This window comes from Paenarthrobacter sp. 2TAF44 (assembly GCF_052114885.1).
Lineage (GTDB): Bacteria > Actinomycetota > Actinomycetes > Actinomycetales > Micrococcaceae > Arthrobacter.
This window is the reverse complement of sequence record NZ_JBFRFP010000039.1, coordinates 1-41548: the sequence shown is the minus strand read 5'-3', so window position 1 is coordinate 41548 and position 41548 is coordinate 1. Positions and strand designations below refer to the sequence as shown.

Below are 41548 nucleotides of genomic sequence, written 5' to 3'. Positions count from 1 at the left end.
CGTTCCAGGATGTAGTACGCGATCGCTGCACACAGCAGGTTGATTCCGTATAACAGGACGGGCACCTGTGTGAAGCCGGACTCATCCATCCACCGTGTCGTGAAAGGGAAGAGAGACAGCCAGAACAGCAGGTGCAAATTGGCCCAGAGAATCCCGCCGTTCACTCGACTGGCCAGGTGGATCATGTGGTGGTGGTTGTTCCAGTAGATCCCGACATACACGAAGCTCAGAAGGTAGCTGAAGAGGGTCGGCAGAACTGCGGCCACGCCCTCCCAGGTTGGCGTTTCCGGGGTGTGCAGCTCCAGGACCATGATGGTGATGATGATGGCCAGCACGCCGTCGCTGAACGCCTCGAGCCGGTTCTTGTTCACCGACCCCGGTCCCGTCGCACGTAGCACTGCTTTTGGCTCACCCTGTCATCAGCCATAGTCGGCTCCTCTGAAGGTCTGCACTGTCGGGGACGACGCGCACCTGGTGGATAGAGTACACCCGGTAGGTGGCGTGGCCGCGGCAACCCAAGACGCAAGCAGGGGAGGGCGTCAGCGTGAAAGGGGCAGCGTCACGGTCCCGGACGACGCCTTCGCCGCCGACCCTGACACCGGTCCCTCTGCTGCCATTCGCTCGTCCAGTTCAGGCCGAGCAGGTGGAAGGCACCCTTATTCGAAGGCAACGCTGTCGAGGGGCATCGCCTCGTAGATCCAAGCGGCAATCGACTGCGTGAGTTGGCATGGCCGGGCATCCTTCAAGGCCGCGGCATCAAAGTCCAGATATCCGACGCTAAGGGCCATGCCGATGAAAGCATGTAGAGCGGGAGTCGCTCTGCCAGCAAGGTTGCTATGTGGTGGCGTGACGAAGCCGCGTTACAGCTCGGCCGATGGTTTCCCTCACCGTCGGCCCACTGACGCACCAGTTTCCGGAACTCTTATGGAATCCTGTTTCGCCGTCAGCCCGCCATGGGCGCCCAGTTAGATGGTGGTGACTCGTCAGGCTGACATGAAGCGCCAGGGGCTGCCGGCGTTAGTGCAGGTAGATGTCTCGGCGCTGGCCCATGGCAAGGACAAGGACGACGAGTTGTGCGTCCTGGATCTCGTGGATGATCCGATAGTCACCGGTGCGGACGCGCTTATCGCCGTTGCTGCCTGTGAGTTGCTTGGCATCGGGCGGCCTTGCCGTTTCGGCCGGATCCCGTACGGCAGTCCTGAACGGGAATGAACTGAGGATGACACGCACTGAATTCGACCTCCTGCTTGCCCTCCTTACGACCGGCAGGATTGTGCGGACCAAGGCAGATCTGGCGCGGCGTCTGCGAAATGACCTACGACGTCGACAGTTACGTCAGCGATGCGGATGAACGCGCCGTTGAGGTGCATACGGGCAATTTGCGCAAGAAGCTTGGCGACGGCAGCCAGAACCCGCGCTGGCTCGAGACCGCGCGCGGCGTTGGGTACCGGTTCGCGCCGCTGGCTCAGGGCAACTGACATGCGGGCTTGATTCGAGTTGATTCCTCAAATTTCGCCCCAGAGGGGAAGGACCGTACTCGGCCCGGTCCACTGGCCGTGAGATACGAGTCCGAAGAATTCGCCCGTCATGTAAGGTTTTGGCTCACTTCTTGCTACCGGTCAGCCAAGCGTCCAGTTCCTCATTAGTGGCGGAGTGAATCAGTTGCACTAGGGCCCAGTTGCCCTGATGATTCGGCGCCCTGCGGAGGTGGTCCTCCCAGTCTTCGGCGTATTCACGAAGAGCGGCGATTAGATCAATGGTCGCTTCTTCCGACGTCGTCTCCTCGGCTGCCAGGGCAAGCCGGGCAGGAACCTGGCCCAAGCCCCGTCCTCGTTGACTACCTGCGCTTTTGCCAAAACGTTATTCACTAAGAATTCCTTGAACAATCTGGTGTTCACCACAGGGGGAGTCCTACGATGCTCAATTATGGACGAAAGTCCGCCGCTCGTGTGCAGGAGTGCTCAACGCGCTAGGCGGCGTGAGCCGCCTTTGCTGCCGCCCACGCGGAGCCAGGATTAGCGCGGTTTGGATGCTTTTCGAGGATGGCGGCATATAGCTCGGCGGAGGTTGTGGTGGCTTCGCGCAACGCGTCAAAATCTTCAAGGTAGGACAACGTTTCTGCGATATCGTCCGGGTCATCCGGGTAGTCGCTGTGTTTATGCCCTGCCACCACAGCCCTGGCGCCGAGTCTGGACAGTTGCTCAAGTGCAGATCGCCAATTGTCCCGCGATAAGGGAGTAGTCTCCGCGAGGTACGGGTGCGTGTGGTTATAAACAACGTCACCGCCGACGAGCAAACCCAGACTAGGTACCCATACGGCCGTGGTGTCTTCGGTGTCTGTGAAACCCGTTGGAATGATTTGGAGTTCATGGCCATGAAGCTCCAGGACCGGCGAATCGATAACAGTGGGCAGTTGCAGCGGAGACGGGATCTCACCGGGGAACAGCATGCCCCAGAATTCCGTCAGCATTGCAGGCGAGGCATGCTTCCTAGCCTCCCGGACCGTTCCGGAGGTTGCGACTGCAGTGGCTTCCCTATACCGGCGGAGCAACTGTCCGATGCCGAAGAAGTGATCCCCATGCCCATGGGTGGAGTAAATTCGAACCAAGTTGCGGTCGAAAGAGGCGACCCACTCGACCAGCCTCTCGTTTTGTGCCGCCGTCGTGAAGGTATCGATCAAGATCGCGTCACGGGAGCCGTAGAGCAGGGTTGACGTATTCGTTACCCACTGAAGATCGGCAGGCCCATACGGGAGGTCTCGGGTAAGAGAGGGGCGACGGTCGACGAGAACGGCATACTTCAAGCTCTCGTCTTCGCTTTGAGGTAGCTGCGTGATCATTTTTCTCCTTTTGGAAGAACCGAGGCTGGCTATCATCTGGATCTCTCAGCCACCCGACGGAACCGCAGTTCCGTCGGGTGGCTGAATGTCGCAACTCGTTTCTACTTATTGCTGATACCCAGACGCTCGGATGCCTCCGGATAGGGAGTCCAACCATCAATCGGTTGGACCATCTCGAACCGTAGGCCTGTCTGCTCTCGGGCGTCCATCACCAACAAGCGGGTGGGCGCCTCTCCCATGCCGAATTCGTGGAACGGCACGTCCATATCGATGAGTGCGGTGGCTCCCATGCCGACCATTCGCTGTTTGACCGCTTCCACATCGTCCACATAGAACGTCACGTTATGAACGCCAGGGCCGCGCTCCTCGAGCTCCTCGTACCACGAGGTGGGCTGGCCCAAGATAGTTGGCGGAGGTTTCAGGATCTGAAAAACAATGTTTCCGACCTTGGCATGAAGGATGGGTCCGAATCCGAATGCCTTCTCCAGATTCTCGGAGATCTCCTTTTCCACCCGCTCCGCCCCAAGGCAATCGCTGAGGAACTCAAAGACCGCTTCCGGGTCGGGATGAACGATCTCGAGATGGAGGAGGGCCTGGGCGGTGGGTTGGTCGGTGTTGGTTGGTGGTGTGGTGTCGGTTCGTCCTGGATAGGGGTTCCAGCCGGGGACGTTAGGGCATAGTTCGAATCGGAGGCCGGTTTGTTCTCGTGCATCCATGACGAGGAGGCGGGAGGGTCCGTCGCCGAGGCCGATCTCGTCGAAGGGCACGTGAGTGTCGATGATCTCGGTGGCACCCTTGCCGAGCATCCGTTGTTTGACGGTCTCGACGTCGTTGACGAAGAAGGTGACGTTGTGGACGCTTGGTCCGTGTTCGTGGAGTTGGGTGTGCCAGGTCGGAAGGTTGGGTCCGGGGGTGAAGATCTGGAACACGATGTTTCCGACCTTGACGTGCTCGCCGACGACCCCGAAGGTATTCGAGATGTAGTCGGCGATCTCTTTCTCAACTCGCTCGGCACCGAGGCTGTCGCGGAGGAACTCGTAGGCGGCGACCGGGTTGTGGTGGACGAGTTCGAGGTGGACGAACTCGAGGGCGGTGGGTCCGGGTGACGTCGTTGTCTGGGACATGATTCGTGGCCTTTCAGTGCCCGGTGGGGAGGTGTTCGAGGAACCAGTCCCGGGCGGCTTGGGAAGTGGTGTCGAAGTTGGGTCCGGTGTAGGAGTCGAAGTGGCCTCCTGGGATCGGGACCAGCTTCTTGGGCTGCAAGGCTGTTTCGTAGGCCGCGAGAGCGATCTGGCCGTCGGTTACCCGGTCGTGAGGTGCAACGATCATCAGCAGCGGGGTGGGCGAGATCGCGGGGATCCACGACTCGACGTCGTAGCCACGCACGAACTCGACGGACTGCACGGTGAGTTCGTTGCGCCAGGACGGGGCCCGGTCGGCGTGGGTGGTGAACCATTCGTAGGAGTCGCGGTGTCCCAGCGCGGCGTGCCCGGCGGGGTCTTCAGTGACGACGGGCATCATCGTCGGTGCGGCGCCGCTCATCCGGGCGAGTCGTTCGCCGGCGAACGCGGCGTCGGTCGGTGCCCAGTGGTCGATGCGGATCTGGCTGGTGAACGATGCGGTGCCTGAGATGGCTGGGACCTGGGTGACGACGGCTTTGACCCGGTGATCGGTCGCGGCGACGACGAAGGCGTGCGAAGCGCTGTAGCTGGTTCCCCAGAGGCCGATGTGGTCGGCATTGACATCGGGACGGGATTGGGCGTAGGTGATCGCGTGCTGGGTGCAGCGGATCTGCTGCCACGGGTCGATCTCCTGACGTGGCGTACCCGGCAACGGGTCACTGGCCCCGAATCCGGGGTGGTCGTAGACCAGGCAGCTCAACCCGGCCGCCTGGAACACCTCGGCGTAGTGGTCGAGCCACATCTCTTTGACTGCTGAGAATCCGTGCGACAGGACCACGCACGGCGCCTCACCGCTGGAGTCGTCGGCGGGGTAGAACCAGCCACGCATTGTCGCACCTTGTGCGGTGAACTCGATGTCTTCACGGGCCACAGAAATTCCTCCTTGATTTGTTACGGCTTGGTGAATACATCTTCACTGGCGGCGAAGGTCGACTTCCTGCATTTGCGTGCCAGGTTCTGGCCTATCTGTGCCAGAACCTTAAATCGAAAATCAGCACGTCAGGATAATGTCGCGGCGGAGGTCCGGTAATCCCGGGGCGCGCAGCCGTACTCTGCGCGGAAGGCACGAGCGAAGTGGCTGGGATCGGAAAAGCCCCAACGTACCGCGATATCCGCGATTGAACCGGCTCCAGCGGCGAGATCCCGACGCGCCCTAGCCAACCGTCGTGCTCGCACGAACGCTCCGACAGTCTCGCCGGCCTCCTCAAAGACCCTATACACTCCGCGAACCGACATCCCGTGAGCGGCAGCGATCGAAAGGGCTGTGATGTCCCCCGACCGAAGGCGCTGCTCGATCCAGTCCTTCATCAGGGCAATTGGCGGCTCAGTTGCTCCTCCGTTTTCCGCAGTGACGTGGTGGCGGGCCGCCGGAATTAACAGCTCCAAGGCCGCACTGCGTGCCGCGCGCATTTCGGAGGCGCTCAGCCGGTCAAGCGTCCGCGCCAGCAACGCGAGGTACCCGGTAAACAACTCAGTGGCCGGTGCTGTGCGGTCAAGGAGTAGCGGTCGGAACAGGAAGTTCCCGCCACTCGTTTCCTCCAGTGCGATCAGCGGGATAATAAGTGTCTGTTTGATTTGTGGTGAGTGGACCTGAAACCGGATCGGCTGGTCGCTGCGCCACACAACAGCATCGCCTGGGCGCATGTCGAACGTTGCGTCGCCCACAACCAGCGTTTCGCTCCCTTCGCGCAGGACCGTTACACCGAGGTATGGGTCCGCTGCCCGAGCGGCCCGGCGCTTTCCTCGCATGCCTTGGCAGGGATCACAGCCAGCCTCAACAAGGGCAAGATCCTGGATCCAGCGGCGGCGGGCCCAGGACTGAAACGACGCTGCCGTCCAGGTTGCGTCGATACGCACTGCCATGTCTACAAGTGCGGTCGATAAGAACTCTTCAAAAGTGGCCTCCCTTTTGGATGCATCAACCTCAGTGAGATCCCAGTAGCCATCTGCACCAGGGGCAGGCAGCAATCGCTGCGGAATGTCTTCAATGACAGTCATGCCGATTCCCTTCCTTTTTCAAAGCTCGATACAACTGAGGCAGTCTCACAACCGTCCAACGAGAATAGGTAACGCACGAGTGACTGGTGGGGTCACGGGGTCGAATCACGTTAGAGATGGGAGACGAATGGCTTTGGCACGGCCCGCGTCCAGTGGTTCTCAGCCGTTGTTCTCGGCGTTGTATTGGATGATGGTCCGTTCGGCAACACGGAATGACTCCAAGGCGGCTGGAGCCCCGCAGTAGACCATTGCCTGAATCAAGACTTCTTGTATCTCCTTTTCGGTGACACCGTTGTTGAGTGCTCCGCGGACGTGCCCGGCGAGTTCCTGGTTTCGGTTCAGGGCAGTCAACATGGCGAGATTCAGCATGCTGCGCGTTCGCAGATCCAAACCCGTTCTGGTCCAGATCCTTCCCCAAGCAAAATCTGTAACGAGTTCCTGAATGGCCCGCGAGAAGTCACTTGCTTCCTCAAGAGACTTTTGGACATGTTCTTTCCCCATCACTTTTTCTCTCAGGGCGAGGCCTGATGTGGCAGCGGTCTGGGTTGCGTCGAAGTTCGTCAATTTCTGTTTCCTTGCCCTGTCGTCTGTACGTCCGCATGCCAGAAAACTGCTCCTATGTGGGACTCGCCCCTGCAAGGGCATTGAAGAGTGGCGCCCAAGCGTCATCCAAGGGCTGGGATATCAACCCGGTTGACCGTGACGCTTCGTTGACTCCCGAGTCTGGCGCCGGAACGCCGAGACCAAGGGGTGCAGGAGCTGATGCCGGCGCTGTTGTCTGCTGATAACTCTCACGAAACTCTCCGGGTGTCATCGCAAACTCGTGCTTGAATATCCGGCTCAAGTGACTAGCGTCGAAGAAACCCCAGCGGTGGGCAATTGTGGCCACCGGTTGGTCGGATGTGAGCAAGTCGCGCCTGACCGCCGCGAGTCGATGAGCGCGAACAACCGACCGGACGCTGTCACCTGTTGAAGCAAAGGCTCGCTGTACCGTTCGCGGAGAGACATTATGTGCTGTGGCGATGTCCTCTACCCGGAGGGTCCTGCATTGAAGATGCTCGCTAATCCATTGCTCAAGACGCGGCCGAAGCATTGGCAGGAAGTCGCTGCCGCCAACGTTGGCCTTATTACCGAGGACCAGTCCGGCGATGAGCGAAAGCATCGCGTTACGGGCACCTTCCAGTTCCGACTGCGACATTCGGGTGTATTGACGGTCGATCCCGTGCAGTAGGTCTTGGAGGATCTGTGCCAGGGGGCTGTCTGCTGTCCGGAGTACCAAGGAGTCCGGAATACTTGTTTTGGCAAGGAAGGGGATGAGGGCGGAGGAAGGTATCCTGACGCTCTTCTTCCGTACGAAATGCGGAATGACAAACTTGCCCGGCCCGCGGGTGTCGGACAGAAGCACGATCCCGGGCTGTAGGACCGCGCTTCCGTATGCCGTATCTATGACTTGTTTCCCGGCAGAGGCCGTGAAGAGCAGCAATGCCTCATCGCCTCCGCGTCCGTCCTTCGCGCTGCGCACTCCCTCGATCGGCGGAGAATCCCAGTCGGTGATCAGGATGTCCCCAAGGTCGCGCTTCAGGAACTTCCCTGGACGTTCGCTTGCTCCAATCGGCTTTAGATCCATCCTTGCGATGCGCTCATTTGCTTCGATCCTCCAATGAGCATCGAACTCCGAGTTGGTACTGAGAGTATTTCGCAGGTCTAACAAAACGGCCCTTTCCACAGTCACAGACAAAAATCCGTGGCGAACCCGAAGCATCACCCTTCAGGCCCCCACTCCGGGTTCCGACATAACCATAAGCTGAATGACTATGTTAGGGAAGAGTGGATGCGGCCTCGTTTCCGAACGTCTGAAGAAGAATAGTAACTAGTTCACCTCTGTCCCAGTGCTTACGAGGAGTTCGCAGGAATCGCGACGTGCTATCGCACTCTGCGCAGAGAACTGAAGTGTCCACAGGTTTCCGTGATGCGGATACTTGGCCACCATGACGCGGGTGAGTTCTTCGGCATCCTTGGCATCTTGATAAGCGGCAGCGAAATCCTTGATGTAGGCCCGGGTGGTGGCGATCATGTCAGTGACGGCATAGTCATCACCGTCCGGCCTTCGGTGGCCACTGACGATCATCCGGGGATTGAGGCCCTCCACAAGATCCACTGTTTCCAGCCAGTCCTCCCACTCCGCGGGCGTGGAGAGTCCGAGCATTGGATGGATTTCGTTGTAAATCGCGTCACCTGCCACAACCAGGCCGATGTCCGGCACGTGGACCACGGTGGTTGGATTGATGTCGGCCTGCTTTACCTCAATGATCTCCACCAGCGACCCATCGACGTGCAGGGTGTGGCCTTCCAAGGGATCGGGAAGGGGGCCGGCCGTCACGCAAGCGTCACCGAACAACAGATCCCACTCCACTCGTTGCTGCTCCATTGTGTCTTTGATGGCCTCCACTACGTGGGGAAGCGCCACGGCTCTTGCTTCGGGGAAGCGCTCCAGGAGCGGTCCAAAGCCCAGATAGTGGTCGGCATGTGCATGGGTCAGGTAGATCGTGGTGAGTTTCTTGCCCGAGCGCTCGATCAGGTCCCCGAGATCCTTGACGTCCTCTTTGAGGAATAGCGCGTCAACGAGGATTGCCTCCGTAGGGCCGCTGATAAGAGTCGCCGTGGTGGGAGAGAAAGTACCAGGTGGGATGCCGGGAAACTCGCGGGCCGGGATCTCGGGCCAACGGCCGGCGTAGACCGTCGCACGGACCGGCGGGCTTAGCTTCGAGGAACGGGTGTTGCTGCTCATTATGACCTCCAGTGTGGTTGGCGGCTCCGAACGAGGCGCCACATTTGCCACGCTACGGATGAACAACGAGGTCGCTATAGGAAAATCGCGTCCCTCAGTCGCATATGTGCGCCAGGGTCAGCCACGGGAGCAGGGGCAGTTCAATTCAACGAGGCGCAGTTGTACATCACCTTGACGCGCTGGTCCCAATCCGGCGGTCACGAGCGGCTCTACGGTGATGAAGATCACGATTGCGGGGCTGCTAATCCTGCAAAGGGGGCCGTGGTCACCATGCAACACCTACAAAGGAGAAGGAGGAGCCTGGATGCCATTCTGGGAGATTTATACGCCCGAGGGCGCTTTTGCCGATGAGGACAAGGAGGCGCTGACAGAGAAAATCACGTCGATCTATGAATTAGTGAACCTGCCGAAGTTCTACGTTGTCGTCGTGTTCCACAACATGCCCCGCAACAGCATCTACGTCGGAGGCGAAGCCGCAAACAATTTCATACGCATCCGCGTTGACCATATCGCCCGCGACATGAACGAGGACATGGTCGTGAACGGGATGCCCGCAGGAAGCTTCACCACCGAACAGATTAGGGCGTACTTCCACAATCTGGCCGAGGAGATGCTGGCACCCTTCGTGAAAGAGCGCGGCTACGACTGGGAGATTCACGTCGACGAAACTCCTGAGGATCTTTGGCGTGTGCAAGGCCTCGTCCCCCCACCAGGAGAATCGGACTTTGAGAGGCTCTGGCGCAAGGAGAACCGTCCCGTCCCGTACTACTGAGCAGGCCAACAGGACTGCAACTCACCACCAACTGCCGACGAGTTAGATCAGGAAACACTTGTGAAAAATAGTGAAGCACTCGTAAGAAGAGATATTGAAATCAAGACAGAGGACGGAACCGTTCTTCGTGGCTACCTACACGCAGAACCGAACGTGGCCGCACCCTGCATCGTCATGGCCCATGGATTCGGTGGAATAAAGGAGCACATCGACCACTATGCAGCGGCCTTCGCGGTATCCGGTTTCACCGTGATCGTCTACGACCACCGAGGCTTTGGCACTTCAGGGGGCAAGCTCCGCCATGAGGTTGACCCCTATGTGCAGATGGCGGACTGGCGAGACGTGATCACACAAGCTACAGAACTTCCCGAGGTTGACGGCGCTGCCGGAGTTGGCCTCTGGGGATCCAGCTTTGCAGGAGGGCTGGCCATGGTGATCGGCGCCAACGACCCCAGGGTCCGATGTGTCGTTGCCCAGATTCCACAGGTAAGCGGGCACCTGAACAGTCGGCAGATGTTCAGCGTTGAGCAGAGAGCCGAACTCGAACGGCGCCTCGAGGCCGATCGCCGCGGCCGTATCGCCGGAGAAGCGCCTGAAATGATTCCGGTCTTCTCGTCGGACCCCAACACGCTCTGTGCCCTTCCTCCGAGCGTTGAGCAGGACTTCATCAACTTCGCTCTCCAGGATTCGCCGTCATGGAGCAACGAGGTGACGCTACGATCGGTAGCCCACTTGCTGGAGTTCGAACCAGCCGGATGGATTCCTCACCTGGCACCGAAGCCCCTGCTGATGATCGTAGGCCGGGCTGATACCTGCACCTTCCCGGAAGTCCAGTTGGCAGCATTCGAGTCCGCCCGTCATCCGAAGCAGGTTCTCGTGCATGAAGGCGGCCACTTCGACACCTATACGGACCACTTCGAGCAATCCAGCGAAGCCGCAAGTTCATGGTTCTTGGAGCACCTGCGTGGTGGCGAAGAGTTCCCCTCAATGGCTGCTGTTCCAACAGCGGTGGCGCTGGATAGGCATTAGTAGATCACGCAGCCACCGCCTTAAGCCACGCAACTGGACCTTGCCGGAGTGCGCCTGAATCACGCACTGTTCAACCAGGCGCAGTTGTACATCACCTTGACGCGCTGGTCCCAATCCGGCAGTCACGAGCGGCTATATGGTGATGAAGATCACGATTGCAGCGCTGCTAATCCTGCGACGGGGTCTACGGTCACCCATGCAACACCTACAAAGGAGAAGGAGGAGCCTGGAATGCCATTCTGGGAAATTTACACACCCAAGGACGCTTTTACCGATGAGGACAAGGAGGCGTTGACTCGAGGAATAACGTCGATCTACTACGACTTGGTCGATCTGCCGAAGTTTTACGTCGTCGTCGTCTTTCATGAGATGCCCCGCAACAGCATCTACGTTGGAGGCGAAGCGGCGAACAATTTCATACGCATCCGCCTTGACCACATCGCCCGTAAAACAGTCGACTTCATCGAGCACCACACGAACAAGAAAACGATGGTGAACGGAATCGCCCTCGGAAGCTTGACCTCGGAACAGATCCGGGCAGACTTCCACGAGAAGGTAGAGGAGGTCCTTGTTCCCTTCGTGAAAGAGCGCGGCTACGACTGGGAGATCCACGTCGACGAAACCCCTGAGGACCTTTGGCGCGTTCAAGGCCTCGTTCCGCCACCTGGATGGTCCGAGTTCGAACAGCTCTGGCGCAAGGAGAACCGTCCCGTTCCCTACTACTGAGCAAGCCGATTTCCAAGCAGGGTCTGGCAACATCGCTGGCGGCTGGGGAATCAATAACAGTTCAGACAAAAATGCTCGGCCGGTATTCCGGTCGAGCATTTTTGCTTGCTCGTAGGGAAGAACCAGATAGGTCCGATATTGCGGACGTCGCTCTGGAGCGGTGCTGATCATGTCACGGCTCGCGGCAGGACACCGTCGCAATAGGCAAACCATTGTTACTTATGTCACTCTCTGGTAGGTTCGGCTGCTGTGGAAACGATGATGTTTAACCCCGGCAGCAATGTTCAACTCGAGATTCTCGCGTCCGGCCCTCCGGGCGCGATCCGACCCCGTTCTGCTCTTCTCTTTGTGCATGGCCTCGGCCATGACGCCACGTGCTGGCGCAACTGGATGCACGCAGCTTCCGAGGATGGCTATGCGGCGTACGCGGTCTCGCTCAGTGGTCACGGCGGCAGTGGAGGTCGCCTGCGTTCCGCCCGGCTGAAGGATTATGTTGAAGACGTCCTTCGCGCGGTCGAGGCTGTCGATGCCGATGAGATCGTCTTGGTTGGACACTCACTCGGTGGACTGGTGGTGCAGCGGCTGTTGGCGCTGCAGCCGACGACGGTGAGCGCGGGCGTGCTTGTTGGCTCCATCACCTCCGGTCCGGCCTTCGGAACGGTCTTTTCGGTGCTGAGAAGCCATCCGTGGCAGGCGATGCGGTTTCTCGCGGGTCGAAGCCTTCGGCTGCCGCCCGACATGTTGTTCGAGCGGATGGGCGCTGAAGAGGCGGCGGAAATTTCCCGCTCTCTTTGCGGCGAGTCACCTTGGGTCCAGTACCAGCTGCTTTTCCACCTTCCGGCGAAGGTGAAGTCCGAATATCCGCTTCTGTCCGTCCACAGCAGGCACGACCGAATGGTGCCAGCGCGGTCGGCGCGCGCAACCGCACGACGCTATGGCGCCGACGTGCGGGAACTCGCCGGGATCGGACATGACATGATGCTCGACGGCGGCTGGGAGGAGTCCTGGAACGTGATCAGCGACTGGTTGGAGGCGCTTCGGGTCGAGGCTATCTCGCGGACGGCAAGGCCAGCGGATTGAATACCGAAAAACAATTGCTTGAAAGAGCTGTATAGCCTAAGCTTCTTTCAATCGCAGAGTTCACCCTGTGTCCCCGATCACACTTGAGGATTCGGTCGCCATGAGCAAGGCGCAAGGGAACAACCTAGACGGCAATCGCTCACGGAAGACTGCGTGCCCTGATCCACGAGCACTACGAGTTTCGCATCAGCTCACGCACGCCAACGACGGCGTGCATTAGAAAGGCAAACAACATGGCAATTGCCAACGAGGCGTCAAAGACGACCGACCTCCGGACCCCGGCATCCTCCCGCTTGACCGTTCAGGAAATACTCAATCAGGCGCCGCTTGGCAACAGGCGCCGTGTGATCATCCTTCTCGGGTTCCTGACCATGACCCTTGAAGGAGTTGAAATCGGCCTGTGGGGATTCATCTACCCACAAATAGTCACGCAGTGGGGTACCTCGCTGGCAACAGTTACCACCATGGTGACGCTGGGAGTTGTGGGCCTCACCGTCGGTTCGATGGTTGCCGGCCCGCTGTCGGACCAGATCGGCCGAAGGCTCCCGATTATCGTAGGCACGGCAGGTTTTGGGCTGGCCACCTTGGGCGGCGCGCTGGCACACAACGACCTGACGTTGGGAATCTTCCGGGTGGTGGCATGCTTGTTCCTCGGAGCTGTGATGCCCTTGGTCATCACGCTCGTGGCCGAGTTCGCGCCTGAAAAGCGGAAGGCCGCCATTGTGGCCATCACCTTCACCGGTTTCCCGCTGGGGACAGTCGTCACCGGCTTCCTGGCGTCAACCATTCTTCCCACCCTGGGCTGGCAGTGGCTGCTCGGAACCGGAACAATACTGGCATTGGTTCTCCTGCCTGCACTGGTGTGGGGCCTTCCGGAATCAACGGTGTTCATGATTCGAAGGGGAGGCCGGACAGAAAAAGTCACGAAGGTACTGAGTGCCATTATTCCCGGTTTCGACATGAACACAGTGGATCTGACGGGCGCACCGCAGGCTGGCGGCGCCAAGCCGGTTGGAGGTGTCAGGGCTGTACTGTCCAAGAAACTTGTGGTGGTATCGCTGCTCATCTGGCTTTGCTACTTCATCTGCGCCGCAGTGGTTTATATGTTCCTGAACTACCTTCCGCTGATCGTCAAGCAACTTAATATCGACGCTGCGGGCACCGGCAATGTGGTGTCCATGTTCGGCATCGGCGGTGTGATTGGAGCTTCGGCCATCGGTTTTGCCATGGAGAAGCTGGGCAAATATGTATCCCTCGGTGCGGCCTTCACGTTGGCCGCCGGAGCGGCCTGGATCCTTGCATCAGTCAATCTGACCTTGCCCCTGCTGCTGGTTCTGGGCTTCACCATCGGCGTTGTGCTGGTGGGTGCCAACAGCGGTATGAACGCACTGAGCACATCGGTTTTCCCCACTGAAGCCCGTGCAACCGGCGTGTCATGGATGCACAGCTTCGGCAAGGCCGGCTCCATCGTCAGCGGTGTGCTGGGTGGCGTGATGCTGGGTGCGGGATGGGGCGTGGACCAGATCTTCTTCGCCCTGGCCATTCCACTCCTGGCCGGAGCTGCAGCCGTGGGGGCAGTCAGGGCGATGACCATGCGCCGTTCACGTTCGGACGCATAAGGGTCACACAGGACGTCAGCGATAAATAGTCCCAATCCGAGCCACCTTGCTCCTGCTCCGGAGCAAGGTGGCTCCGCTGTTTGCCGAGTCAGCAGCGGAGGGAAGGTTCGGTGACTTCCGGACGGGGTGCTGTCGCACCTCCAGGCGCAGTTCGCGGGCAGCGCCTCCGGCAGGCGCCGACTGGAGAAGCAATTGGCATCCCGCGCCGAGCTGCTCAGGGCTCGATGATCCCGTGCCGCGGTCATGCCCCACTGGGGAGTGTCCTGAACGCGGAAAAGACCTCCGGGTGGAGCTGGACTCTCTACAAGTCCAGCTCCACCCGAAGGTCCTTCCTTGTCGCCCCCTGCGCGCGGCAACCATTTCCCAAAACTCAAGTGCCCGACGTCGGACGTTAAGTTAGGAGCGTCCGCGCGAACTTGCTGTGGTTACGGCTGCGTCGGAGCGTCAGCGCTGTTTCTCGGCTGGCGAATCTTGGCTGGCGAACCGTGAATGAGTGTCCGTATTCCGGTGCCAAGAACAAAAGCCGTGGCAAGGCCCAAGAGGGCCCAGGAGATGAGTTCCGAGCCGGCGACGTCGACGGTCTTGAGCCACCGGATGCCGTAGTTCGCCGACGTTGACACCGGGAAGGTGAAGATCCAGAACGTCAACGAAAACGGCAGGCTGGCGTACTGGGGAATCAGAACCACCTGCATCAGAATCATCATGAGGAGGATTCCCGTGAGTCCTGTCTGGATGATTCCGGAACCCTCCGGGCGGATGACTATCCAGGCAACGCAGGCCGTTGCGGGGGCGGCCACATACGCGGCCAAGACGGGCTTCAACTCGTCCGGCATCTCAATCCCCGCCATGAAGCGCACCGTCACCACCGTTCCGATCACCAGCCAGAAAAAAGCGCCGGTTCCCCACGCGGCGATCGCCGCTTGGGGCCAACCCATGGTGGAGAAGCCGATGCTGGCGATGAAGGGACCTGCGGCAACAGGAAGCAGGTAACCCGGGTGGACCCATTCCAGGGTCACTCCGCCGGTCACCCAGTGGACCAGAAGTCTTGTTCCGAGCAGCGTGAGAGCGATGATGAAGCACAGGCACAGCACGGACCAAAACATCTTGTTGTATTCGATGTAGTGACTGCTCAGGAGGATGCCCACCAGGGGAATGAACGACGCTGACGGGCCGTTTCCGGGGTGCCTTAGTTCTTTGTCGAAGTGTCCCTTGGACCCGTATCGGAAACTTTTTGCCAGGTACCGGATAAGCAGGATGGACCAGATGCCGGCACTTATCCCGTAAAAGACCTCCGCTGGCCATGCGGGAGCATGAAGTGTCAGGCGTGCCGCCTGCCAGGCGCCTCCCAGCCCAGTGATGCCCAGGGGAATGGCAAACAGGTTGAACGGGTGCGACGGAGGCTTTGGGGGAGGTTCAGCGAGGGGAGGCGGTGGTTCAGTGACGAGATCGGGCAACTGAGCTTCCGAAGTCGTCGCAACGCGCCCTATCGTGGGCGCCTGTCTGCTGGTCAACTGAGCAGTTTCATGGCCGCACCCCACAATGCACCCGGGTTTATCCGATCAGGATGAAGCGCAAGCATTGCGGAGAAGAACTCCTCCGGCGTTGGTTGCTCGGCCAGGAGCTTTGATGCGTCCAAAAGGTACCTGCGGGTCTCTTGGATCTGTCCGGGCAGATCGGGCAATGCGGGATTCTTGTGGCCGGCCACAACGAACTTCGGATCGAGGCTTTCCGCGATATCAATCGCCCGCAGCCAGGCTTCCAGACCCCCGTCCTGGGACTCGGTCAGATAGGGGTGGACCCCGTTATAGACGGCGTCCCCGGCTACCAGGAGCCCGATGGAGGGAACGAAGAGCATGGTGGTGTTGTCGGTGTCGGTATGGCCCGCTTCAATGATCTGCAGTTCATGACCCTCAAGTTCAAAGGACCCATTGTCCACCGGCTGGGTCACTGTTGTGGTGGGCGGAATCTGGTCGGGGAAGATCGAGTCCCAGAAGGAGGAACGGAACTCCGGGGAGCCGTGCATGGCCATTTCCTGGAGCGTGCCCGGGGTTGCCAGTACTGTAACCCCCGGAAACCGCTCGGCCAGGGGACCTGCGCCGAACCAGTGGTCGCCATGGCCGTGGGTGATGTAGATGTGGCTAAGTGTCCTCCCTGAGGCCTCAATCCAGTCCCCGACCCTCGTTGTCTGGTCCACCGTCATGGGCGGGTCAACCAGCACCGCGTTCTCCTGTCCGGAGATCAGCGTGGAGGATAGCGGGGACCAGATGCGGGGGTCACCGTTGGGAAGTGTGCCTCGTCCCGTTTGAGGCAGGGTGCCGGAGACAAAGACGTCGTAAACCAGCTCGGTTGTGGGTGCCATAGTATGCGTCACTTTCCCTGAAGCTTGTGGTGGTTAGAGGTGTAGCAAGAACCAGTCGAGGGCGGCGGAACTTGATTCTTCGAAGTTTTCTACGTACGGCTCGAAGTGGCCGCCCGGAAGCATCACGAGTGATTTGGGCTCCTGGGCCTGTTCGTAGGCCTCGAGGGCCAGGTCCGTGCCGGTCAGTTCATCGTCAGCGGCCACGATGAAGAGCAGCGGCTTCGGGGACACCCTTGAGGCCCAGACTCCCGGTTCGTACAGGCGCGCTGCCCGGGTGGATTGCAAGGTGACGGTGTTGTCCCAGCCGTATTCTTCCGGACCGGGTTGCGTGTAGAAGCGCAGGGCGGAGGGAAGCCGGTACGCGGCAGGCTGATTTGGATCACTGCTTACCACTGCGATCATCCTGGGTGCCTTGCCGGCGGCTTGGTCCCGTTCGTCGTCGATGAAGGACTGTTCCAGCGCCGTCCTGGCATCGCCCACTGCCCTCCGGGAGCCGGCCACATGGCCGTTAATGGCGGGCACCTGGGACACCACTGCTTTGAGCCGTCCTTCCGTGGCCCCCAAAACAAGCGCGTGCCCGCCGGAGTAGCTGGACCCCCAGAGGCCTATGCGCGAGGGGTCCACTTCGGGCCTGCCTTCGAGATAGGTCACTGCCCGGCGCCAGTCCTTGATCTGCTGCCAGGGATTGATGTCGTGGCGGAGTTCCCCCTCACTCGCGCCGAAATTGCGGTGGTCGTGGACCAGGACCACGAATCCGTTGGCAGCAAAGCGGGAGGCGTATGCGTCGAGGCGATGAGCTCGGGTTCCCGCATAGCCGTGTGCCATGGTGATGGCGGGATGAGGCCCTTGCCCATCCGGGATGTAGAGCCAAGCGCGGAGCGTGATGCCCCCATCGGCCGTGAATTCAACATCCAGTCGTTCTGCCATGAGTCTCTCTTTTCTTTCCAGCGCCCCTGGACGGGCAGGGTGAAGCCGCGGGAGCAACGCCGCGCGCCGCGGGGAATTTGTGAGGTGTGGTTAAAGGGGTAAAGACGTGAAATAAGCGTACAGCTTTAGACTCTGTCCTGCAACGATTTTTTGGCGTATGCTCCTTTCACGGCCGCGAGCCGGCCACCCATTCCAGATTTCCTTCCCCGATGCACGACGAAAGGCAGAAGCATGGCAAGCAGCTTCATCTACGACGGGATCCGAACCCCCTTCGGAAAATTCGGTAAGTCATTGGCTGGCGTTCGTCCTGACGATTTGGCCTCCCATGTGGTCCGCGAAGTGGTGGGCAGGCAGCCCGGGCTGGAAGCGGACAGGATTAACGAGGTGATCCTGGGCAACGCCAATGGTGCTGGGGAGGATAACCGCAATGTGGCGCGCATGGCTGCGCTGCTCGCCGGGCTTCCGACGTCGGTACCTGGCGTCACGGTCAATCGACTGTGCGGCTCTGGACTTGAGGCTGCCATCCAGGCAAGCCGCGCTGTGGAAATCGGAGATGCCGACCTGATTGTTGCCGGGGGTGTTGAGTCGATGAGCAGGGCGCCCTGGATCCTGGGAAAACCCGAGAGGGCGTATCCCGCTGGCCCTGAAACCCTGCACAGTTCGACGCTGGGCTGGCGTATGGTCAACCCCCGGATGAACGAGGCCTGGACTATCTCCAATGGCGAGACGGCTGAAATCCTGGCCGACAAGTTTGGCATATCAAGGACCGAGCAAGACCAGTTTGCCGTGAGAAGCCACACCTTGGCTGCCAAGGCCTGGTCCGAGGGCATCTACGACGACGAAGTCGTGCCCCATCCGGATTCGACGCTCCTCACCGATGAGGGCGTGCGACCCGGCACCTCCGAGGTGGCCCTGGCTGGCTTGGAGCCGGCGTTCCGCGACGGTGGCTCGGTAACGGCGGGTAATTCCTCTCCGCTCAATGATGGGGCGGCGGCCATGCTCATCGGCCGTGAAGGTGCCCTCGAAACGGAACCTCTGGCTCGCATCGTTTCACGTGGGGTGGCCGGCAACGATCCGAACGTTTTCGGCATTGCCCCTGTGGAGGCTGCGAATCAGGCGCTTGCCCGGGCAGGCAAGACCTGGGCAGACGTCGACGTCGTCGAGCTCAACGAAGCGTTTGCCGCCCAAAGCCTTGCGTGCCTGCGGCTTTGGCCTGACCTGGACCCGGAGAAAGTGAATATCCATGGTGGAGCCTTGGCGCTGGGCCACCCGCTGGGGGCGTCCGGCTCCCGCATTCTCATACACCTGGCGCGCGAGCTGAAGCGCCGTGGAGGCGGTGTTGGAGTCGCTGCCATTTGCATCGGCGTCGGGCAAGGCCTTGCTGTCGTTCTGGAGCGATAGCCGCCGCCCCGCCCCCCGCGCGGTTGCGGCACCCAAGGCGTTTTCGAATTCTCAATCAACACTCTTGTCTGAAATAGGTAAAGCGGATACGCTTACTTCAGCTGACTTTCACTAGGCTCCAAAACTTCCCACCACCGCAGGCCGCGCCGATGCAGCCTCAGGTCGCGTTTCTTCTAAGGAACGCCCCCACACTGACAAGGAAAGATAAAGGCTCTCCATGATCATCAATAGTGCGGATCTCGACGCCGTCGACTCCTACAAACTCCTCATCGGAAGCATCATTCCCAGGGCCATCGCCTGGGTGAGCACCCTCTCACCCGACGGAGTGGCCAATCTTGCGCCCATTTCCTTCTTCACGGCAGTGGGGCGAAAGCCGCCCATGGTGTCGATCTCGCTGCAGCCGCGCTCAGACGGCAAGACCCTCAAGGACACGTTCGTCAACATTCGCGAAACGGGAAACTTCGTGGTCAACGTGGCGACGCTGCCACAGGCACACGCCCTGCACTCCTCCGCCTTCGAATTTCCCTCGGGCATCGACGAGTTTGAGGCGGTGGGGCTTGAAAAAGAGGCTTCGCAAGCCGTGTCTGCGCCCAGGATCAAAGACGCCCCCATCGCCATGGAATGCATCGTAAACCGCATCATCCCTGTGGGCGAGATGAACGATCACGTGGTCTGGGGCGAAGTTGTCCGTTTCCACGTCAAAGACGAGCTTTACCTGGAACGAGGGCGGATTGATACGGCAGCGGTTGCTGCCGTCGGCCGGCTGGCGGCTGAGTACACCCTGGTTGAAAACGTGTTCACCACACCCCTTGAGGACGAACTCCTCAAGGCCAAGCACAAGCAACGCATGGCACGGCTGGACGGTCAGCCGAGTGACTGGTCACCCATCAATACAGCAGCCTGGTCCCCATCCGGCTCGACCCTCACCAAGGAGCAGTAGATGAGCACTGTAATGGAGCAGTTGCAGAAGCAGGACCCCTCATTGACAACCACTGGCAGCGGCGATGTGGCCGTGCTTTTCATCCACGGATTCCTGGATGACCAGAGTGTCTGGGACGACGTCGTCTCCGAACTCGCCACCGCCAACGCCCAGTTTCTGAGGCTGGACCTGGCAGGGATGGGGGACCGGAGCGGGGACGAAGGCCCGTACAGCCTGGAGCGATACGCCGACGACGTCGCTCGCGTCGTGGCGGGTCTGGACAGGCCCGTCGTGGTCGTCGCGCAAAGCATGGCAACGCTCGTAGCAGAACTTGTTGGGGTCCGCCATCCAGACAAAGTGGTGGGTGCTGTATTTGTTACCCCGGTGCCTTTAGCGGGGACACACCTTCCTGAGGAAGCTGTTGGTCCTTTCCGGCATTTGGGCGGGGATGCAGAAGCCCAACGAGGGATCCGGCAGTACCTTGGCGGCGGGTTGAACGAGTCCGGGTTGGACAAGCTCACCTACATAGGGGGCCGCATCCGTCCGGAAGTCGTGACCCACCTCGTGGACTGCTGGAACGAAGGGATTCCGAACGCCCCTGCGGAGAGCGATTTTAGCTCACCAGTGTTAATAATCCGCGGTGAAGCAGACCCGTTCGCTACTGCCGAGCTGATCTCTTCAGCTGTCGCCCCGCGATTCCGGCACGTCAAGGAGGAAGTACTCAGCGGGGCGGGCCACTGGCCTCACGTCGAGCAGCCTCAGAACGTGGCCGCACTCATCGGTCGATTCCTCAAAGAAGTTTCTGAAGCATCTGCCACCACCTCTGGCGCAGCAGACGCACGAGGCTGGATAAACGCTTTTGCCAGCAAATCCGCTGACGACTTTGGCGAGGCCTTCCACCGCGACGTTGTGCTTGAGGCTTCCGTCATCCGGTCGCCCATCACCGGCCGGGAGAACGTGAAAGCGGTAATGAGCGCAGCCAGCTCTATTTACGAATCGTTGGAGTTCACCCATCAAACCGTCAATGGGCCGCGCACCTACCTTGAATGGCAGGCCACCGCGTTCAGTGGTCTCAAAATCAACGGAGTCACTATCCTCACCAAGGACGAAGCCGGCCAGATCGTCTCGGCCGCCATCCACCATCGCCCGCTTGACGCAGCGCTCCGGTTTTCGGCTGAACTGGGGAAACGCCTCGGGAAGTCTGTGGGCGATGAATCCCGTTTTTACTCCGCCGACTGATTCCTTCGGATTCAGCGGGTTCGCAACTACTTCCTAGCGAAAGGGCTTATGCCAATGACCCACCTTACGTTCAGTGTCCAGGACCAGATTGCCACCATCGTCCTGGACAATCCGCCCCAGAACCGAATCGACCTTCAAATGGCGGACGAACTGTCCGAAGCCATAACTGCGATCGGCAGTAGTGACGCCCGTGTAGTCATCATTCGGGCTGAAGGCGCGGACTTCAGCTTCGGCGGCGACATCATGACGTGGCCGGGCGCGGAAACGCGGGAGTTGCGTGCCTTGTTTGAGCGCTACATGTCAGTCTTCAACCAATTGGAGCTGCTTCCGATGCCGGTGATTGCCGAAGTCCATGGCCTTTGCTTTGGAGGAGGGTTTGAACTCGCCCTGCGGGCTGACCTCATTTTCGCAGCGGAATCAGCCGAGTTCGGGCATCCGGAGCAAACCCTTGGCATCGTTACCCTCTTGGGTGGCATCTATCGGGTTGCCGAAAGGGCAGGCAAGACCCGGGCAGCAGAATGGGCGATGACTTCGGAGAAAGTATCCGCTTCGGAAATGAACCGCGCAGGAGTCGTTAACCGCGTCGTTTCCGAGGACAAGCTCACGGAAGAAGTCTTGGCGTTTGCCCAGCGGATCGCCACCGGAGCTACACAGGCATACGCTGCGCATAAGGCGCTCCTGAGAACCTGGTCCTTGGGCGGCGTCGCTGCGGCAGACCAAGCGATGTTCGATATCGCTATGCCGTTGTTTGAACGCGAAGACACCCAAGCCGGGCTGAAATCGGCCGTGGCGGCACTGGAAGCGGGACGGCCGCGCCCGGTGTTGGAATTTCAAGGCCGCTAATCGCACTTAACATGGTTGATGGCCAAGGGTGCCCTGGAAGTTGGCGAGAGGGGATGCAGTGAGCGACTGGAACGCGACGCAACGCTATGACATGGAAAGTGCTCCTGGAGGGCTCGGTTTTGTGCATGACCTGCTCAACACGAAATCCGCTGGAAAGCCGCGAAGGACCGATTTGTTGCTTGATCTCGGGCTTGCCCAGGATTGGCTGGATGCTGGTCTGAAACAGTGGGCACTGGCCACCGGACGGCGTTATGTCGAAGTCAAACTTACGGAACGCGACCTGGAACACCTGCGGTACTTTCGTGATGAACTTGCGGGCACGCTAAACGCCGGAGGCGACCCGGACGCCGTCGTTCGTTCCGACATTGACGCCTTGCCCACAGTCTGGACGACCGCCACCTCCTTGAGGCTCAAGTCCAATGGCGAGATCCAGGCTGAACCGCAGGGAGCCGGAGCCGGGCACATTGAATCCCTGGCTATGACGGAGATCTTCCAGGCCCAACTCGCAGGGACCTGGCATCGGCTCAAACTATGCCGCAGCGAAAAATGCAGGGTTGCGTTCTTTGATCGCTCCCGCAACAACAGCGGCGTGTGGCATGACGTAAGAATTTGTGGAAACCCGGCGAATCTCCGGGCGCACCGAGCACGAAAACTTGAATCAAAGCTCGTGAATTGACTCCCATTTCTGTTCGTTCGTGAACAATGTGCAGGAGGGGTCTTTTCGCTGACCGGGCTATTAACCCCACTAAGGACCTCAATGCAAGCTTTACCTGCGGACAATTCCGCCCGAATCACCGAGTACGCGCATCCTGACAGGCTGGTTACGGCTGAATGGCTTGTACGGCACATGGCTGATGACAGACTGGTCATCGTGGAGTCTGACGAGGACCCGCTGCTTTATGAACTGGGCCATATTCCGTCGGCCGTTAAAATTGACTGGCATACAGATCTGAACGACCCTGTTATTCGCGACTATTTGGCGGGGCAGGAATTTGCCAATCTAATGACGTCCAAAGGTATTTCGCGGGACAGCACGGTTGTCATTTATGGTGACAAGCACAACTGGTGGGCAGCCTATACCCTCTGGGTGTTCCGTCTCTTTGGCCATCCTGACGTCCGCTTGCTCGATGGCGGGCGGGAAACGTGGATCTCCGAAGGGCGTCCCCTCGAGACTTCGCTGCCGCCGGCAAGGAGCGCAACGTCCTATCCGGTAGTCACGCGCGATGACTCGTCCATCCGGGCGTTCAAGGAGGACGTCCAGGAACACCTCGGCCTATCCCTCATCGACATCCGCAGCCCCGAGGAGTACACCGGCGAGCGGACTTCAATTCCCGATTACCCGCAGGAGGGGGTCCTCCGTGGCGGGCATATCCCTGGAGCACGCAATGTGCCGTGGGCGCGGGCTGTTTCGGATAATGGAACGTTCAGGCCGCGGAGGGAACTGGAGCAGATCTACTTCCAAGAAATAGGCCTGAAAGCGGACGATCAAGTTATCACATACTGCCGGATTGGTGAGCGTTCAAGCCATTCGTGGTTTGCCCTGACTTTTTTGCTGGGTATGGACAGGGTGAGGAACTACGACGGTTCCTGGACCGAATGGGGCAATGCCGTACGGGCTCCCATAGCGGTAGGTAGCTGAAGCGAACAAGAGGAGCAGTTGTGAGTGAGCGTAAACGAGTCGTAGCGTGGGACGATCCAGCCATTGGCGCGGCCGCCATGCCCGGCATGAGCGGCCTGGAATACCTGCACTCAATGATGGGCAAAAAACTGCCACCCCCACCGATGGGCGAACTACTGAACATGACCCTGGTGGATGCGGCACTGGGCACTGTCACCTTTACCTGTCATCCCGACGAGTCCCATTACAACCCAATCGGCTCGGTTCACGGCGGGCTCCTCTGCACCCTGCTCGATTCCGCCCTTGGTTGCGCCGTGCAGACAACCCTTCCCCAAGGCCAGGGTTACACCTCCATAGAGATTAAGGTGAACTACCTACGCTCGGTGCAGGCTGACAGCGGCCCATTGACCTGTGTAGGCGTTGTATCGAAGCCTGGCAATCGCGTTGCCTTCGCGGACGGCACTGTCACTGACGCCAAGGGCAAGCTCGTAGCTACCGCCACAGGCTCCCTGCTCGTCTTCGCAATCGACTGACCTGGTGGGGTCAGCGCCACAGAGGGAGAGCCCCCGACCGGTTTCGGTCGAGGGCTCTGCCGAGTGAATCGCCCGGGATCTACATCCCTGAACTCTTCGTCCGGACCGCGGCCGGCGCAGTCGTCGAAACAAGGTGCTCACCCTCCAATACTTCGGGGTCTGCCGGTGCGACGGTGGCACGTTTTCCCCTGCTGCCGGTCTCGGGCAGCGTGAAGTACACGATGAGGCATAGGGCGACTATCGCGATCATGTAGTAGGCGACGAACATTGGCTGTCCGGCGCCAACGAAGGCAGCAGCGACCAGTGGTGCGGTCCCGCCGAAGATGGCAATCACGATCTGGTGAGAGAACCCGATGCCGGACACCCGGACGGATGCAGGAAACAGTTCTGCCTGAATCGTCGGGTAGACCGACTGCCAGATACCAAGGACCACCCAGCCTGAAGCTGAAACCAAAACGTAAACGCCGAACCCTGGCTGGTTCAACAGCAAAAGCAAGGGGTAGAACAGTGCGATCATGCCGATGGCGCCGATGATGGGGAAGATCTTGCGGCGGCCGAGACGGTCGGAAAGATAACCACAAATTGGCACGATGATCACGAGTAATGCAAGTCCGATGACACTTCCTGCAAGCGTTGAGGCGAGGTCCCGGCCAGTCGTGAGTTTGGCGTAAGTGGGCAGGAAGGTCGCCCATGTGTAGTACGCCACTGCGGGGGCAGAAAGGGCTGCCGTCTGCAGCAGGGCCTTTGGATGATCGCGCAGGAGATCCCGCAGACGCGCCGGTGCAGACTTTTGATCGACGGCGGCACTTGCTTCAAATTCAGGGGTTTCATCCGAACGGGCGCGCAGAATGAGACCGACTACTCCGAGCGCACCGCCAATGACGAACGGAATGCGCCAACCCCACGCAGCCAGTTCATCGGGGGAGAAGGCTGAAGTGAGCATAGCCGCAGCACCAGTCGCTGCGAGAGTTGCGAGGCCGCTTGCCATGTTGGAAAACGAACCGAAGAGACCCCTGCGGTTTGCAGGAGCGTGTTCGACCATGAACGCGATGGCGCTCTGCTGCTCGGTGCCGGCGGAGATTCCTTGCAGGATGCGCGCAACCAAGAAGAGAATTGGGGCGGCGTAGCCGATGGTTCCAAAGGACGGCGTAAGGCCGATGATCAGGGCTCCGAGGGCCATCCCGGAGATGGACAGTGTCAGAATAAGCCGTCGGCCGAAACGATCTGCCAGCGGCGAGATGATGATGCCGCTAAGAGGCCGAACCACAAACCCCACCGCGTAAGTGAGAAGGGCTGCCACGAGGGATGCGAACGCAGAGTCACTCGGAAAGATCTGCGACGAAAATACTGCTGCGAGCAGCCCGTAGATGTACCAGTCGTACCACTCCACAAAGTGGCCGATGGTACCTGCGATCAGGTTGACGCGGCGGCGGGGCGGCTCGGACGCTTCGGGAAATTCCGAAGAGCCTGGACTGTCCAGCGCTTCTTTTGAGGTCTTCATTGAACTCTCCATATTTGGGTTCCAGGGAGGATAGGGTTTCGATCCGGGGCATCGGCGAGGCGGCCGACTGCGATATGGGCGCTTAATGCCAAGCATGGGGCCGGTACGCGAACTCTTCAAGGCTTTGCGTTTCCAGCGGTTCTTACCTGGGAAACGCAAATGAGATCGGTTGCTGAGATCGGTTGCAATCAACCTTACGGACTGAATGTGATGCTTGTCAACGTTTTACTTGTGGCGCGTGTAGGCCGAAGGTCGGTTTACTCAGCCTCAATGGAAAGAGGCGCTTCGTTGTTGAAGTCCAGGAATTGCACTCCGGACCAGGCGCACTCCAAGCTGCCGTACGCAGACCAGTATTCATCCCAATGGGCGAGTTTCCACTGGTCGCGCTCCAGTCCGCGGTGGGTGAGCCGTTCGCGGAGAACTTCCTGACGTACCCGCACTCGGATGACTGTGATCTCGCACGAGGGCCACAGAAAGTTTTCTGCAGCACGGGTCAAATAATCTGCTTCTCCGAAGTAGGCTCCAAAGGGAGCATCAAGGACCACTGACCGGCCGAGGCGTAGGTTCACGCCCGCCACATCCATGAGGGTTTCGTACTCAAGGGGCAGCAGGTTGTCGCGATAGTAGTCGTTGGACTCGCGGTCGGTGGGATCGTGCCCGGTCGCGGTCAGCGCGAATTCAACGAAGCGGCCACATACCCGGTCCTTGTCCAGGTATGCCGCTTCCTGTTCCTTTGCTGTTTGCTGGGCAACCGTCGTTTTTCCCGAGCCGGCCGGTCCGATAACAATGAAGACACCCGGAGACATTATCGGCGGGCCTCTGCCACTGCTGACAGGAATTCCTCGGCAGCTTTCGTGACGCGGGTAAAGTCGCCGTCCGGCTGCCATGCCTTTGTCACGTAGCTGCCCACACCGACGCCCGCCACGCCCGCCGCGAACCATTCGCCGACGTTTTCCAGTGTCACGCCACCTGCGGGCATGATCGGCAGATGGGCCAGCGGCGCCAGCACAGACTTCGCATAGGCAATGCCGCCAGCCTCGGTGGGGAAGAGCTTGAGGATATCCGCACCCGCTTCTGATGTTTCCACTAGCTCAGTCGGTGTGTAAGCCCCACTGATTGTTGGTATTTGGTATCGGTTGGCTGTGCGGATCATCGCAGGGTTCAACTGCGGGCTGACCAAGAACTCTGCGCCGGCGCGGATGCACTCGTAGGCTGAATGCTCATCCAACACGGTCCCGGCGCCGACTGCCACGCCGGTGGGCCCATGCTTGGCGGCGAGTCGTCGAATGACGTCTACGGCGCCGGGAATGGAAAGCGTGATTTCGAGGGCTTTGAAGCCTCCTTCGATAGCGGCTTCCGCCACGCGTTCGGCGAGTTCGGCGTTCTCGAGTCGCACGATGAGTACGGCCCCGGATTCGTCGATGGTTTGCAGGGTGCGAAGTTTCTTTTGCATGCTGGCTTCTTTCCGGACGGGAAGCGTCCTGGTCTTGAGCAGCCCGGCTCGTGTTGATGTTCCGTTGACAAACTCTCCCACCATCCATACTGTTATTGCAACCGATCTCAGCAACCGATCTCATACAAGGGGGTATTGCGGTTGACTCATGTGCGCACAATCATTCTTGGTGCTTCCCATTGGCACGTTCCGCTTTATGCGCAGGCCATTGGCGACGAGCACAACGTCCTCGGAGTCAGTGACGAGGACGTGTCCATCGTCCAAGGACTTGCCGACGGCTGGGGAGCACCGGTGGAGGCTGACTGGCAGAAGCTAGTGGACCTTCCCGATGTTGGCCTTGCCTATGTCTTTGGCCCCCACGATGGCATGGCGGAGAAGTGTTTTGCCCTGATAGAACGGGGTATTCCGTTCGTGGTGGAAAAGCCGCTGGGAACTTCACTTGCCCAACTTTCTGCCGTACGTAAGGCCGCCGAGGCAGCTGGCGTGCCCGCCACAGTACCCTTGGTCCAGCGGGGCGGCCCGACCGACCGATGGCTGGCTAAAGCTGGACGACCGACGTACCAGCGAACATCTTTCATCGCAGGACCACCATCCCGGTATCTCTCCAACGCAAACCCCTGGATGCTCGACCCCATCAAGGCTGGCGGAGGATGCTTGGCCAACCTCGGTCCACATTTCGTTGATCTGTTCCTTCAGGGCTGCGATGAGTCAGTGGCACATATCCAGTCCCGGCTCTCCTCGGTCCTTCATGACCAGGCTGTTGAGGATCATGCCACTTTGATCATCACCACGCCGGCCGGACGCGAAGCCATTGTTGAGGTGGGCTACGCATTCCCCGGCTCCCCGTTCAAGCGCTACTGCAGCTTCACTTCGGTCGGAGAAGCGGGATTCGCGTCCGTCGATTCAGACGGCACAGCTACCTTCACGGCCCTGGACGGCACCACAGAATCCGACAAGATCGATGTGGACAGCGACCCGCTCTACGACCCCTTCGTGCGGAGTGTCGCACGGACACTGGATGATGGATTCCGGGGCTTGCCCACGCTGGCCCAGCTCGAGAATGTCATGCGGCCCATTTGGCGGGCCTATGACGACCAGCACGGAGGAAATGAACATGCCTGACCTGAGTATCGACGTCGTTGCAAAAGCTGCCGGTGTCCACCGGTCAACAGTCTCCCGGGCGTTCTCACGCCCTGAGGCGGTGAAGAGTGAAACACGCGAGCACATCCTTCGGGTCGCCGAGGCACTCGGCTACACCATGAGTCCGCTGGCGCAAGCGCTCCGTCGAAAGACCAGCACCATCATTCCTCTGATTGTCCCTGACATTACGAACCCGTTCTTCGCAGAACTTGCCAAGACAATGACACAGGCAGCTGACGAGCGCGGCTACCAACTCATGCTCTGCGTCACCAACGGCGACCCGGCCAAGACCGATGGATACTTCACAGCGATGCAGGCGATGTATGCCCCGTTCGGGATTGTGGCGCCCTCCACGAAGGTGGATTCCGAAGCCCTGAAGCGTTTTGCCTTCGGCCATAAGGTGGTGGTGATCGACCGCGTGGAAGGTGACGACTCCGTTCCTACGGTCACCGTCGACAGCCGCAAAGGAATCATGCTGGCGTTGGACCATTTGCATGCCTTGGGGCACACCTCGATCGGCTACGTTTCCGGTATCGCCGGGACACATACGGCCCAAGACCGTATGGACGCCTATCTGGAGCTCACCGCCCAAAGCGGCAGCGCGCCCGTGGTGCTGGACAGCGGGTCAGACCTGGATGCGGGAACGCGCGGGGCAGAGCACTTCCTGCAGATGGACAATCCGCCGACGGCTATCATCGCGGCCAACGACATGGTGGCCTTTGCAGTGATCTCGGAACTCGGTCGGAGCGGCCTGCGGGTACCGGACGACGTGTCGGTCATCGGGTTCGATGGGCTCGCTCTCGGTGCGCGCTTCAACCCTCCCCTGACAACAGTGCGGCAGCCCATCGCCGACATGGGACATATCGCGATCGAATTGGCAGAAAAGCAGAATGTTGACGGCTCCGTGGACCACATCGTCCTCGAACCTGAGCTTCTGGTGCGCGGTTCCACCTCGGGACCTCGAAAATGAGTGCGGCAGGGGAGTCGACGCTCCGGCGTTTGCCGGGACTCCAACACACTGACCACGTCGGACTGACGGTTCCAAACCTTGACGAGGGCGTTCGGTTCTTCGTCGAAGTGCTCGGAGCTGAAGAGCTATACCGCTCCGAACGCGGGCCCGACGAAGACTTTATGCCCACAAACTTCGAAGTCCCGGCAGATGCCAAGCTCACACTCGCCATGCTGAGACTGCCTCCGAACCTCAACATCGAGCTTTTCGAGTGGAGCAGCGCTGAGCGGCGCGAGACGCCACCGCGTCATTGCGACGCCGGTGGCCACCACCTGTGCTTCGTCGTGGACGACGTCGATGAAGCCATCGAAGTGCTGCAGGAGACACCAGGGGTTCGCGTGCTCGGGGAACGCAAGGAAGTCGCAGGTGACAGCCCTCGTGTAGCCGGCAACCGCTGGACCTACTTCGTTACCCCTTGGGGACTGCTGATGGAGATCGTGGATCGGTCCCGCGTCGCAGCCCCGCCCCGGCTGGTCGGTCCCGCGGACTGGGCAGCAACAAGAAAGACGTCAGAAAGGACATGAAACCATGCGGCTAGCTGGTCACACACTAGGCACCCCGGACCACACGGTTCCCCAAGCAATTAATCTCTTCCGATCGGTGGGGCTCGACGCCGCCGAAGTCATCTACCAGGATGACTACAAGTCCGGGTTGCCTTTAAGGGACCATCGCGCCGCGATGGAGGCACTGAAAGCGGCCGAAGGCGCAGGTGTACCCATTGTGGGTCTCACGCCATACACCACCGCCATTAATGCCCTGGACGACGTGGAATGGCGCAAAGCAGTCGACGAATTCCGCGGCGCCATAGAGACCGCGCACCTGCTCGGCGCCGACCGGGTCCGTGTTTATGCAGGTTCCTGGCACCCCGGTGACAACGATCATGCGGCACGGTGGGCGAAACTGCGTCAAGCCTTGGAAACCCTCGCGCCTGAAGCAGACCAGGCGGGGGTTCGCCTTTGCGTTGAAAACCACTTCGGCACTATGACCCAGACCGCTGCGGACACCGCTGCATTGGTCCGGGAAATCGCCCATCCTGCCGTCCGCGTTCTCTATGACCAGGCCAACCTGACATTCACGCACGACGAAAACTACGAAGAAGCCTTCGCAATCCAAGGCGACCTGATAAGTCACGTCCACGTAAAGGACCTCGTCTTCACCGATCCCAACGCCACCTTCCGGGCCACTGAAACAGCCCGAGTCAACGCTTCCGAGCGGGCGGTCCGCTCCCGCGTCGTGGGAAGCGGCGTAGTTCCGTGGTCCCAGATCCTCGCCACGTTGCTGCAGCACGGCTACGACGACGTGCTGAGCATCGAGCTTGAATACCGGTGGCACCCCCAAGACCTCCCTGCGCCCGAGGATGGCTTCCGCCAATCCGCCGCAGTCCTGCGCTCAATGCTCTCTGATCTCGCTGAAGTAAGGAACGCCCGATGAACACCAATCGTCTCCGCGTCGGAGTTGTCGGCGCGGGCAACATCGCCACCATCGCCCAATTACCCACCCTCGTACAACGCGACGACGTCGAATTGGCCGCCCTCGTCTCCCGGCGTGAAGATCCCAGCGCTCTGGTGCGGCGCTGGGGCTTCAACTCCGCCTACAAGACCGTGGAGGAGATGTTGGCCGCACAGGAACTGGATGCTGTCTTTGCACTGACACCACGCGCCGAGCACGCCCATGCCGTCCAACTTTGCCTAAATCGTGACGTCGACGTTTTCTGTGAAAAGCCGTTAGCCCCGGCAACCGATGAAGCAGAACGCCTTGCAGATCTCGCCGACGAACGCGGTCGGGTGCTCATGGTCGACTTCAACCGCCGCTATGCGCCCGTCTATACAGCCGGCAGGGAAATTTTCGGAACCAACGGCGCCACCTTCTGCGTCGCCCAGAAAAACCGCCCCGGATCTGAATACCGCGCGACATTCGAGAACGCCATCCACATGGTCGATCTCCTCCGCTGGTACTGCGGCGGCGAGCCTGAACACGTCACCGCCCACGCCGCCGGTGACGACCCTTGGGAAGAAGACGGCCTCGCAGCAACCATTCGCTTCAGCACGGGGAACACAGGCGTCTTGATGGCGGCCCGTACAGCAGGAGCTTGGAACGAAAAACTGGACGCCTACGGTGACGGAAAGACCGTCGAAGTCAGGGCACCCGAAACGGTTTCCACCACGATCAACGGCGTCACCACATCACGGGAACTCAGCGCCGAGGCATATGGCTGGGCTACTGCGACAGACACCCTCGGATTCTCGGCTGCCGTTCACCACTTCCTGGACCGGGTCGCCGACAGGGGACAACCGCTGACTTCAGGCCGCGAAGCCGTTCACACGCAACGCCTGCTGGACCGGATTCTCGCTTCCGCCGGCTTGCCCACAGAAGAACAAGCCGGCCGCGAATGGGCCAGCCACGCAGTCAGCGGAAGCTGAAGCACCAGGCGAGCCCGCCCAGCCTCACGTCAGGTCCACTAGGGCGGTTCACCGTTCTTATCGGTATTCTGCTGGTCGCCTTCAGTGCCAGGCAAGCGGTTTCGGCGGCATCCCCACTCCTTGACTCAATTGGTAAGGACCTTCCACTCGATGCCGTGTCAACAGGGACGCTGGGGATGCTGCCGACGGCCGGCTTCGCCTTAGTAGGCTTTCTGGCTCTCCCGCTCGTGCGTCGCATCCAGCTCGAGCATCTGCTATTAGTTGCACTCCTGCTGACAACGTTGGGTCAGGTCGGACGCGCACTGGGTTGGACCACCCTGGTCTTTTTGGCTTTCACCTGGATCGCCATGCTGGGCATCGGGATGGTCAATATCGTGGTTCCGCCGCTTCTGATGAAGTACTTTCCCAAGAGAATCGGGCTTCTTTCAGCCCTTCACGTGACTCTCCTGGGCGTCAGCACGGCCATTGCCGCCCAATGTGCCACACCCTTTGCCAATCTTTATGGCTGGCGGTTGTCAGTCGGCATTTGGGCGGGCTTCAGCGCAGTCGCAGCCCTGCCCTGGCTGATGGTTCTTGCCGGGAAGTGGAAAGGTGAGCGCAGCGCGAAGCCAATAAGTCGTGACCCTCCAGCGCCACCTGATAGGGCGATAAAGCCCTGGCGATCCTCGGTCGGCTGGGGTATGGCGCTAATTTTCGCCGGCTGCTCAAGCAATACCTTTGCAGCCCTGATGTGGCTTCCGGCTGTTTTTGTCGACCGGGGGATGAGCGGGGAAACGGCTGGCTCTATGCTTGCGCTCTATTCAATTATCGGCCTGCCTGTGGGTCTGATCGCGCCTCTGGTGGTAGCGCGAATGCCGCGCCCTATGCCCATTGCGGTCCTGTTCGTTGTCGCGTTCGCCATCGGCTACGCAGGCATCGTCTTTGCTCCACCAGCTTCTGGAGTGGTGTGGGTGGTCGTTGCTGGGTTGGGCCAGGGTGCCTATTCCTTTGCGTTCACGATGATCAACAAACGCAGCAGAACGGAAGCTGGCTCGGGGGCACTATCGGGGTTCGCCCAGGGAGTCGGTTACGCCCTCGCCGGCATCGGCCCACTGCTTTTTGGTCTCCTGCACCAACCAGGCGATAACTGGTTACCCTCTTTCAGTATGCTCGGAGCCTGGCTTTTGGTGCTGACCGCGGGAGCCATAATGATCAACAAACCACGCTGTCTTGACGATGTACGCCAAACCGGCACACCAGAGCATCAAGCGCCTCGCCTCCGGATCAAATAAATCCTTGACAGACCCCTTCGGCCATCTTATGTTTATTGCAACCGATCTCAGCAACCGATCTCATTCGGACTGACGCTAAATGCAACCGATCTCAAAGGAGAGACGCAATGATGAGAAGCTCAGGCACTTTGACCGCCGTTGCCCTTGCCGCAGCACTACTGACAGGCTGCTCGAGCACCTCGGGCGACGCAGGCAACGACAAAGAAGATGGTCCAGTGGTATTGACGTACTGGGACTTTATGGACCCGAGCCAGAACAATCCGCGGGCCGCGGCGCTGAAGCAAAACATCGAGAACTTCGAGAAAGAAAATCCCAACATCGATGTCCAGTTGTCCACGGTTTCCTTCGGAGACATGATCAGTAGGCTCCCGCAGGCGGCAGCAGCGGGCCAGACACCTGACGTGGTCAAAATGTTCGCCCCGGTAGTCCCACAGATTGCTGCCGCCCAGGTCTATCAACCGCTCCCGGACGAAGCTAAGCAGGTCACAGACTGGCTGCGCCCTGCAGACAAGCTGGCGGACAAGGACGGGAAGCAGGTAGCGGTGCCGTACGACTACCGGACCTGCACGCTGTACTACAACGACAAGACCCTCAAGCAGATCGGAGCGGCTGTCCCCACCACCTGGGACCAGGTGGCGGATGTCGCCGGAAAAGCAGCAGCCGCTGGCTACACAGGGTTCGGCACGGGCTTCTCCGGTGTCGATAACTCCGCGATCATCTCGACATTTTTTGATTGCTTCATGAGTGAGGTGGGACAGGACATCTCGGATAAGGACGGCAAAGCCGCTTTTAACACCGAAAAAGGTAGAGAATTCGCCGACTTCCTTGTCAAGCTCAAGAAAGCCGGAGGCATGTCAAACAGCGTTGTCGGCGACCAGTACTCCACCGTCACCGATGGCCTGCAGAACGGCACAGTTGCTATGGCGGTCCTTGGAACAGAACGCCTTCTGACACTGCAGAAGGCCAACCCAGACATCAAGTCCGCCACTCTTCCCAAGGCTTCGAATGGTTCGGACACGGGATCGACCTTCGGCTGGACCCTTGGCTTAGGTGCGGGAAGCAAGCATGCCAAGGCGGCTTGGAAGTTCATTGAATACATGACCGGACCGAAGGCTGGTGCGTTGATGGCAACCGGAGGTGACGTACCCACTCGTTCGGCGACCTTCAAGGAGCCATACTTCAGCACGCCCGAAGCGAAGACGGTATTGGATGTGAGCAAGTTCGTTGAAGAACACAGCGAGCCCCACACCTACCCGGACAACTGGATCGCCATTGCAAGTGGCCTCGCCGGAGCCGGCCAGGAGTTGTACCTCAACAACCGGTCAGCGGACGAATTCATGAAGATTGCCCAGGACGCGGCCAACAAGTGAGCCTCGATCCCGACAGGAACATCGACGTAACTGCGCTGGTCCCAGGAAAGCGAAACCCATGTCAGTGACACAAGCACCCCGCACGGCGCGGAGCATCACGCCCCCTGCCAGATTGGCCCGGAAAGACCGCGCTGTATGGCTCTATGTCGTCCCGGTCGTAGCGGTGTTCCTCTTCGTTTTCGTCGGGCCCCTGATCTACACGGCCTGGACTGCCCTGCACGAAACCACGTACTACCAGATCAAAGAGTTCTCCGGGCTGAATTCATTCACGGAGCTCTTCTCAGACAAGGATCTACCAAAACAAATCGGTACCACTCTTGCCTTCTCACTTGGTGCGTTGGCAATCGCCCTGCCGCTTGGGTTTGCCTCCGCAGCGGTATTGAACAAGATCATCCGCTTCAAGCGGACGGTTCGAAGCCTGTTTCTGCTTCCTTGGCTGATGTCACAAGCCACCGTCGGCACCCTTTGGCTATGGTTCCTTAATCCCAACTATGGTCCGGGCACAGCTATCACCAAGGCTTTGGGCTTCGGCCCCACGGACGTGTTCTCATCGCCCGGTTCTGCCTTGGTGGCTGTAACCCTCATCACCGCATGGTGGTCCTATCCTCAGGCCATGGTTCTGTTCCTGGGTGCCCTGCAGACCGTTCCGAATGAACTTTACGAGAGCCTCCGCGTCGATGGGGGAAACGCCTGGCAGGGATTCGTGAACATCACGCTACCCTTCCTCCGGAACACCATCGTCTCGGTCGTCGTCGTCCTGCTCATGCTCTATGTACAGATGGTGACCATCATCCTGGTCACTACGCGAGGCGGCCCGCTCGGCGGCACGGAAACCCTCTCCATGCGTGTATTCAACAAGACATTCCAAGACTTTGACCTCTCGGGAGCCTCGGCAACTGCCATTCTGCTCTTCGCTATCAACATCGCGCTGACCCTGGTAGCCATTCGCTTCCGACGGAAGGACACCCTGTGACTGCTGTAATCCCGGCCAAACGCCGACGTCCTGGGCAGATTCTGCGGCGGGTACCCATCTGGGTAATTGTTGCTGTAACAGCAGCCCTTGTGTTGCCTCCAATCCTTTGGATACTGTCGACCTCCTTGAAGACTGAAGCCAATACCGTGGCTTTCCCACCGGTGTGGATTCCGGCCCCATTCTCCTTCGACAGCTACGCCGGCCTGTTTACCTCCGCTAATGTTCGCTTCTTTGCGAACTCAATCATCTACGCCATTGGATCGATTGTTCTCGCCTTGGCAGTGTGTGTACCTGCAGCGTACGTCGCCACCCGTTTCCGCGGCCGTCGTATGGAAAGCCTCATGACGGGCATTCTGGTGCTGTCCATGGTCCCGGGTGTTGTTGTCTTCATCGCGCTCTATTCCATGTTTGTCAAAACGTCCCTCATCAACAGCTACCCTCTGCTGATCCTGGTTTACACGGGGATAATCTGCGGACAGACGATCCTGTTTCTTCGCAATTTCATCGAGAACATTCCGGTTGAGATTGAGGAAGCTGCGGCAATTGATGGCTGCAGTCGACTTCAAATACTTATACGGATTGTGCTGCCCCTGATCCGTCCGGGTATAGCGGCCGTTGCTATCTTCATCTTTGTGTTCGTCTGGAATGACTTCCTCGTTGGAACCGTCCTGGCAACCACCGAGGACATGAAGACGGTGCAGAACGGCATCGTCCGGTATATCTCAACCGGGTTCGGCAACTTCTGGGCTTCCTTCGGCGCCTTCGTTATTGTCGCGTTCATTCCCGTCCTGGGCATTTTCGTCGCATTCCAGCGCTGGTTCATCGCGGGCCTGACCTCCGGTGGTGTCAAATCATGAGTGCACAGGCCACTGCTCCTCGTGTAGCCGTCGTCGGAGGGGCCGGCTGGGCAGGATCACGGCACGCGCGCGCATTCGCCGCGGCGGGGGCCGACGTCGCAGTCATTGTAGAGAAGGACGAGCGTGGCATTGCGCTCGCTCAGGAGCTGGGCGCACAGTTGGTGCCCAGTGCCCAGGAACTCGACCCTGAGCACCTGGACCTGGTTGTCGTAGCATTGCCCACTACGGTGCAGCCGCTCATAGTCGCAGATTTGCTGAACAGGGGATTCAGTGTGTTGACGGAAAAGCCGGTAGCTGCAGATGCCGAAGGCGCTGCGGTCATGGCTGCCGCTTCTGGTGTAAATGAGAGGCTTATGGTGGGGTACACGCTTTACCATCATCCCGCCGCCTCAATTGCCTCTCAATGGGTCAGGAACAACGACGTGATCGCTGTTTGTGTTCGTTCGGTCGCCCATAAAAAGGACATCAACTCGTGGCGCGCTGACCCGAAGGAGGGTGGCGTCGCCGTCGTGAATGGCATTCACGCCATCGAACTGGTCTCATCATGGTTTGACGGTGACCCAAAGGTGCTGACTACCAGTACCAGCAGCAGCCTGTATGGGTCCCCGGTGCCAGAGCATGTCATATCCGCCCTCGAATTTCCTGAGGGTGCCGTATTCACGATGCAGAGCTACTGGTCTCCCTGGCAGGAGCCGGAAGGTCTCAACCAGGGCGATTGGAGCCTCACCATCGATGTCCTGGCAACTACAGGCCGGCTGTTGTGGTCCAACGATTCAGTTCACATCTGGGACCGTGACGGTGGCCATTCCGTGAACACTTTCGAGCCCTCGGATCTCTTCCTTCGCCAGGCAGAGGCGGCGATAAAGTTCTGCGCGGGTGAAAGTCCCGCAGTCGGGTTCGCTCCAGCACTCCACGCTACAGAAATCGCCGATGCCCTCCTCGCAGCGGCAGTTTACGGCGCTGAGGATGTGGTTACCCCGTAGCATCGCGAAAAACTAGACAGTGGCACCGGCCGAACTGAGCAATACCAAGTAAGGATTGAAAATGAGCCTCAAAGACCAAGTGGTTTTGGTAACGGGATCGAGTGGGGGAATCGGCGACGCCGCCGTCAGCGCACTCACAGCGGCAGGCGCCGTCGTCATCGGCGGGGACCGGTCCCCTAAAGAGGGCCAATCGCTAAAGGAGTTCTACCCCCTCGACATCACGTCGGAAGAACAATGCGCGACCCTTGTTAAGGACATCGCAGCCAAATATGGTCGAGTAGATGTCCTCATCCATGCAGCCGGAGTGCTGGGCCCCACCCCCAACATCATGGAAACAACCACAGAAGAATTCGACTCAATTCTGAGGATCAACGCCACGGCGACCTTCACGATGGTGCGGGAGACCGCCAAGTCCATGCTTGAGTCCGGCACGGCCGGCGCCATCGTCGTCCTGTCCTCCGTCGCGGCCAAAGAAGCACGCCTCAATTACTTGCCGTACAACGCGAGCAAGCTCGCCGTTCTGCACATCATGTGGTCATTCGCCGAACTGCTTGGGCCTGACGGCATCTCAGTCAACGCCATCGCCCCAGGCCCGGTGAACACACCCATGCGGGCACAGTTCGACAAGGATTCCGGCTCGGGAGCGGCTGCCAGCAGGGCAAAGAGGGCAGCCCAACTGCCGATGCGCCGGTTTGCCGAACCCGAGGAAGTCGCCCGCGCCATCCTTTTCCTTGCCGATCCGGACAACCGCTACATCACGGGAGTGTCTCTTGATGTGGCAGGGGGAGCACATCTGGGAATCGGAACCTGAATCACCAGGCGCGGGGTTTCACAAACCTTGAGGCCCCGTCAGGGCCGAGCCCCTCCGCAATTAACAGGGAGCGAAGTGAAAGCCGAAATCAGACATCATCACACTGCCCTTCATGTCGCGGACCTGGAGCGTAGCGCACGGTTCTATGCCGACGGGCTAGGACTGGTCCGTTCGGAGGCTTGGACGTCAGGGTCCTACATAGGCGAACTCTTCGGCCGTCCGGGCGTAAAGGTCAGAGCGCTACTCCTCACGACGCCTGACGGAACCTTTCAGTTGGAACTCGTCCAGGTCGAGGATCCTCCAACCGCCATCAACCCCACTGAGGCGCAGCCGGGAACGGCGCACCTTGCCTTCACGGGTGTTGACGTCCGGAAGGTGTTCGCTGAGATGACGGCGCTCGGATATGGTGCGTTGTCCGAACCGGTTGAGCCTGATTCCGGCCCAAATGCAGGGGGTCTGCTGATCTACTTGCTCGACCCGGATGGTAACCGGGTGGAGCTCATTCAGGCACCGGACTGGCGGGATCGCGGCACATCCTGACAAACAACACGCGCACTAAATCCGGAGCCTCTTAGGAGGTCGACCGAGAAGGGCCATAAATGAAACGGGCCCTGAGCCTCATCGATAACGACGCTGGCCGTCGACGCGGTGAATGGCGACCTCGCCGCGTGCTCAAGACAACCCGACAGCGCCTGACTTGGCGGTATCGTCCCTGCCTAGTGCTGGTAGATGTCCCGCCGGTGGCCCAGGGCGACAACCAGGACGATCAGCTGCCCGTCCCGGATCTCGTAGATGATCCGGTAATCGCCGGTGCGCACGCGCCAGTCGCCGCTGCTTCCGGCGAGCTTCTTCGCCCCCGGCGGGCGCGGGGTTTCGGCGAGGAGTTCGATGGCGGCCTGGATCCGCCGGCGTGCATCGGGTGGGAGTTTGCGCAACTGCCGCAGCGCGGCTGGCGCGACCTGCACGGCATAGCTCACGCCAGGCCCAGTTCCGCCTTGACTTCCTCCCAAGGCACCGGGCCTTCGCCGGTGTCGGCCATTTCGGCCCGCGCCGCGTTCGCCGCCCGGAGGTCTTCCAGGTCTTCGGCGGCTTCAATCAGCGTGGCGAGGTCTTCGGCGTCGATTAGCGCCGCGACGCGGCGGCCACGGCGCAGCAGATACACCGGTTCATGGCTCACCCGGGCGGTATCGACTGCCTCCGAGAGTCGGCTCCGTGCGTCCGTCACAGTCATTTCGCTCATGCCCAATCTTAGACTCGCTAGCGCTGAAATGTACATCAGCGCGGAAAGCGCCGAAACCACGATACTGGATGTTCCGTTTTTTCTGCCATGTCGTGGAGGAAATCCAAGTCCTTCGCTGAAGCGGGGGCCGGGACAGTTTCTATGGCAGCGCGCGCGTGTAGGCGGTGTGCACTGGCTTACCCTCGTCGATCCCTAGACCCCGCGCACAGCTTGCCCTATCGTTGGGGCATCAACGGTCATTGGCCGGAGGAGCTCCGCTGCGGAGGTAAATCATGGGTATCATTTCTTCCGGTTTCCGTGGACGACGGTCCGAGAATTCTGCGTTGCCTCCGGGACAGCATGAAACGCAGGACTTTCCCGTTCTGACGGCTGGACCCGCTCCGCTCATTCCCGCCGATGAGTGGGAGTTCTTCATTACGGCGGAGGATGGCCAACGTCTCGCGTGGTCCTGGGATGAGTTCATGGCTTTGCCGCAGGAGGAGATCACCGAAGACATTCACTGCGTGACCAGCTGGTCAAAGCTGGGAACGACGTGGCGCGGAGTTTCAGTGGACACGCTTTTCGAAAACGTGGAGACCACCCGCGACTTCGCCACCGCCCATTCCTTCGACGGCTACACAACCAATGTTCCGCTGTGGGATCTCCTGGGCGGTAAGGCCTGGGTGGCCTGGGAATTTGATCACGAACCTCTTGAACGGGCACACGGCGGTCCGGCGCGGCTTTTGGTGCCGCATTTGTATTTCTGGAAAAGCGCCAAGTGGATTCATGGCTTGGAACTGACTGACGAAGACGTTCCAGGTTTCTGGGAATCGAATGGATATCACCTTCACGGCAATCCGTGGCGCGAGGAGCGGTACTCGTGAGGCCTTTGCCGTGAGTTCTGTATGGCGGGTCGCGGAAGTGGTGGGCGGGGAACTGGAAAACGCCACAGCCCGAACCATTAGGCTGCGCGTGGATGGTTTGATGGGATATCTGGCCGGGCAACACATTGATATCCGCCTCACCGCAGAGGACGGGTATACAGCCATCCGGTCCTACTCCGTGGCATCGGCAAGTACGGATGAGCATCTGGAAATCACCGTTGATGAACTGCCCGACGGCGAAGTGTCACCTTACCTTGTCCGGGACCTGGCCGTGGGGGACCAGTTGGAAATCCGGGGACCGGTGGGCGGCTGGTTTGTCTGGCGGCCAGCCAATGCGAACCCGGTGCAGCTGATCGGGGGAGGGTCAGGTGTGGTGCCGTTGATGTCGATGATCCGTGCCCATCGGGCGTCCAACAGCGGGGCCCCTTTCAGGTTGCTCTATTCCCTCAGATCTCCGGATTCTTCGCTTTATCGGGACGAGCTGCACCGTTTGGATCAGGAATCAGCCAAGCTGATGGTCGATTACATCTACACGCGTTCGACGCCGGACGGCTGGCCGGCAGCGCCAGGTCGCCTTACTTCCGAGGGCCTTTTGGGCAAGATCTTCCCAACAGAGGAGAACCCCGATGTTTTTGTTTGCGGCCAAACCGTCTTTGTGGAGACCGTTTCGGACTGGCTTGTAATGGCCGGTTATCCGCCGGAGTCCATAAAGACCGAGCGGTTTGGCGGGACGGGAGGCATCCGGTGAACAGCACCGACGACTTTGCTGTCCCCGAGTCCGATGACCAGGACATTGCAGCAGCACCCCATGACCCGATTCCGTATGTAGACGGGAACGCCGCAGCCGGCGCCCTATCCGAAGTGTTCCGCATCGACATCATCGCGGCGCTGGGACGCTGCAGACACTGCGGTTCCGTCAGGGCTTTTGGCGAGGCCATGGTCTTCACCGACGCGCCCGGAATTGTGGTCCGGTGCCGCGACTGTCAGGGCGTGCTGCTGCGATTGGTCCAAACACCAACCAAATACTGGCTGGATTTGAGTGGCCTCAGCTACTTGGAGATCGACCGCGAAGAGTAGGCGTCCGTTGCCTTGGCACCGCGAGCGGGGCCGCCTCCCAATCCTGGAAGATGTGAAGTTTACCCATGCGCTGGCCAGGAGTCGGTCACCGGTTCTCCTAAGTCTGAATAGGAGTGAGCTTATTCCTATTTTCTGGCCAAAGTACGAATAACGGCGTCATTGGTGATGGCTTGTGACGATCCAGTGGCGAGCAGCGCGGGTTGCCACCGCAGAGACGCTCCGGCGCTTCTCGTCGTCGTCACGGTGGTGCTTGGTGTATTCGTTCACCGGGAGGCTGCGGGTTCCCACCCGTGAACGCGTCTGTTGAGCAGCAGCACCAGAACCAAGTTCCTGATTCGGCGCGCAGGGCTGCTAATCGTCGCGTGGTTAGGAGTGAAGTAGCCGATTAGCCGACGCCGTTATCGCTTTGAGGAGACCTGGCGACAAAGTGCTCAACCCGGCGGTCCGGGACCAGCCAGATCAGCGCCACAACGGTGAAGATGGCGATCCCGAACAGGGGCTGGACCAGGGTGGCTGCGATGCCGGCCATATAGATCACGGGGGATGCTTTGCCTTTCCAGTCCCGGCCGACAGCCCGGGCAAGGGCCCCGTCCTTGCCTTGGGCGGCGATCAGGCGACGTTCCAGGATGTAGTACGCGATCGCTGCACACAGCAGGTTGATTCCGTATAACAGGACGGGCACCTGTGTGAAGCCGGACTCATCCATCCA

The 41548-nt window shown here is 59.8% G+C and carries 46 protein-coding genes and 2 pseudogenes; 28 read left to right on the top strand and 20 right to left on the bottom strand.

Annotation, left to right across the window (positions count from 1 at the left end):
* The 3 genes from AB4Z15_RS23855 to AB4Z15_RS23845 all read right to left on the bottom strand — a co-directional run.
* Positions 1-371, bottom strand: a 371-nt coding sequence (locus AB4Z15_RS23855; protein WP_442019232.1) for a TMEM175 family protein, incomplete at its 3' end; no start/stop codon positions are given.
* A 285-nt stretch (positions 372-656) separates the two neighbouring features.
* Entirely contained in the window at positions 657-788 is a 132-nt protein-coding gene (locus tag AB4Z15_RS23850) for a hypothetical protein (protein WP_442019231.1), read from the bottom strand.
* Between the two features lie 229 nt (positions 789-1017).
* Positions 1018-1230 carry a type II toxin-antitoxin system RelE family toxin gene (locus AB4Z15_RS23845; RefSeq protein ID WP_442019230.1) on the bottom strand — a complete coding sequence of 71 codons (213 nt, stop codon included), beginning with the start codon at positions 1228-1230 and terminating at the stop codon, positions 1018-1020.
* Between AB4Z15_RS23845 and AB4Z15_RS23840 the strand changes: the two are divergent.
* A pseudogene (locus AB4Z15_RS23840) lies at positions 1163-1478 on the top strand (winged helix-turn-helix domain-containing protein); the annotation flags it as partial. The gene AB4Z15_RS23845 and the pseudogene AB4Z15_RS23840 overlap by 68 nt on opposite strands.
* Positions 1479-1602: 124 nt before the next feature.
* Here AB4Z15_RS23840 and AB4Z15_RS23835 read toward each other — a convergent pair.
* From AB4Z15_RS23835 to AB4Z15_RS23800, 8 genes are all read right to left on the bottom strand, one after another.
* Positions 1603-1821 carry a hypothetical protein gene (locus AB4Z15_RS23835; RefSeq protein WP_442005908.1) on the bottom strand — a complete coding sequence of 73 codons (219 nt, stop codon included), beginning with the start codon at positions 1819-1821 and terminating at the stop codon, positions 1603-1605.
* A gap of 148 nt (positions 1822-1969) precedes the next feature.
* A complete protein-coding gene (locus AB4Z15_RS23830) occupies positions 1970-2839 on the bottom strand; it encodes an MBL fold metallo-hydrolase (protein WP_442019229.1) in 870 nt (289 codons plus the stop codon).
* A 101-nt stretch (positions 2840-2940) separates the two neighbouring features.
* On the bottom strand, positions 2941-3963 hold the full coding sequence (locus AB4Z15_RS23825) for a VOC family protein (RefSeq protein WP_442003612.1): 1023 nt from the start codon (positions 3961-3963) through the stop codon (positions 2941-2943).
* Between the two features lie 13 nt (positions 3964-3976).
* Positions 3977-4891 carry an alpha/beta hydrolase gene (locus tag AB4Z15_RS23820; protein ID WP_442003613.1) on the bottom strand — a complete coding sequence of 305 codons (915 nt, stop codon included), beginning with the start codon at positions 4889-4891 and terminating at the stop codon, positions 3977-3979.
* Positions 4892-5019: 128 nt separating this feature from the next.
* Entirely contained in the window at positions 5020-6018 is a 999-nt protein-coding gene (locus AB4Z15_RS23815; protein WP_442003614.1) for a helix-turn-helix domain-containing protein, read from the bottom strand.
* A 159-nt stretch (positions 6019-6177) separates the two neighbouring features.
* Complete coding sequence (locus tag AB4Z15_RS23810) at positions 6178-6582, bottom strand: carboxymuconolactone decarboxylase family protein (RefSeq protein ID WP_442003615.1); 405 nt, start codon at positions 6580-6582, stop codon at positions 6178-6180.
* 52 nt (positions 6583-6634) lie between these two features.
* Positions 6635-7645: a helix-turn-helix domain-containing protein gene (locus AB4Z15_RS23805; protein WP_442019228.1), complete on the bottom strand. Its 1011-nt coding sequence runs from the start codon at positions 7643-7645 to the stop codon at positions 6635-6637.
* 243 nt (positions 7646-7888) lie between these two features.
* Positions 7889-8806, bottom strand: a complete 918-nt coding sequence (locus AB4Z15_RS23800) for an MBL fold metallo-hydrolase (RefSeq protein WP_442019227.1) — start codon at positions 8804-8806, stop codon at positions 7889-7891.
* Positions 8807-9110: 304 nt separating this feature from the next.
* Between AB4Z15_RS23800 and AB4Z15_RS23795 the strand changes: the two genes are divergently transcribed.
* The 5 genes from AB4Z15_RS23795 to AB4Z15_RS23775 all read left to right on the top strand — a co-directional run bounded on the left by AB4Z15_RS23795 (position 9111) and on the right by AB4Z15_RS23775 (position 14032).
* A complete protein-coding gene (locus tag AB4Z15_RS23795; protein ID WP_442019226.1) occupies positions 9111-9578 on the top strand; it encodes a tautomerase family protein in 468 nt (155 codons plus the stop codon).
* A gap of 60 nt (positions 9579-9638) precedes the next feature.
* Positions 9639-10607, top strand: coding sequence for an alpha/beta hydrolase (locus tag AB4Z15_RS23790; RefSeq protein WP_442003619.1), 969 nt, complete (start codon positions 9639-9641; stop codon positions 10605-10607).
* A gap of 231 nt (positions 10608-10838) precedes the next feature.
* Positions 10839-11333 carry a tautomerase family protein gene (locus tag AB4Z15_RS23785; RefSeq protein ID WP_442019225.1) on the top strand — a complete coding sequence of 165 codons (495 nt, stop codon included), beginning with the start codon at positions 10839-10841 and terminating at the stop codon, positions 11331-11333.
* 258 nt (positions 11334-11591) lie between these two features.
* Positions 11592-12413 (top strand): alpha/beta hydrolase, encoded by an 822-nt coding sequence (locus AB4Z15_RS23780; RefSeq protein ID WP_442019233.1) that lies wholly within the window; start codon positions 11592-11594, stop codon positions 12411-12413.
* A gap of 233 nt (positions 12414-12646) precedes the next feature.
* Positions 12647-14032 carry an MFS transporter gene (locus AB4Z15_RS23775; RefSeq protein WP_442019224.1) on the top strand — a complete coding sequence of 462 codons (1386 nt, stop codon included), beginning with the start codon at positions 12647-12649 and terminating at the stop codon, positions 14030-14032.
* A gap of 425 nt (positions 14033-14457) precedes the next feature.
* On the opposite strand, the gene AB4Z15_RS23770 is transcribed toward AB4Z15_RS23775, so the two are convergent.
* From AB4Z15_RS23770 to AB4Z15_RS23760, 3 genes are read right to left on the bottom strand one after another with little or no spacing between them, the layout of a single operon-like run.
* On the bottom strand, positions 14458-15543 hold the full coding sequence (locus AB4Z15_RS23770) for a TDT family transporter (RefSeq protein WP_442019223.1): 1086 nt from the start codon (positions 15541-15543) through the stop codon (positions 14458-14460).
* Positions 15540-16391 carry an MBL fold metallo-hydrolase gene (locus AB4Z15_RS23765; RefSeq protein ID WP_442019222.1) on the bottom strand — a complete coding sequence of 284 codons (852 nt, stop codon included), beginning with the start codon at positions 16389-16391 and terminating at the stop codon, positions 15540-15542. The genes AB4Z15_RS23770 and AB4Z15_RS23765 overlap by 4 nt, the downstream gene beginning before the upstream one ends.
* Positions 16392-16424: 33 nt before the next feature.
* Positions 16425-17318: an alpha/beta hydrolase gene (locus AB4Z15_RS23760; protein ID WP_442019221.1), complete on the bottom strand. Its 894-nt coding sequence runs from the start codon at positions 17316-17318 to the stop codon at positions 16425-16427.
* 231 nt (positions 17319-17549) lie between these two features.
* Here AB4Z15_RS23760 and AB4Z15_RS23755 point away from each other — a divergent pair, with 231 nt between their 5' ends.
* From AB4Z15_RS23755 to AB4Z15_RS23725, 7 genes are all read left to right on the top strand, one after another.
* Positions 17550-18719: a thiolase family protein gene (locus tag AB4Z15_RS23755; RefSeq protein ID WP_442019220.1), complete on the top strand. Its 1170-nt coding sequence runs from the start codon at positions 17550-17552 to the stop codon at positions 18717-18719.
* A 217-nt stretch (positions 18720-18936) separates the two neighbouring features.
* A complete protein-coding gene (locus tag AB4Z15_RS23750) occupies positions 18937-19659 on the top strand; it encodes a flavin reductase family protein (protein ID WP_442019219.1) in 723 nt (240 codons plus the stop codon).
* Positions 19660-20877 carry an alpha/beta fold hydrolase gene (locus AB4Z15_RS23745; RefSeq protein WP_442019218.1) on the top strand — a complete coding sequence of 406 codons (1218 nt, stop codon included), beginning with the start codon at positions 19660-19662 and terminating at the stop codon, positions 20875-20877.
* A 54-nt stretch (positions 20878-20931) separates the two neighbouring features.
* Positions 20932-21720: an enoyl-CoA hydratase/isomerase family protein gene (locus AB4Z15_RS23740; RefSeq protein ID WP_442019217.1), complete on the top strand. Its 789-nt coding sequence runs from the start codon at positions 20932-20934 to the stop codon at positions 21718-21720.
* A 58-nt stretch (positions 21721-21778) separates the two neighbouring features.
* Positions 21779-22396, top strand: coding sequence for a CGNR zinc finger domain-containing protein (locus AB4Z15_RS23735; protein WP_442019216.1), 618 nt, complete (start codon positions 21779-21781; stop codon positions 22394-22396).
* A gap of 81 nt (positions 22397-22477) precedes the next feature.
* The gene (locus AB4Z15_RS23730) at positions 22478-23359 is read left to right on the top strand and encodes a sulfurtransferase (protein ID WP_442019215.1); all 882 of its coding nucleotides are present in this window, start codon (positions 22478-22480) and stop codon (positions 23357-23359) included.
* Between the two features lie 20 nt (positions 23360-23379).
* Positions 23380-23871 (top strand): PaaI family thioesterase, encoded by a 492-nt coding sequence (locus tag AB4Z15_RS23725; protein ID WP_442019214.1) that lies wholly within the window; start codon positions 23380-23382, stop codon positions 23869-23871.
* A gap of 79 nt (positions 23872-23950) precedes the next feature.
* On the opposite strand, the gene AB4Z15_RS23720 is transcribed toward AB4Z15_RS23725, so the two are convergent.
* From AB4Z15_RS23720 to AB4Z15_RS23710, 3 genes are all read right to left on the bottom strand, one after another.
* Complete coding sequence (locus AB4Z15_RS23720) at positions 23951-25372, bottom strand: MFS transporter (RefSeq protein WP_442019213.1); 1422 nt, start codon at positions 25370-25372, stop codon at positions 23951-23953.
* Between the two features lie 257 nt (positions 25373-25629).
* Positions 25630-26178 carry an AAA family ATPase gene (locus AB4Z15_RS23715; RefSeq protein ID WP_442019212.1) on the bottom strand — a complete coding sequence of 183 codons (549 nt, stop codon included), beginning with the start codon at positions 26176-26178 and terminating at the stop codon, positions 25630-25632.
* On the bottom strand, positions 26178-26825 hold the full coding sequence (locus AB4Z15_RS23710) for a bifunctional 4-hydroxy-2-oxoglutarate aldolase/2-dehydro-3-deoxy-phosphogluconate aldolase (protein ID WP_442019211.1): 648 nt from the start codon (positions 26823-26825) through the stop codon (positions 26178-26180). Before AB4Z15_RS23710 ends, AB4Z15_RS23715 begins: the two co-directional genes overlap by 1 nt.
* A 150-nt stretch (positions 26826-26975) precedes the next feature.
* Here AB4Z15_RS23710 and AB4Z15_RS23705 point away from each other — a divergent pair, with 150 nt between their 5' ends.
* The 12 genes from AB4Z15_RS23705 (at position 26976) to AB4Z15_RS23650 (ending at position 38199) form a co-directional block, all read left to right on the top strand.
* Positions 26976-27947, top strand: a complete 972-nt coding sequence (locus AB4Z15_RS23705) for a Gfo/Idh/MocA family protein (RefSeq protein WP_442019210.1) — start codon at positions 26976-26978, stop codon at positions 27945-27947.
* Positions 27940-28935, top strand: a complete 996-nt coding sequence (locus AB4Z15_RS23700; RefSeq protein ID WP_442003637.1) for a LacI family DNA-binding transcriptional regulator — start codon at positions 27940-27942, stop codon at positions 28933-28935. The genes AB4Z15_RS23705 and AB4Z15_RS23700 overlap by 8 nt, the downstream gene beginning before the upstream one ends.
* On the top strand, positions 28932-29498 hold the full coding sequence (locus AB4Z15_RS23695; protein ID WP_442019209.1) for a VOC family protein: 567 nt from the start codon (positions 28932-28934) through the stop codon (positions 29496-29498). The genes AB4Z15_RS23700 and AB4Z15_RS23695 overlap by 4 nt, the downstream gene beginning before the upstream one ends.
* A 4-nt stretch (positions 29499-29502) precedes the next feature.
* On the top strand, positions 29503-30405 hold the full coding sequence (locus AB4Z15_RS23690) for a sugar phosphate isomerase/epimerase family protein (protein WP_442019208.1): 903 nt from the start codon (positions 29503-29505) through the stop codon (positions 30403-30405).
* On the top strand, positions 30402-31394 hold the full coding sequence (locus AB4Z15_RS23685) for a Gfo/Idh/MocA family protein (RefSeq protein ID WP_442019207.1): 993 nt from the start codon (positions 30402-30404) through the stop codon (positions 31392-31394). The genes AB4Z15_RS23690 and AB4Z15_RS23685 overlap by 4 nt, the downstream gene beginning before the upstream one ends.
* On the top strand, positions 31364-32665 hold the full coding sequence (locus AB4Z15_RS23680) for an MFS transporter (RefSeq protein WP_442019206.1): 1302 nt from the start codon (positions 31364-31366) through the stop codon (positions 32663-32665). Before AB4Z15_RS23685 ends, AB4Z15_RS23680 begins: the two co-directional genes overlap by 31 nt.
* A 107-nt stretch (positions 32666-32772) precedes the next feature.
* Positions 32773-34035 carry an ABC transporter substrate-binding protein gene (locus AB4Z15_RS23675; protein WP_442019205.1) on the top strand — a complete coding sequence of 421 codons (1263 nt, stop codon included), beginning with the start codon at positions 32773-32775 and terminating at the stop codon, positions 34033-34035.
* A gap of 58 nt (positions 34036-34093) precedes the next feature.
* A complete protein-coding gene (locus tag AB4Z15_RS23670) occupies positions 34094-35008 on the top strand; it encodes a carbohydrate ABC transporter permease (RefSeq protein ID WP_442003642.1) in 915 nt (304 codons plus the stop codon).
* A gap of 125 nt (positions 35009-35133) precedes the next feature.
* Positions 35134-35865 (top strand): carbohydrate ABC transporter permease, encoded by a 732-nt coding sequence (locus AB4Z15_RS23665; RefSeq protein ID WP_442019204.1) that lies wholly within the window; start codon positions 35134-35136, stop codon positions 35863-35865.
* Positions 35862-36848, top strand: coding sequence for a Gfo/Idh/MocA family protein (locus AB4Z15_RS23660; protein WP_442019203.1), 987 nt, complete (start codon positions 35862-35864; stop codon positions 36846-36848). Before AB4Z15_RS23665 ends, AB4Z15_RS23660 begins: the two co-directional genes overlap by 4 nt.
* 61 nt (positions 36849-36909) lie before the next feature.
* Entirely contained in the window at positions 36910-37659 is a 750-nt protein-coding gene (locus tag AB4Z15_RS23655) for an SDR family NAD(P)-dependent oxidoreductase (RefSeq protein WP_442003645.1), read from the top strand.
* Between the two features lie 75 nt (positions 37660-37734).
* Positions 37735-38199 carry a VOC family protein gene (locus tag AB4Z15_RS23650; RefSeq protein WP_442019202.1) on the top strand — a complete coding sequence of 155 codons (465 nt, stop codon included), beginning with the start codon at positions 37735-37737 and terminating at the stop codon, positions 38197-38199.
* A gap of 176 nt (positions 38200-38375) precedes the next feature.
* Here AB4Z15_RS23650 and AB4Z15_RS23645 read toward each other — a convergent pair whose 3' ends face one another.
* Positions 38376-38636 (bottom strand): type II toxin-antitoxin system RelE family toxin, encoded by a 261-nt coding sequence (locus tag AB4Z15_RS23645; protein WP_442003647.1) that lies wholly within the window; start codon positions 38634-38636, stop codon positions 38376-38378.
* A complete protein-coding gene (locus AB4Z15_RS23640) occupies positions 38633-38899 on the bottom strand; it encodes a type II toxin-antitoxin system Phd/YefM family antitoxin (RefSeq protein ID WP_442003648.1) in 267 nt (88 codons plus the stop codon). The genes AB4Z15_RS23645 and AB4Z15_RS23640 overlap by 4 nt, the downstream gene beginning before the upstream one ends.
* 272 nt (positions 38900-39171) lie before the next feature.
* Here AB4Z15_RS23640 and AB4Z15_RS23635 point away from each other — a divergent pair, with 272 nt between their 5' ends.
* The 3 genes from AB4Z15_RS23635 to AB4Z15_RS23625 are packed head-to-tail and all read left to right on the top strand — an operon-like array spanning position 39172 to position 40839.
* On the top strand, positions 39172-39762 hold the full coding sequence (locus tag AB4Z15_RS23635) for a molybdopterin-dependent oxidoreductase (protein WP_442019201.1): 591 nt from the start codon (positions 39172-39174) through the stop codon (positions 39760-39762).
* Positions 39713-40510, top strand: a complete 798-nt coding sequence (locus AB4Z15_RS23630; RefSeq protein ID WP_442002447.1) for a ferredoxin reductase — start codon at positions 39713-39715, stop codon at positions 40508-40510. Before AB4Z15_RS23635 ends, AB4Z15_RS23630 begins: the two co-directional genes overlap by 50 nt.
* Entirely contained in the window at positions 40507-40839 is a 333-nt protein-coding gene (locus tag AB4Z15_RS23625; protein WP_442002448.1) for a DUF6510 family protein, read from the top strand. Before AB4Z15_RS23630 ends, AB4Z15_RS23625 begins: the two co-directional genes overlap by 4 nt.
* A 385-nt stretch (positions 40840-41224) precedes the next feature.
* Here AB4Z15_RS23625 and AB4Z15_RS23620 read toward each other — a convergent pair.
* Positions 41225-41548, bottom strand: a pseudogene (locus AB4Z15_RS23620) (TMEM175 family protein); the annotation flags it as partial.

Excerpts from the sequence above, each read along its gene's own strand:
- AB4Z15_RS23655 (WP_442003645.1), top strand. The coding sequence starts at position 36,910 with ATGAGCCTCAAAGACCAAGTGGTTTTGGTAACGGGATCGAGTGGGGGA.
- AB4Z15_RS23715 (WP_442019212.1), bottom strand. The coding sequence starts at position 26,178 with ATGTCTCCGGGTGTCTTCATTGTTATCGGACCGGCCGGCTCGGGAAAA.
- AB4Z15_RS23640 (WP_442003648.1), bottom strand. The coding sequence starts at position 38,899 with ATGAGCGAAATGACTGTGACGGACGCACGGAGCCGACTCTCGGAGGCA.
- AB4Z15_RS23780 (WP_442019233.1), top strand. The coding sequence starts at position 11,592 with ATGATGTTTAACCCCGGCAGCAATGTTCAACTCGAGATTCTCGCGTCC.
- AB4Z15_RS23635 (WP_442019201.1), top strand. The coding sequence starts at position 39,172 with ATGGGTATCATTTCTTCCGGTTTCCGTGGACGACGGTCCGAGAATTCT.
- AB4Z15_RS23675 (WP_442019205.1), top strand. The coding sequence starts at position 32,773 with ATGATGAGAAGCTCAGGCACTTTGACCGCCGTTGCCCTTGCCGCAGCA.
- AB4Z15_RS23755 (WP_442019220.1), top strand. The coding sequence starts at position 17,550 with ATGGCAAGCAGCTTCATCTACGACGGGATCCGAACCCCCTTCGGAAAA.
- AB4Z15_RS23670 (WP_442003642.1), top strand. The coding sequence starts at position 34,094 with ATGTCAGTGACACAAGCACCCCGCACGGCGCGGAGCATCACGCCCCCT.
- AB4Z15_RS23825 (WP_442003612.1), bottom strand. The coding sequence starts at position 3,963 with ATGTCCCAGACAACGACGTCACCCGGACCCACCGCCCTCGAGTTCGTC.
- AB4Z15_RS23690 (WP_442019208.1), top strand. The coding sequence starts at position 29,503 with ATGCGGCTAGCTGGTCACACACTAGGCACCCCGGACCACACGGTTCCC.
- AB4Z15_RS23710 (WP_442019211.1), bottom strand. The coding sequence starts at position 26,825 with ATGCAAAAGAAACTTCGCACCCTGCAAACCATCGACGAATCCGGGGCC.
- AB4Z15_RS23695 (WP_442019209.1), top strand. The coding sequence starts at position 28,932 with ATGAGTGCGGCAGGGGAGTCGACGCTCCGGCGTTTGCCGGGACTCCAA.
- AB4Z15_RS23700 (WP_442003637.1), top strand. The coding sequence starts at position 27,940 with ATGCCTGACCTGAGTATCGACGTCGTTGCAAAAGCTGCCGGTGTCCAC.
- AB4Z15_RS23745 (WP_442019218.1), top strand. The coding sequence starts at position 19,660 with ATGAGCACTGTAATGGAGCAGTTGCAGAAGCAGGACCCCTCATTGACA.
- AB4Z15_RS23750 (WP_442019219.1), top strand. The coding sequence starts at position 18,937 with ATGATCATCAATAGTGCGGATCTCGACGCCGTCGACTCCTACAAACTC.
- AB4Z15_RS23660 (WP_442019203.1), top strand. The coding sequence starts at position 35,862 with ATGAGTGCACAGGCCACTGCTCCTCGTGTAGCCGTCGTCGGAGGGGCC.
- AB4Z15_RS23730 (WP_442019215.1), top strand. The coding sequence starts at position 22,478 with ATGCAAGCTTTACCTGCGGACAATTCCGCCCGAATCACCGAGTACGCG.
- AB4Z15_RS23765 (WP_442019222.1), bottom strand. The coding sequence starts at position 16,391 with ATGGCACCCACAACCGAGCTGGTTTACGACGTCTTTGTCTCCGGCACC.
- AB4Z15_RS23680 (WP_442019206.1), top strand. The coding sequence starts at position 31,364 with ATGGGCCAGCCACGCAGTCAGCGGAAGCTGAAGCACCAGGCGAGCCCG.
- AB4Z15_RS23785 (WP_442019225.1), top strand. The coding sequence starts at position 10,839 with ATGCCATTCTGGGAAATTTACACACCCAAGGACGCTTTTACCGATGAG.
- AB4Z15_RS23795 (WP_442019226.1), top strand. The coding sequence starts at position 9,111 with ATGCCATTCTGGGAGATTTATACGCCCGAGGGCGCTTTTGCCGATGAG.
- AB4Z15_RS23720 (WP_442019213.1), bottom strand. The coding sequence starts at position 25,372 with ATGAAGACCTCAAAAGAAGCGCTGGACAGTCCAGGCTCTTCGGAATTT.
- AB4Z15_RS23815 (WP_442003614.1), bottom strand. The coding sequence starts at position 6,018 with ATGACTGTCATTGAAGACATTCCGCAGCGATTGCTGCCTGCCCCTGGT.
- AB4Z15_RS23805 (WP_442019228.1), bottom strand. The coding sequence starts at position 7,645 with ATGGATCTAAAGCCGATTGGAGCAAGCGAACGTCCAGGGAAGTTCCTG.
- AB4Z15_RS23850 (WP_442019231.1), bottom strand. The coding sequence starts at position 788 with ATGGCCCTTAGCGTCGGATATCTGGACTTTGATGCCGCGGCCTTGAAG.
- AB4Z15_RS23630 (WP_442002447.1), top strand. The coding sequence starts at position 39,713 with ATGGATATCACCTTCACGGCAATCCGTGGCGCGAGGAGCGGTACTCGT.
- AB4Z15_RS23800 (WP_442019227.1), bottom strand. The coding sequence starts at position 8,806 with ATGAGCAGCAACACCCGTTCCTCGAAGCTAAGCCCGCCGGTCCGTGCG.
- AB4Z15_RS23760 (WP_442019221.1), bottom strand. The coding sequence starts at position 17,318 with ATGGCAGAACGACTGGATGTTGAATTCACGGCCGATGGGGGCATCACG.
- AB4Z15_RS23685 (WP_442019207.1), top strand. The coding sequence starts at position 30,402 with ATGAACACCAATCGTCTCCGCGTCGGAGTTGTCGGCGCGGGCAACATC.
- AB4Z15_RS23775 (WP_442019224.1), top strand. The coding sequence starts at position 12,647 with ATGGCAATTGCCAACGAGGCGTCAAAGACGACCGACCTCCGGACCCCG.
- AB4Z15_RS23740 (WP_442019217.1), top strand. The coding sequence starts at position 20,932 with ATGACCCACCTTACGTTCAGTGTCCAGGACCAGATTGCCACCATCGTC.
- AB4Z15_RS23830 (WP_442019229.1), bottom strand. The coding sequence starts at position 2,839 with ATGATCACGCAGCTACCTCAAAGCGAAGACGAGAGCTTGAAGTATGCC.